General features: G+C 60.3%; 52 protein-coding genes and 5 pseudogenes (2 of these 57 only partly in view). 27 read left to right on the forward strand and 30 right to left on the reverse strand.

Going from position 1 to position 55,634, the window contains the following annotated elements:
* Window positions 1-6,807 carry the 3' portion of an amino acid adenylation domain-containing protein gene (locus AC3IX4_RS12935; RefSeq protein ID WP_489260903.1) on the forward strand. It extends 1,494 nt beyond the left edge of the window, so the window shows 6,807 of its 8,301 coding nt (coding positions 1,495-8,301); the start codon falls outside the window, past its left edge; the stop codon is at window positions 6,805-6,807.
* A gap of 53 nt (window positions 6,808-6,860) precedes the next feature.
* Here AC3IX4_RS12935 and AC3IX4_RS12940 read toward each other — a convergent pair whose 3' ends face one another.
* Window positions 6,861-8,510, reverse strand: a complete 1,650-nt coding sequence (locus AC3IX4_RS12940) for a cyclic peptide export ABC transporter (protein ID WP_489260904.1) — start codon at window positions 8,508-8,510, stop codon at window positions 6,861-6,863.
* Window positions 8,511-8,956: 446 nt separating this feature from the next.
* On the opposite strand from AC3IX4_RS12940, the gene AC3IX4_RS12945 reads away from it, so the two are divergent.
* The 3 genes and pseudogenes from AC3IX4_RS12945 to AC3IX4_RS12955 all read left to right on the forward strand — a co-directional run.
* The gene (locus tag AC3IX4_RS12945) at window positions 8,957-9,178 is read left to right on the forward strand and encodes an MbtH family protein (RefSeq protein ID WP_489260905.1); all 222 of its coding nucleotides are present in this window, start codon (window positions 8,957-8,959) and stop codon (window positions 9,176-9,178) included.
* A 10-nt stretch (window positions 9,179-9,188) separates the two neighbouring features.
* Complete coding sequence (locus tag AC3IX4_RS12950) at window positions 9,189-9,908, forward strand: thioesterase II family protein (RefSeq protein WP_489260906.1); 720 nt, start codon at window positions 9,189-9,191, stop codon at window positions 9,906-9,908.
* Between the two features lie 24 nt (window positions 9,909-9,932).
* Window positions 9,933-10,610, forward strand: a pseudogene (locus AC3IX4_RS12955) (CsgG/HfaB family protein); the annotation flags it as partial.
* A 143-nt stretch (window positions 10,611-10,753) separates the two neighbouring features.
* Here the strand turns inward: AC3IX4_RS12955 and AC3IX4_RS12960 are convergent.
* Entirely contained in the window at window positions 10,754-11,314 is a 561-nt protein-coding gene (locus tag AC3IX4_RS12960; RefSeq protein ID WP_489260907.1) for a TVP38/TMEM64 family protein, read from the reverse strand.
* Between the two features lie 183 nt (window positions 11,315-11,497).
* On the opposite strand from AC3IX4_RS12960, the gene AC3IX4_RS12965 reads away from it, so the two are divergent.
* Both AC3IX4_RS12965 and AC3IX4_RS12970 read left to right on the forward strand, forming a co-directional pair.
* Window positions 11,498-11,809: a hypothetical protein gene (locus AC3IX4_RS12965; protein ID WP_489260908.1), complete on the forward strand. Its 312-nt coding sequence runs from the start codon at window positions 11,498-11,500 to the stop codon at window positions 11,807-11,809.
* A 30-nt stretch (window positions 11,810-11,839) separates the two neighbouring features.
* Window positions 11,840-12,991, forward strand: coding sequence for a PQQ-dependent sugar dehydrogenase (locus AC3IX4_RS12970; protein WP_489260909.1), 1,152 nt, complete (start codon window positions 11,840-11,842; stop codon window positions 12,989-12,991).
* A 70-nt stretch (window positions 12,992-13,061) separates the two neighbouring features.
* Here the strand turns inward: AC3IX4_RS12970 and AC3IX4_RS12975 are convergent, their stop codons facing one another.
* Window positions 13,062-13,358: a hypothetical protein gene (locus AC3IX4_RS12975; protein WP_489260910.1), complete on the reverse strand. Its 297-nt coding sequence runs from the start codon at window positions 13,356-13,358 to the stop codon at window positions 13,062-13,064.
* A 328-nt stretch (window positions 13,359-13,686) separates the two neighbouring features.
* Between AC3IX4_RS12975 and zapE the strand changes: the two genes are divergently transcribed.
* The gene (gene zapE, locus AC3IX4_RS12980) at window positions 13,687-14,811 is read left to right on the forward strand and encodes a cell division protein ZapE (RefSeq protein WP_489260911.1); all 1,125 of its coding nucleotides are present in this window, start codon (window positions 13,687-13,689) and stop codon (window positions 14,809-14,811) included.
* A gap of 10 nt (window positions 14,812-14,821) precedes the next feature.
* Window positions 14,822-15,412, forward strand: a complete 591-nt coding sequence (locus tag AC3IX4_RS12985) for a DinB family protein (RefSeq protein WP_489260912.1) — start codon at window positions 14,822-14,824, stop codon at window positions 15,410-15,412.
* 336 nt (window positions 15,413-15,748) lie between these two features.
* Here the strand turns inward: AC3IX4_RS12985 and AC3IX4_RS12990 are convergent, their stop codons facing one another.
* Both AC3IX4_RS12990 and AC3IX4_RS12995 read right to left on the reverse strand, forming a co-directional pair.
* Entirely contained in the window at window positions 15,749-16,180 is a 432-nt protein-coding gene (locus AC3IX4_RS12990) for a YqaA family protein (RefSeq protein WP_489260913.1), read from the reverse strand.
* A 6-nt stretch (window positions 16,181-16,186) separates the two neighbouring features.
* Window positions 16,187-16,642, reverse strand: a complete 456-nt coding sequence (locus AC3IX4_RS12995; protein WP_489260914.1) for a DUF411 domain-containing protein — start codon at window positions 16,640-16,642, stop codon at window positions 16,187-16,189.
* A gap of 167 nt (window positions 16,643-16,809) precedes the next feature.
* Between AC3IX4_RS12995 and AC3IX4_RS13000 the strand changes: the two genes are divergently transcribed.
* Window positions 16,810-17,556 carry an SDR family oxidoreductase gene (locus tag AC3IX4_RS13000; protein ID WP_489260915.1) on the forward strand — a complete coding sequence of 249 codons (747 nt, stop codon included), beginning with the start codon at window positions 16,810-16,812 and terminating at the stop codon, window positions 17,554-17,556.
* 41 nt (window positions 17,557-17,597) lie between these two features.
* Here the strand turns inward: AC3IX4_RS13000 and AC3IX4_RS13005 are convergent.
* Window positions 17,598-17,927 (reverse strand): annotated as a pseudogene (locus tag AC3IX4_RS13005) (catalase/peroxidase HPI); the annotation flags it as partial.
* A gap of 87 nt (window positions 17,928-18,014) precedes the next feature.
* On the opposite strand from AC3IX4_RS13005, the pseudogene AC3IX4_RS13010 reads away from it, so the two are divergent.
* Window positions 18,015-18,143 (forward strand): annotated as a pseudogene (locus AC3IX4_RS13010) (phytanoyl-CoA dioxygenase family protein); the annotation flags it as partial.
* Here the strand turns inward: AC3IX4_RS13010 and AC3IX4_RS13015 are convergent.
* From AC3IX4_RS13015 to AC3IX4_RS13050, 8 genes are all read right to left on the reverse strand, one after another.
* Window positions 18,122-18,901, reverse strand: coding sequence for an NAD(P)-binding domain-containing protein (locus AC3IX4_RS13015; RefSeq protein WP_489260916.1), 780 nt, complete (start codon window positions 18,899-18,901; stop codon window positions 18,122-18,124). The pseudogene AC3IX4_RS13010 and the gene AC3IX4_RS13015 sit on opposite strands and share 22 nt — an antisense overlap.
* A gap of 15 nt (window positions 18,902-18,916) precedes the next feature.
* Window positions 18,917-19,924: an Ldh family oxidoreductase gene (locus AC3IX4_RS13020; protein WP_489260917.1), complete on the reverse strand. Its 1,008-nt coding sequence runs from the start codon at window positions 19,922-19,924 to the stop codon at window positions 18,917-18,919.
* Between the two features lie 99 nt (window positions 19,925-20,023).
* Window positions 20,024-20,863 carry a substrate-binding periplasmic protein gene (locus AC3IX4_RS13025; RefSeq protein ID WP_489260918.1) on the reverse strand — a complete coding sequence of 280 codons (840 nt, stop codon included), beginning with the start codon at window positions 20,861-20,863 and terminating at the stop codon, window positions 20,024-20,026.
* A gap of 54 nt (window positions 20,864-20,917) precedes the next feature.
* Window positions 20,918-21,580: an amino acid ABC transporter permease gene (locus AC3IX4_RS13030; protein WP_489260919.1), complete on the reverse strand. Its 663-nt coding sequence runs from the start codon at window positions 21,578-21,580 to the stop codon at window positions 20,918-20,920.
* Window positions 21,574-22,218 carry an amino acid ABC transporter permease gene (locus AC3IX4_RS13035; protein WP_489260920.1) on the reverse strand — a complete coding sequence of 215 codons (645 nt, stop codon included), beginning with the start codon at window positions 22,216-22,218 and terminating at the stop codon, window positions 21,574-21,576. The genes AC3IX4_RS13030 and AC3IX4_RS13035 overlap by 7 nt, the downstream gene beginning before the upstream one ends.
* Complete coding sequence (locus tag AC3IX4_RS13040; RefSeq protein ID WP_489260921.1) at window positions 22,218-23,027, reverse strand: amino acid ABC transporter ATP-binding protein; 810 nt, start codon at window positions 23,025-23,027, stop codon at window positions 22,218-22,220. The genes AC3IX4_RS13035 and AC3IX4_RS13040 overlap by 1 nt, the downstream gene beginning before the upstream one ends.
* Window positions 23,028-23,156: 129 nt before the next feature.
* Complete coding sequence (locus AC3IX4_RS13045) at window positions 23,157-24,461, reverse strand: M24 family metallopeptidase (protein ID WP_489260922.1); 1,305 nt, start codon at window positions 24,459-24,461, stop codon at window positions 23,157-23,159.
* Window positions 24,462-24,576: 115 nt separating this feature from the next.
* Window positions 24,577-26,613 carry an oxidoreductase gene (locus AC3IX4_RS13050; protein WP_489260923.1) on the reverse strand — a complete coding sequence of 679 codons (2,037 nt, stop codon included), beginning with the start codon at window positions 26,611-26,613 and terminating at the stop codon, window positions 24,577-24,579.
* A 122-nt stretch (window positions 26,614-26,735) separates the two neighbouring features.
* On the opposite strand from AC3IX4_RS13050, the gene AC3IX4_RS13055 reads away from it, so the two are divergent.
* Window positions 26,736-27,386, forward strand: coding sequence for a TetR/AcrR family transcriptional regulator (locus tag AC3IX4_RS13055; RefSeq protein ID WP_489260924.1), 651 nt, complete (start codon window positions 26,736-26,738; stop codon window positions 27,384-27,386).
* A 116-nt stretch (window positions 27,387-27,502) separates the two neighbouring features.
* Here the strand turns inward: AC3IX4_RS13055 and katG are convergent, their stop codons facing one another.
* A complete protein-coding gene (gene katG / locus AC3IX4_RS13060; protein ID WP_489260925.1) occupies window positions 27,503-29,755 on the reverse strand; it encodes a catalase/peroxidase HPI in 2,253 nt (750 codons plus the stop codon).
* A gap of 357 nt (window positions 29,756-30,112) precedes the next feature.
* Here katG and AC3IX4_RS13065 point away from each other — a divergent pair, with 357 nt between their 5' ends.
* The gene (locus AC3IX4_RS13065) at window positions 30,113-30,736 is read left to right on the forward strand and encodes a hypothetical protein (protein WP_489260926.1); all 624 of its coding nucleotides are present in this window, start codon (window positions 30,113-30,115) and stop codon (window positions 30,734-30,736) included.
* A gap of 46 nt (window positions 30,737-30,782) precedes the next feature.
* Here AC3IX4_RS13065 and AC3IX4_RS13070 read toward each other — a convergent pair whose 3' ends face one another.
* Window positions 30,783-31,418 (reverse strand): DNA-3-methyladenine glycosylase family protein, encoded by a 636-nt coding sequence (locus AC3IX4_RS13070; protein WP_489260927.1) that lies wholly within the window; start codon window positions 31,416-31,418, stop codon window positions 30,783-30,785.
* Between the two features lie 80 nt (window positions 31,419-31,498).
* Between AC3IX4_RS13070 and AC3IX4_RS13075 the strand changes: the two genes are divergently transcribed.
* Window positions 31,499-31,948: a hypothetical protein gene (locus AC3IX4_RS13075; protein WP_489260928.1), complete on the forward strand. Its 450-nt coding sequence runs from the start codon at window positions 31,499-31,501 to the stop codon at window positions 31,946-31,948.
* On the opposite strand, the gene AC3IX4_RS13080 is transcribed toward AC3IX4_RS13075, so the two are convergent.
* Genes AC3IX4_RS13080 through AC3IX4_RS13090 form a run of 3 tightly spaced genes read right to left on the reverse strand, consistent with a single transcriptional unit; the run spans window position 31,933 to window position 35,576 of the window.
* Window positions 31,933-32,955, reverse strand: coding sequence for a DUF2955 domain-containing protein (locus AC3IX4_RS13080; RefSeq protein WP_489260929.1), 1,023 nt, complete (start codon window positions 32,953-32,955; stop codon window positions 31,933-31,935). The genes AC3IX4_RS13075 and AC3IX4_RS13080 overlap by 16 nt on opposite strands.
* Window positions 32,945-34,072, reverse strand: coding sequence for an HlyD family secretion protein (locus AC3IX4_RS13085; protein ID WP_489260930.1), 1,128 nt, complete (start codon window positions 34,070-34,072; stop codon window positions 32,945-32,947). The genes AC3IX4_RS13080 and AC3IX4_RS13085 overlap by 11 nt, the downstream gene beginning before the upstream one ends.
* Window positions 34,065-35,576, reverse strand: coding sequence for an efflux transporter outer membrane subunit (locus tag AC3IX4_RS13090; protein ID WP_489260931.1), 1,512 nt, complete (start codon window positions 35,574-35,576; stop codon window positions 34,065-34,067). Before AC3IX4_RS13090 ends, AC3IX4_RS13085 begins: the two co-directional genes overlap by 8 nt.
* Window positions 35,577-35,940: 364 nt before the next feature.
* Between AC3IX4_RS13090 and AC3IX4_RS13095 the strand changes: the two genes are divergently transcribed.
* The gene (locus AC3IX4_RS13095) at window positions 35,941-36,456 is read left to right on the forward strand and encodes a transporter suffix domain-containing protein (protein ID WP_489260932.1); all 516 of its coding nucleotides are present in this window, start codon (window positions 35,941-35,943) and stop codon (window positions 36,454-36,456) included.
* 7 nt (window positions 36,457-36,463) lie between these two features.
* Here the strand turns inward: AC3IX4_RS13095 and AC3IX4_RS13100 are convergent, their stop codons facing one another.
* Window positions 36,464-36,844 carry a RidA family protein gene (locus AC3IX4_RS13100; RefSeq protein WP_489260933.1) on the reverse strand — a complete coding sequence of 127 codons (381 nt, stop codon included), beginning with the start codon at window positions 36,842-36,844 and terminating at the stop codon, window positions 36,464-36,466.
* A gap of 222 nt (window positions 36,845-37,066) precedes the next feature.
* Between AC3IX4_RS13100 and AC3IX4_RS13105 the strand changes: the two genes are divergently transcribed.
* Window positions 37,067-38,743 (forward strand): MFS transporter, encoded by a 1,677-nt coding sequence (locus tag AC3IX4_RS13105; protein WP_489260934.1) that lies wholly within the window; start codon window positions 37,067-37,069, stop codon window positions 38,741-38,743.
* 183 nt (window positions 38,744-38,926) lie between these two features.
* Here the strand turns inward: AC3IX4_RS13105 and AC3IX4_RS13110 are convergent, their stop codons facing one another.
* Both AC3IX4_RS13110 and AC3IX4_RS13115 read right to left on the reverse strand, forming a co-directional pair.
* Complete coding sequence (locus AC3IX4_RS13110) at window positions 38,927-39,877, reverse strand: DMT family transporter (protein ID WP_489260935.1); 951 nt, start codon at window positions 39,875-39,877, stop codon at window positions 38,927-38,929.
* A 48-nt stretch (window positions 39,878-39,925) separates the two neighbouring features.
* Window positions 39,926-40,684 carry an AraC family transcriptional regulator gene (locus AC3IX4_RS13115; protein WP_489260936.1) on the reverse strand — a complete coding sequence of 253 codons (759 nt, stop codon included), beginning with the start codon at window positions 40,682-40,684 and terminating at the stop codon, window positions 39,926-39,928.
* 124 nt (window positions 40,685-40,808) lie between these two features.
* Between AC3IX4_RS13115 and AC3IX4_RS13120 the strand changes: the two genes are divergently transcribed.
* The 4 genes from AC3IX4_RS13120 (at window position 40,809) to AC3IX4_RS13135 (ending at window position 44,442) form a co-directional block, all read left to right on the forward strand.
* Window positions 40,809-41,459, forward strand: coding sequence for a glutathione S-transferase family protein (locus tag AC3IX4_RS13120; protein WP_489260937.1), 651 nt, complete (start codon window positions 40,809-40,811; stop codon window positions 41,457-41,459).
* 294 nt (window positions 41,460-41,753) lie between these two features.
* Entirely contained in the window at window positions 41,754-41,942 is a 189-nt protein-coding gene (locus AC3IX4_RS13125; protein WP_489260938.1) for a hypothetical protein, read from the forward strand.
* A 3-nt stretch (window positions 41,943-41,945) separates the two neighbouring features.
* Complete coding sequence (locus AC3IX4_RS13130) at window positions 41,946-43,799, forward strand: type VI secretion system family protein (RefSeq protein WP_489260939.1); 1,854 nt, start codon at window positions 41,946-41,948, stop codon at window positions 43,797-43,799.
* Window positions 43,792-44,442, forward strand: coding sequence for a DUF2931 family protein (locus tag AC3IX4_RS13135; RefSeq protein ID WP_489260940.1), 651 nt, complete (start codon window positions 43,792-43,794; stop codon window positions 44,440-44,442). The genes AC3IX4_RS13130 and AC3IX4_RS13135 overlap by 8 nt, the downstream gene beginning before the upstream one ends.
* A 129-nt stretch (window positions 44,443-44,571) precedes the next feature.
* Here the strand turns inward: AC3IX4_RS13135 and AC3IX4_RS13140 are convergent, their stop codons facing one another.
* The gene (locus AC3IX4_RS13140; protein ID WP_489260941.1) at window positions 44,572-45,030 is read right to left on the reverse strand and encodes a MaoC family dehydratase; all 459 of its coding nucleotides are present in this window, start codon (window positions 45,028-45,030) and stop codon (window positions 44,572-44,574) included.
* Between the two features lie 31 nt (window positions 45,031-45,061).
* A pseudogene (locus AC3IX4_RS13145) lies at window positions 45,062-45,775 on the reverse strand (MFS transporter); the annotation flags it as partial.
* Between the two features lie 21 nt (window positions 45,776-45,796).
* Here AC3IX4_RS13145 and AC3IX4_RS13150 point away from each other — a divergent pair.
* Window positions 45,797-46,258 carry a GNAT family N-acetyltransferase gene (locus tag AC3IX4_RS13150; RefSeq protein ID WP_489260942.1) on the forward strand — a complete coding sequence of 154 codons (462 nt, stop codon included), beginning with the start codon at window positions 45,797-45,799 and terminating at the stop codon, window positions 46,256-46,258.
* A gap of 68 nt (window positions 46,259-46,326) precedes the next feature.
* Here AC3IX4_RS13150 and AC3IX4_RS13155 read toward each other — a convergent pair.
* From AC3IX4_RS13155 to AC3IX4_RS13175, 5 genes and pseudogenes are all read right to left on the reverse strand, one after another.
* Window positions 46,327-46,395: pseudogene (locus tag AC3IX4_RS13155) on the reverse strand (PIN domain-containing protein); the annotation flags it as partial.
* Window positions 46,392-46,859, reverse strand: a complete 468-nt coding sequence (locus tag AC3IX4_RS13160) for a helix-turn-helix domain-containing protein (RefSeq protein WP_489260943.1) — start codon at window positions 46,857-46,859, stop codon at window positions 46,392-46,394. The pseudogene AC3IX4_RS13155 and the gene AC3IX4_RS13160, both read right to left, overlap by 4 nt.
* A 233-nt stretch (window positions 46,860-47,092) precedes the next feature.
* Window positions 47,093-47,383: a type II toxin-antitoxin system RelE/ParE family toxin gene (locus AC3IX4_RS13165; RefSeq protein ID WP_489260944.1), complete on the reverse strand. Its 291-nt coding sequence runs from the start codon at window positions 47,381-47,383 to the stop codon at window positions 47,093-47,095.
* Window positions 47,376-47,621, reverse strand: a complete 246-nt coding sequence (locus tag AC3IX4_RS13170) for a type II toxin-antitoxin system ParD family antitoxin (protein ID WP_489260945.1) — start codon at window positions 47,619-47,621, stop codon at window positions 47,376-47,378. The genes AC3IX4_RS13165 and AC3IX4_RS13170 overlap by 8 nt, the downstream gene beginning before the upstream one ends.
* Before the next feature lie 15 nt (window positions 47,622-47,636).
* Window positions 47,637-47,921, reverse strand: coding sequence for a hypothetical protein (locus AC3IX4_RS13175; RefSeq protein ID WP_489260946.1), 285 nt, complete (start codon window positions 47,919-47,921; stop codon window positions 47,637-47,639).
* Between the two features lie 157 nt (window positions 47,922-48,078).
* Here AC3IX4_RS13175 and AC3IX4_RS13180 point away from each other — a divergent pair, with 157 nt between their 5' ends.
* A complete protein-coding gene (locus AC3IX4_RS13180) occupies window positions 48,079-49,350 on the forward strand; it encodes a RidA family protein (protein WP_489260947.1) in 1,272 nt (423 codons plus the stop codon).
* A 322-nt stretch (window positions 49,351-49,672) separates the two neighbouring features.
* Here the strand turns inward: AC3IX4_RS13180 and AC3IX4_RS13185 are convergent, their stop codons facing one another.
* Complete coding sequence (locus tag AC3IX4_RS13185; RefSeq protein ID WP_489260948.1) at window positions 49,673-50,590, reverse strand: LysR family transcriptional regulator; 918 nt, start codon at window positions 50,588-50,590, stop codon at window positions 49,673-49,675.
* A 125-nt stretch (window positions 50,591-50,715) separates the two neighbouring features.
* Between AC3IX4_RS13185 and AC3IX4_RS13190 the strand changes: the two genes are divergently transcribed.
* The 6 genes from AC3IX4_RS13190 to AC3IX4_RS13215 form a co-directional block, all read left to right on the forward strand.
* A complete protein-coding gene (locus AC3IX4_RS13190; protein WP_489260949.1) occupies window positions 50,716-51,474 on the forward strand; it encodes a 5-oxoprolinase subunit PxpA in 759 nt (252 codons plus the stop codon).
* 82 nt (window positions 51,475-51,556) lie between these two features.
* Window positions 51,557-51,802: an acetyl-CoA carboxylase gene (locus AC3IX4_RS13195; RefSeq protein ID WP_489260950.1), complete on the forward strand. Its 246-nt coding sequence runs from the start codon at window positions 51,557-51,559 to the stop codon at window positions 51,800-51,802.
* Between the two features lie 10 nt (window positions 51,803-51,812).
* Window positions 51,813-53,186, forward strand: a complete 1,374-nt coding sequence (locus AC3IX4_RS13200; protein ID WP_489260951.1) for an acetyl-CoA carboxylase biotin carboxylase subunit — start codon at window positions 51,813-51,815, stop codon at window positions 53,184-53,186.
* Window positions 53,183-54,055: a 5-oxoprolinase subunit B family protein gene (locus AC3IX4_RS13205; RefSeq protein WP_489260952.1), complete on the forward strand. Its 873-nt coding sequence runs from the start codon at window positions 53,183-53,185 to the stop codon at window positions 54,053-54,055. Before AC3IX4_RS13200 ends, AC3IX4_RS13205 begins: the two co-directional genes overlap by 4 nt.
* Window positions 54,052-55,026, forward strand: coding sequence for a 5-oxoprolinase subunit C family protein (locus AC3IX4_RS13210; protein ID WP_489260953.1), 975 nt, complete (start codon window positions 54,052-54,054; stop codon window positions 55,024-55,026). The genes AC3IX4_RS13205 and AC3IX4_RS13210 overlap by 4 nt, the downstream gene beginning before the upstream one ends.
* Window positions 55,027-55,137: 111 nt before the next feature.
* Window positions 55,138-55,634, forward strand: the beginning of a protein-coding gene (locus tag AC3IX4_RS13215; protein ID WP_489260954.1) for a purine-cytosine permease family protein. It continues 826 nt past the right edge of the window; the window shows 497 of its 1,323 coding nt (coding positions 1-497); it begins with the start codon at window positions 55,138-55,140; its stop codon lies beyond the right edge, outside the window.

Genomic DNA, 55,634 nt, shown 5'->3' on the forward strand with positions numbered 1-55,634 from the left:
TGCCCCGACGCGCCGGTGTCGAAACTGGACATGCTCGATGACGTCGAGCGCCGCCAGCTACTGGAGGCGTGGAACGATACGGCCGTGCCCGCATCACCAGGCGAGCACCTGCATACCTTGATCGAAGATCAGGTGGTGCTCCACCCCGAGCGAAGAGCGGTGTTCGACGAGCATTTTAGCTTCAGTTATGGCGCCTTGAATGCGGCGGCCAATGGCTTGGCCCATGGGCTGATCGAGCTCGGCATCGAGCCCGGCGATGTAGTGCCGGTGATGATGAAAGGTGGTTGCTCGGTGCCGTTGGCCTTGCTGGCCGTGATGAAGGCGGGTGGGGTGTTCGCGCCGATCGACCTGCGTTGGCCTGAGCAGCGGATTCAGGCTGTGGTGAATCGGCTGGAGCCGCGCGTCGTGTTGCAAGACCAACTTGCGGCGCAGCGCTTCGGCGACGCTTGGCGCGCCATGGTGGTCGATCTGGAGCGCTTACCCGCGCGCGCGGACAACCTGTCCCTGCGCCTAGGGGCTGACGCGTCGATCTATGTCATCCACACCTCGGGATCGACTGGCAAGCCAAAAGGGGCGATCAATCTGCATGCAGGTATCGTCAACCGGCTGCGCTTCATGGATCGCTATTTCGTTGCAAACGATGAGGTGGTGATGCAAACCACCCACCATTGTTTCGACTCTAGTGTCTGGCAGTTCTTCTGGCCGCTGCTAAGCGGCGGTAGCTGTTTCATTCTAGACACCGACAAGGATTTCGACGTCGCTGGCCTGATCGCGGTGATCGCTCGCCATGGGGTGACAGTTACCGATTTCACCCCGGCGTTGTTCGCCGCGCTTGTCGAGGAGTTACAGGCCAGGCGCTGGCCGAGTGCGCCGATGGCGACACTCAAGGCCTTAGTCGTGGGCGGCGAGGCGATGATCGTCGAGACCGCCCGGTGCTTCAAGCAGGCATACCCCGGCATTGAGTTGATCAATGCCTATGGCCCGACCGAAACCTCAATTGGCGTGGTGTTCTATAAGATTCCCGTGCAGGTTTCCGCACGTATTCCAATCGGCAAGCCCATCGACAACGTCCGTGTCTATGTGCTTGATCGCCACGGAGCCCCGGTGCCGGTTGGGGTGCCCGGCGAACTGTACATCGCTGGCGCGTGTGTGGGCGGTGGCTATTGGCATGCCCCTGAGTTGACCGAACTAGCCTTCGTGGCCAACCCGTTCCATGTGTCGGGCGACCCTTCGAGCAGTTCGTGCATGTACCGCACCGGCGATCTAGTGCGTTGGCAGGCCGATGGCAACCTCGACTATCTCGGGCGGCTAGATCAGCAGGTCAAGATACGGGGATTTCGCATCGAGTTGGGAGAGATCGAGAAGCAATTGCTCGCCCATCCCGGGATCAGCAGTGCCGTCGTCGTGAACCGTGAGAGCGTCGACAATCGCCTGATTGCCTGCATCGTACTGGATGAGACCGGCGCGTTGCCCCGCGACGCCGCCGCTCAGGTGCTGCGTCGTGCATTGCTCAAGGTGTTGCCGGACTACATGGTGCCGTCGGCCTTCAGCGTACTGGACAGCCTGCCGCTGTCGGCCAGCGGCAAGGTCGATCGCAAGGCGTTGGCGCTGCTGGACGACCCTTGCTGGCAGCGTACCTATATCGCCCCCCTTGACCGCACTGAGAGGATCATCTGTGAGATTTGGCAGGAGCTGCTGGGGGTGGAGCGAGTCGGAGTGAGCGACAACTTCTTTGAGCTGGGTGGCCACTCGCTTACTGCCACGCGCCTGGTGTCGCGTCTGGCCAGGGCGCTCGATGTCGCGCTGCCGCTCAGGACGGTGTTCAGCGACCAGACACCGGCGGCTCTGGCGCAAACCCTACGAACGTTCGATACCCGTGATCGTCAGCCGCCATTACGGCCTGTGGCTGGAGAGGGCGGTGCGCCGCTGTCGTTCGCCCAGCAGCGGCTGTGGCTGCTGGATAACATCGACGGCGGCAGTGCGCACTACAACATGTCCAGTGTGCTCAAGCTGTCGGGGCATCTCGACTTCGGCGCCCTCACGCGCACGTTCCAAGCACTGGTGCAGCGGCACGAAAGCCTGCGCACCTGCTTCCTTGCCGACGAACAAGGCCACCCTTACCAGAGTGTCCAGCCGTTGACCGAATTCATCGTGTATCAGACTGATTTGGGCGACCTCGACGCGCTGGCCAGGCAGCGCCGTATCGAGCAACTGGTACGCGAGGAGGTTGGTAGCACCTTCGCCCTGGACACTGATCTGATGATCCGGGCGCACCTACTCGTGCTCGCAGCCGACCAGTTCATCTTGCTGGTGACGCTGCACCACATTGCCTCCGATGGTTGGTCGAATGCGATTCTGGTGAGAGAGTTCGCTCAGTTGTACACGGCCTTCGCCCAAGGGCAGGAGAGTCCTCTGTCCGCGCTGGAGGTGCAATACACCGACTACGCGCACTGGCAGCGCGGCTGGTTGCAGGGCGAGGTGCTCGAGGCGCAACTGAGCTATTGGGAACAGCAGTTGGCTGGGCTGCCGGTTGCCCATGGCATGGCCTTCGACCGGCCGCGGCCGCGCGAACAGCGCTTCGCCGGCGCGACCTTGCACACGCGCATTCATGCACCGTTGGAAAAGTCGCTCAAACGTATCTGCCATACCCAGGGTGCGACTTTGTTCATGGGGTTACACGCGGCGTTCTCGGTGCTGCTGTCGCGTTACAGCGGTGAAACCGACATCGTAGTCGGTACGCCGATCGCCAACCGCGAGCAGGTAGAGATCGCCGGGCTCATCGGTTGTTTCGTTAACACCTTGGTACTGCGCAGCGACCTAGCTGGCGATCCGACCTTCAGCCAACTGCTGCAGCGCAGCAAAGAGGTACTGCTGGATGCCTACACTCATCAACAACTACCGTTCGAGCAGATCGTCGAACGCTTGCAACCTAACCGGCACATGAACCATGCGACTTTGTTCCAGATCATGTTGGTCTTGCAGAACAACGAAAGCAGCATGCTGCGATTGCCTGGCATGACGCTTGAGGCGTTGGAGCAGAACACTGGCATCGCCAAGTACGATCTCACGCTGTTCGTGACCGAACAGCCCCAGGGCCTGGCATTGGCTTGGGAATACAACACCGACCTGTTCGACCCGCAGACCATCGAAGACATCGCCCGTCATTTTGCGGTGCTGCTCGAGGAATTGACCCGCAATCCGCAACAGCCGGTGTCTGCCGTGCCCTTGATGAGCGAAGCCGAACAGCAGGCGCTGTGGACCTTGGGCGCAACGGGCAGCGCGCTCGACATGGCGCTTGCGCCACGGCTGCTGCAGGCTCGTTTTCTCGAACAGGTGAAGCTCCAGGGCGAGCGAATCGCAGTCAAGACATCGGACAAGGTGCTGAGTTACCAGGCGTTGGCGGCGCTGAGCGCGCGCCTGGGCCAGCGTTTGATTTGCGGAGGTTGCAGGCCGAATGCGCTGGTCGCGGTGGTCATGGAAAAAGGCTGGGAGCAGGTCGTGGCGGTGCTCGGTATACTGCGCTCGGGCGCGGCTTACCTGCCCATCGATGCGCAACTGCCGGTCGAACGCATCCAGTTGTTGCTTGAGCTTGGCGAAATTAGCCAAGTGGTGACAACCTCGACCTACGCACGCACGTTGTTCGAAGGCTCCCCCTTGTCGATCACTAGCGTCGATGGCGACCTCGACCTCGACCTCGATGGCGATGGCGATCAGGGCAGTGACGGCGACGGGCTGGACAGCCGTGCCGGAGTGGACGACCTGGCTTATGTGATCTTCACCTCGGGTTCGACGGGCGTTCCCAAGGGTGTGATGATTTCGCACCGAGGCGCAGTCAACACCATCGACGACCTCTGTGCGCGCTTTGCCATCAATGCCAGCGACAGTGTCCTGGCGCTGTCGAACCTGAACTTCGACCTATCGGTGTTCGATATCTTCGGCCTATTGTCGGTGGGCGGCACCGTGGTGCTGCCGCAGGCCGGCGAAGTCAAGAAAATCGATGCCTGGAGCCGCTACCTGGAAAGCGAGTCGATCACGCTGTGGAACACTGTGCCTGCCTACATGCAGCTCTTGACCATGATCGAACCGCGCAAGATCAACCGTTCGCTGCGTCTGATCATGATGGGCGGGGATAGGATCGCCACGGATCTACCGCCGCAGATCGCTGCCCAGTTCCCCAATGCGCGGCAGATTAACCTGGGCGGTAATACCGAAGCCTCGATCTTTTCGTCCATCTACCACATCGACGATGTCCGGCGCTTCGGCAGGAGCGTGCCGTATGGCAAGGCCTTGACCAATCAGCACATGTTCGTGTTCGGCAGCGACCTGCGCCCAGTGCCTTATGGGGTAGCTGGCGAAATCCACATCGGAGGGGCAGGGGTGTCGCTTGGCTACTGGCATGATGCACAGAAGACTGCCAACAGTTTCATCGAGCACCCCTTGACCGGCGAACGGATGTACAAGACCGGCGACCTGGGGCGGCTGTTGCGCGATGGCAACATCGAGTTCCTTGGTCGCAAGGATTTTCAGGTCAAACTGCGCGGCTTTCGTATCGAGCTGGGCGAGATTGATAACGCGCTCATAGGCCATGAGCAGGTCAAGGATGCGGTCACCTCAATCTGCCATCGTGCTGACAGCGGTAGCCGACTCGTGGCGTATGTGGTGCTGCACGCTCACGACCTGACCGAACAAGATGGCCAGGCGCTGATCGACAGGCTGCGGCTGCACCTGGCTAAGAGCCTGCCCGAGTACATGCTGCCCTCGACGTTCGTGTTCCTGGAGCGGCTGCCTCTCTCAGCCAATGGTAAGGTCGATCGCATGTCGCTGCCCGAGCCTGATCTTGCGCTGCTACACCAACACTATGTAGCGCCGCGCACGGTCATGGAGCAGCGTCTTTGTGAGATCTGGCAGAAGGTGCTGGGTATCGACCGCATCGGCACTGACGAGAACTTCTTCGAACTCGGCGGCCATTCCCTGCTGGTGATGCAAATCATCGCTAGCTTGCAGCAACAAGGGATCACCACCACGGCCCGCCAGGTCTTCGCCGTACCCACCCTGGCGCACCTGGCGGCATCGCTCACCCAGTCCGAGCGCGCCAACGCGCCTGGTTTCACGGCTCCGGCCAATCTGATCCCGGATGCCTGTACCCAACTGACCCCGCAAATGCTGCCCCTGGTCGAGCTGGATAGCGAGGCGCTCGAATGGGTGGTGGCCAAGGTGCCGGGCGGAGCGGCGAATATTCAGGACATCTATCCGCTGGGGCCGTTGCAGGAAGGTATGTTGTTCCATAATCTGCTGAACCCTGAGATCGACCCTTATGTGATCCCCACCCTGTTCAATGTGCCGAGCAACGCTGAACTGACGTCACTCCTCGACGCCATGCAGTATTTGCTTGATCGCCACGACGTGCTGCGCACCGCGTTCCTCTGGCAAGGGCTGGCGCAGCCGGTACAGGTGGTGCTGCGCCAGGTCACGCTTCCAGTGACCTACGTGGAGCTGGCTGACGCAAATGACGTGCTGGCTCAAATGCACAAGCTGGGTGCTCCACAGCACCAGCGCATGGACCTCGCGCGCGCGCCCCTGCTGACGCTGCACGTGGCACCGCAGGGTGAAGGCTATCTGGTGTTGCTGCGCCTGCATCACATCGTCTTCGACCACGTCGGTATGGAGATCCTATTACGCGAACTGCAGTCGCTGCGTACGGGCCAGGCGCAACGGTTGGCGGCCACGGTGCCCTACCGCGAGTTCATCGCCCATACCCAGTACCGCTCCGATAGCGAGGCGCAGGCGTATTTCAAGCGCACTCTTGGCGATGTGCAGGTGCCTTCAATTGCATTCGGCCTGGCTGATACTCACGGCGACGGCAGTACTGTGGTCGAGGTCCGCGAGTCGGTTCCGCCGCGCATCAATGCGCGTCTACGGTCGCTCGCCAAGCACTTGCAGGTGACGCCCGCCACGCTCTTCCACGCCGCTTGGGCCATGGTCCTAGCGGATGCCTGCGATCAGGACGATGTGGTGTTTGGCTCGGTGGTATCGGGGCGCTTGCAGGGCACCCTTGGGGTGGAGGGCACGCTGGGTTTGTTCATCAATAGCTTGCCGATCCGCATTAGCCTGGCCGACCTCGATGCCACTCAACTGGTCAAACTCACCCATCAGGCTCTGCTCGATCTGCTGCCCCACGAGCACACATCCCTGGCACAGGCTCAGCAATGCACGATGCTGGCGCGTAACGCACCCTTGTTCAACACCCTGCTCAATTGCCGTCACTCCAGCAGAAACACTACCTTTGAGGTGCTTGGTGGCCAGGAGCGCACCAGCTACCCGTTGTATCTGGGGATCGACGACTACGCTGATGAGTTCGTGCTGGACCTGCAACTCGATGGCGCCATGGATGCCCAGTGCGTGATTGGTTTCCTGCAGGCCGCCCTGGTAAACCTTGTTGATGCCTTGGAGACGCGATTGAGCGTGCCAGCGCTGCACTTAAAGGTCATCGGCGAAGTCGCACGGGAGCGCTGGGGTGCACCTGTCGAGCGCTGCCAACAGCACGCCGGTCAGGCCCACCCAGCATCCTCCGACCCGCAGGTGACGGCAGAGTTGGCGCAGATCTGGCGGGGGTTGCTGAGAGTGGATGCGTTACTGGCCGAGGATGATTTCTTCGAGCAGGGCGGCAACTCGCTGCTTGTGATCCGGCTAGTGTCGCGTGTGTGGTTGCAATGGGGGGTCGAGTTGCCCTTGCGGCAGGTCTTCGTCACTCCTACCTTAGCCGCGCTCGCCGAGCACATCGCAATACTGCGTCGCTGCCAACCTTGAACTGAAATAGCGTCCAATGCCCGATGTCATGGACATCGAGCCGGACGGGGAGATCAGCAGTGGCCAGGGACCTTTGGGCTCTGACCGTGCTGACCCGGACGTTCCAGCAAGTACCCGTCCTGCAGTTGGATGACCCGGTCGGCTAGGGAGAAGTAGGCATCATCGTGGCTGATGACGATGACTGTTTTGCCCTCGGCCCGTAGTTCGGGTAGCAGCTCCGTGTAGAACACGCGCTTGAATACTGGGTCCTGGTCGGCCGCCCATTCATCGAACAGATAGACATCCCGGTCTTCCAGGTAGGCTGAGACCAGTGCCAGCCGTTTGCGTTGCCCGGAAGAGAGTTCCACCGTGGAGAACTGGCCGTCTGTGATGTTCACCTTGTGGCCAAGGCCGAGCTTATTCAGGTAATGGTCGGCTCGCTTCTTGAGCGCTTCGCCCGGCTCCAGCAAAAGGTGGCGAAACAGGTGGAAGTCGGCGAATACCGCGCAAAAGTGGTGGCGGTAATGCTGAAGGTTGCGCGGGGTCACAAGCACGTCGTTGAGCAGTATGTTGCCGTGTTCCGGCTGATACAGCCCCAGCAGCAGCATCGCCAGGGTGGTCTTACCGCTGCCGTTACCGCCGACGATAAATAGGATTTCACCAGCCTCAATGCGCAAGTCTAGTGGCCCGAGGAGGAATCGCTCTTCCTGGCGCTCGCCGGGGTAGTGGTGGCTGACGCCATCCAGAGTCAACGAGGCGAAGGTATGGCCGACGAACGGATTGTGTTCGGTTTCTTGCGGCTGGGCGTCGTCGCAGAGAGCGGCATCGAGCTTGTCCAACTGCCGGAAGGCGACCACGCCTTCGACGATCACCGGTATTGCATTCATCGTGGCGCTCAACGGTCCCATCAGGTACAACACGATCATCGCGAAGGCGGTGAACACGGCGGTTTCGTAACCGATGAAGCGGGGCACGATAAATAGCAATCCGCCAATGACCAGGTAGAACAGCACATCGCCGAAGTTGGTGATCAGGGCCAGCCGTGAATAGGTGCTGATATACGAGCGCTTGAGTCGCGCGGCGTCCGGTTGCAGGACGTCCTCGATGAAACGCCGCCCACGTTGGGCGTTCAGTTGTAGTTCGCGGCGCCCTTCTACCAAGTCGTGGAAGTGCCCGTACAGTTGTCCCATCTCCTGGCGTAGGCTTCCCAGCCTTCGTAGCGCCGGGCGTTTGAAGCAGTGGTAGGTGAATGCACCGAGCGCCAGGGCGGTGAGGAACACCAGAAACATTTCCCAGGCCAGCCAAGCCATGTAGGCCAGGCAGCCCAGCAAGATTGCCGAGTGGGTCATCACCATCGGAATGATGGTCATCGCGGCGATCAGCGATTCGACGTCCCGGGTCAGGATCGTCAGCAGCTCGGACTTGCCTTGCTGATTGAGATGGGCAAGGCGTGCAGTCAGCAGTTTGTGGCTCATGTCGAGGCGGATGTCGAGGATCGAGCCTTGAGTCAGCTTTAGCAGGATGATTTGGGTGGAGGTGCGGGCGAAGAGATTCAGGGCGCAAACGCCAAAAAACAGCGCTGCAAGCATGTTGGTAGTGCCGGGGTGAGTGCGGGTGATCAGCGCAATAAGTGCGACGCCGCTGACTCCTGCTATCAGGCTTGCAACGGAGGATGCCAACAGCAGGCGCCATGAACGGCCGTAAAGGTAAGATAAAAAATCCATAGGTCCAGTCTCGTCGTCGGGCAGAGGGCTTGGCCCGGGTAATCGGTGGGGCGCGGGCGAGGAGGACTAGTCGATCTGCAGATGAGTGCCTGGATGCCACCTTTGGTTGGGCTCCGGCCAGTGGCCGATGTTGCCCCGAGTGGGCTTGAGGTTTCGTAATTTCCCTAGTGTTTCCATCGTCAAGCTTCCTGCTCCATAGAGATTCAACGCGACGCCATCGCGGCCTTCGCTCGTCGGTGTGGATCCCGGCGCAGTGTCACGCGTCGCCCCGTCCAGTGGGTCTGGCAGTATAGCCTACGATTGTTCAGGCGCAGGACAGAACTGTCGCAACGCGCCAGTCCTGAGCCGTATCCCACGAGCAGGATAGGTAGTCGGCAATACGCTATAGTCGGTCACTTCACAGGAAGTCCCCCTGCGTTCGGATTTATCATTCAAGGAGACAAGCAATGACATGCGTTTTCGACCGCAATGACATCATGTTCCAGGTCGTGGTCAACCACGAAGAACAGTATTCCCTCTGGCCCGACTACAAGGCCATCCCCAACGGCTGGCGCGCGTCTGGCAAGTGCGGTTTGAAGGAAGACTGTATGGCCTACATCGAAGAGGTATGGACCGACATGCGCCCATTGAGCCTGCGCCGGAAAACAGTCAGCGCTACGCCTCAGTGAGGAGTGGATAATGACTGCACTGAATCTGTTGTGCCTGCCGTATTCCGGTGCTAGCGCCATGGTCTACAGCCGCTGGCGGCGTACGCTGCCAGCCTGGCTTCAAGTGTGCCCAGTGGAGTTGCCCGGTCGTGGCGCGCGTATGGGAGAGCCGCTGCATACTGACATTCAGGTCCTAGCTCGCCAACTGGCCAGCGAGCAACGACTGATGACCAGCGCCCCTTACGCTTTGCTGGGGCATAGCCTGGGAGCGCTGGTGGCCTTCGAGTTAGCCCACGAACTACAGGCGCTGGGCTGCCCAGGACCAGTGGCGCTGATCGCCTGCGGTACGGCAGGTCCGACGCGGCGTGAAGGGTATGACTGCGTCAAATGGCGCGAACCACGCAGCGATGCCGAGTTGATCGAAGAACTGCGAACACTCAACGGTACGTCAGATGAAGTGTTGGCCAATGAAGAACTGATGAGCCTTACGCTACCGATCGTGCGCGCGGATTTTCTTCTCTGTGGGAGTTACGCCTACCGCGAACGTGCGCCGCTATCCTGCCCGTTATATGTGCTGGCGGGCGAGGATGATCGAGCCAGCGAAGAGGAACTACGGGCTTGGCGTATTGAAACTATCAGTGATTTCGCTATGCATGTTTTCTCCGGCGACCATTTTTTCATCCACAAGCACGAGGAGCTTGTCTTGACGCTACTCTCCGCAATTCTAAAACCCCATCAGCCCGCCCCCTGATCCATGGGACCCTAGCTAAGGTGGTTGATGGCGGTGGTGTACGGCTTCCGTGACCAGACCGGGCAATACAAACCCACCCCGGCCAGCTCTTTCTCCACCAGCGTCACCCAGGGCGCGGCGAGCATGCTGATGGACGCCTTGTCGGCCAGCGGCTGGTTCATGGTGCTTGAGCGTGAAGGGCTGCAGAATTTGCTGACCGAACGGAAAATCATCCGCGCCTCGCAGAAAAAACCTGATACCCCCCTCAATATCAAGAGTGAGCTGCCACCGCTGCAGGCGGCTAACCTGATGCTCGAAGGCGGCATCATCGCCTACGACACCAACGTGCGCAGCGGCGGGGAAGGGGCCCGCTACCTGGGGATCGACATCGCCCGCGAATACCGGGTCGACCAGGTAACCGTCAACCTGCGTGCCGTGGATGTACGCACCGGGCAAGTGCTGTCCAACGTCATGACCAGCAAGACCATCTACTCGGTAGCCCGTAGCGCTGGCGTGTTCAAGTTCATCGAGTTCAAGAAACTGCTTGAAGCCGAAGTCGGCTACACCACCAACGAGCCTGCGCAACTCTGCGTGCTCTCGGCCATTGAAGCGGCGGTGGGGCACATGCTGGCCCAAGGGATCGAGCGCAAAATGTGGGCAGTGGCGGATGGTTCGGATTCGGCGACCGTGGACAAGTACCTGACCCAGTACCAGCAACCGTAACAAACCGGGCGCCACTGTCTGACGCACCGCGGGGACTCTATCGCCGGCAAGCCGTGCTCCTACCGACGCTACACCACCGATCGTGGTAGGAGCCGGGTTTACCCGCGAGAGGCCATCCCTGGCCCACCGCGGCGGCCTATTGGTCAGTTGTGCAGCAAGGTCTTGCCCAAGTAGTCGAACAGCAGGCAATAGAGCGCAATGGGAATCGGCAGCCCAAGCAGGGTGCCGATCAGGTAGTGACGAAAACGCACACCGCTGAGGCTCAAGGCATAGCTCAAGGGGGGCGCGGTCTGGAACAACAGGCGCAGCAGTGTCACGGATGACACTGGGCGCCGGTCCAGATAGCGGAAGATACGCCGGGCCAACCGATTGTCGAACTCGCGCAGGGCATCACCGCCTAACAGGCGAATGATGTAAAAGATGCAACTGCAGGAAAAGACAGCCGCCACGTAAGTGGCCAACCCACCCCAGACACGGCCCAGCGTCAAGACTGCCGCGCCAAGAAACAGCCAACCGGGGATCTGCAACAGATTGCCCATCGTGAACAGCAACGCAAACAACAGCACCCCACCGAGCTTGTTCTCCAGCAGCACGTCACGCAGGTATTGCACCGTGAAGTGTTCGCGCAAGCCACTGAGCTGGAAAGCCACCAGCAGTACCAGCAGAAACAGCACCACCAGCAGCAGGCGTTTGTATTTATGCATCGTCAGTGGCTCGTGATGGCAAGGATTGAAGTGATTGAAGCAGGGGGCTAGGCATAAGCTATAGATTTCACCTTGGAAACATGATGAATCATCTCTGTGCGATTCTCGGCTTTTAAGGCGAACTGCGGCCGACTTAGGCTATCCAAAGCCTGAGCACGCGCCATTGCGCATGAGGTAATTGTCATGAACGTAGCGGTAAAAGGCTTGTGGGCGCTGGGTATCGGCCTAATGCTCGCAAGCCCGGCCCAAGCCAATGAAGCGCGGGTTTACGCCCTCGATAATCAGCGCCCTAGCGCCATTCAACGCGCCAACCCCAACAGCCGCCAGGGCAGCGTGCCTGCCACGCCGCCGGTGCGCGGCCCTTCGACCCAGCCCATGCAGCGCATGCCCACCCTGGAGAACCGTGGCATCGGTAATGGCGACAACCTGCGGCGCGAACAACAGACGCCACGCCTGACGCCCCCATCTCCACCCCGCTCAAGCGATATGCCCTAATCGGCTGGACGCACAAGAAAGGATGCTTCGATGATCAGACTTTTGCTTTTGTCTGCCGCCACCGCGTGTGCCCTGATGCCGCTGATGGCCAGCACGGCATCGCAACAGACGTATTCCAGCGAACTGGGTCAGGTTCAAGTGAGCACCCTCGCCGAAGGGCTCAAGCACCCGTGGGCGCTAGCCTTTCTGCCTGATGCCCAGGGCATCCTGGTGACCGAGCGGCCCGGTAACTTGCGTATTGTCAGTGCCGAAGGCAAGGTCGGCGCCCCCATAGGTGGCGTCCCCGAAGTCTGGGCGAACGGGCAGGGCGGCTTGCTCGATGTGGTGCTGTCGCCGGATTTCAAGCAGGACCGCCTGGTTTACCTGTCGTATGCCGAAGGCGGTGGCAAGGGTAATAAGGCAGGCACCGCGGTGGGCCGTGGCCGATTGTCGGCCGATCACAGGCACCTGGACGACTTCACGGTGATCTTTCGCCAAGAACCGAAACTCTCTAGCGGCAATCACTTCGGCTCGCGACTGGTGTTCGACCGTGACGGTTACCTGTTTATCGCCTTGGGCGACAACAATGAACGCATCACTGCCCAGGACCTGGACAAGCTGCAAGGCAAGGTGGTGCGCATCCTGCCTGATGGCAAGGTGCCGGATGACAATCCTTTTGTCGGTCAGTCAGGCGTGCGTCCAGAGATCTGGTCCTATGGACACCGCAACCAGCAGGGGGCGGCGCTCAATCCCTGGACTGGCCAACTCTGGACAAACGAGCACGGCCCGCGCGGCGGCGACGAAGTGAACATCATCGAGCCGGGCAAGAACTACGGCTGGCCGCTGGCGACCTACGGTATCAACTACTCGCGGCTGCCGATTCCCGAAGCCAAGGGCACATCGGTCGAGGGCGGCGTCGATCCACACCATGTCTGGGAAAAATCCCCGGCCATCAGCGGCATGGCGTTCTACGACGCCGACCGTTTCAAGGCCTGGCAGCACAACCTGTTCATCGCAGCGTTGGGTTCACAGGAACTGATTCGCCTGCAACTCGATGGCGAAAAAGTGGTGCATGAAGAGCGCTTGCTGGGCGAGCTCGAGGCGCGGATTCGCGATGTGAGGCAGGGGCCGGACGGGTTCTTGTATGTGTTGACCGACGAAGACGATGGGGCATTGCTCAAGGTCGGGCTCAACACAAATTGACCTGGGCCGGCTTTTGGTCGGCACGGAATGCCGGACCACCGCGGTGATGCGCTCTTGGTAGGAGCCGGGTTTACCCGCGATGAAGACGACGCGGTCTACCGGATGAACCGCGGCGATCCCATCGCAGGTAAACCTTGCTCCTACAAGCATTGACCCGCACCCACTCGGCGCTACCTTGCAGCATTACCACTGTCTGGCGCATATCCCCACATGACTGGTCGACCTGCTGGATGGTTTGCCCGCAGTCCAGGCTCTTGTCGTTGAGCTGTTGAATGATCCCGAACAGTTCCTCTACCGCTTGGTGCACCTGCAGGTTTTCGCTTGAGGCGCTCTGGGCCAGCAGCAGGCTGGCGTCGACGTTTTGCACGCCGCTTTCCAAAGGCCACGGACTGGCGGGTGGCGGCGTTCAAGGCCAGCAGGTTGGTTTGGTGGGTGATGTCGGTAATCAGCCGCCTCGAAGGTGTCCTCAATGATCGGGTAAGCTTGCGCGTTCAATCGACATGCCCAACGCATGGCCAGTTTTCCGCTCTTGCCAAACCAAGGGAGCCCGCTTTTTTCGGCGGAAGAAAGCTGCATCGAATCGCTGCGCAAGGGCTTGGGCATAGGTATTTCTTATGGATCACTGCAAAGGCTAATGGCACTTGGCAATTACCAAGCCAGCCAGCGATTTTTATTAACCGTCGACAGGATGCTTCATGACCGTTTTCAACCAGAGCTCGCCGTTGGCGGCGTACCAGGATGCCATCCGCCATCTGGGGTTTGCCGCCGATGATTCGCAACGGGCGGGGGTGATGGCGCTGCAGGGTTGCTTTGAAGCCCTGCAGCACAATGCCCCACAACCAGCGCGCGGCGTATACCTGTGGGGGCCGGTGGGGCGGGGCAAGACGTGGCTGATGGATCGTTTCTATCAGTGCCTGAAGGTGCCGGCGCGCCGCCAGCACTTTCATCACTTCATGGGCTGGGTGCATCAACGTCTGTTTCAGTTGACCGGCACTCGCCAGCCACTGCAGACCCTGGCGCAGGCGTTGAGTGAAGAGATTCGGGTGCTCTGTTTCGATGAGTTCTTCGTCAGCGACATTGGTGACGCCATTATCCTGGGGCATTTATTCGAGGCGATGTTCGAGGCGGGGGTGGTTATTGTCGCCACCTCCAACCAGCCGCCGCAGGCGCTCTACAGCGATGGTTTCAACCGCGAGCGATTCCTGCCGGCCATCGCGGCCATAGAAAGGCATATGCAGGTGGTGGCGGTGGACGGTGCGCAGGATCACAGGCTGCATGTCGGGGAGGCGGTGCAACGCTATTGGGTGCGCAGTGGTCTTCAGCCCAGCGTCATGGCGACAGTATTCGAGCAACTGAGCGGTCATGCACCGTCATTGGGCGAACCTTTGCACATCGGTTCGCGATGCCTCGATGTGGTGCGCATGAGTGAAAGCGTGCTGTGGTGCCGATACGTCGATCTGTGCGAGCAGCCGCTGTCGGCGATGGAGTTCATGGCGCTGTGCGATCGCTTCAAGGCCATCATGCTTAGCGAGGTCCCGACGTTGGGAGCCAGCCCGCGCGCCGCCAAAATTGCCCGTGGCACTGAAGATGCTCCTGAACGGGTTGTGGCTGGAGACCGCGAATTACCGGCGCTGTCGGTCAATGATAATGGCGTGCGGCGTTTTATCGCGCTGGTCGATGAGTGTTACGACCGCAAGGTGCCTCTGTACATCGAAGCACAAGTTCCGCTGGAAGGGCTCTACACTCAAGGGTATCTGGCGTTTCCGTTTCGGCGCACGCTCAGCCGTCTACGGGAGATGCAACTGCAACGATTCTGTTGAGGGATTCGCCGTGGACAATCGACTCTCGCACCATCTGTTGACCCAGGCCTACAACAACGGCTGGGCTAACCACCGCTTGTACAAGGCCTGCCGGCAATTGACCCATGAGGATTTTGTCCGGCCGCGCTACAGTTTCTTTCCGTCAATCAAGGCCACGCTCAACCATATCCTGACCGTGGACTGGTTCTATCTGCAGACCCTGGAGTGTGAGCAGCGCGGTGATCCGCCCGATGACCCGGACACCGAGCACTTTTTCGAGCCCCAGGAGCCTTTTGAACACTGCAAGCAACTGCAACGCGAACAGGCCCAGGCCGATCATCGCTTGATCGCCTATTGCAGCCAGATGCGCGATCACGAGTTGAACCGCTATGTGACCATCGTGCGCGAGGATCGGGTCCAGCGCGAGCAGCGCCTGCGCTTGCTGTCGCACCTGTTCGAACACCAGACCCATCATCGTGGGCAGGTGCATGGAATGCTCGCTGAAACCCCGGTGCGGCCACCGCAATTGGACGAGTTTTTCTGTGAGGACGACGCTGAGCTGCGGGCCCAGGACTTCGCTGAGCTGGGCTGGACAGAGGCGCAGATCTGGACGCCTTTCTAGGGCTTGGCAAACCAAGGTAGGAGCCAGCCTTGGCTGCGATGAAGGCACCGCGGTACCCCAGGTAAACCGCGGTGCGTTCATCGCGGCTGAAGCCGGCTCCTACAACAAACCGCGCCGCCGTCGGGGTAGGAGCCAGCCTTGGCTGCGATGAAGGCACCGCGGCACATCAGGCAAACTGCGGCGTGTTCATCGCGGCTAAAGCCAGCTCCTACAACAAACCGCGCCGCCGTCGGGGTGGGAGCCAGCCTTGGCTGCGATGATGGCACCGCGGTGTATCAGGCAAACCGCGGCGTGTTCATCGTGGTGGTCCGGCACTCCGGTGAAGCCGGCTCCTACCTAAGGCGAAACGCCCAGGGTGATAATGGCCAGTACCCCATAGCGGCCGCCCTTGGCAAGGGTGACCAGCAGGACAAAGCGCCAGAACGGCTCACGCATGATGCCGGCGATCAGGGTCAACGGATCCCCCACGATGGGCAGCCAACTGAACAACAACGACCACTGCCCGTAGCGCTGATAGCGCTGGCGGGCCCGGTCCAACTGCCGGTCACTGAAGGGAAACCAGCGCCGTCCACGAAAGCGCTCCACGGCCCGGCCCAGCCACCAGTTGACCAACGAGCCCAGCACATTGCCCAGGGTGGCAATCAGCAACAAACTCACGACAGCCGTCGGCTCGCGCAGCAAAAGAGCGACCAGCACCGCTTCGGACTGCATCGGTAACAAGGTGGCAGCACCGAAGGCGCTGAAAAACAGCGCCCATCCACTGAGCATCAAGGCTTATTGCCCAGGGTATTGGGCAACCACCTCATCCTTGCCGGTTTCAGTCAGGCCAATCACTTCGAAAGCGTCCTTACGATCGCCCATCTCCATGCCTGGTGAACCCACTGGCATGCCGGGTACGGCCAGGCCGCGCAAGTCGTTACGGCTGAGCAGGGCCTTGACCTGTTCGGCTGGCACATGGCCTTCAACGAACTTGCCATTGATCACTCCGGTATGGCACGAGGCCAGGCGTGGTGCCACGCCGAGGCGTTCCTTGACGGCGCTCATGTTGGGCTCGACATGGTCATGAACGGTGAAGCCGTTCTCGCTCATGTGCTGAATCCAGGCCTTGCAGCAACCGCAATTGGGGTCGCGATAGACGTCGATAGACAAGGCTTCAGCCGCCTGGGCCAGGCTGCTGGCACCCAGCAGGGCAAACAGTACGGTACGTTGCAGGAAGGACTTTTTCAGCATGGGACGCTCATTCAGGCATTAGGCTTTGGGCGATTCTAGCGCGGATGCAGCGATTGTCAGATTACAAGTCTGTAAGGTCGCCGATTACCTACCTTGAACTAGTCTTCCGGTTGACATCCGACCTGCGTTAGCCTTGGCGGACCAATCAAACAGGGGGCAGCGGTTTCATGGACAAAGTCATCGTTATCACTGGTGCCAGCCGCGGCATTGGCGCGGCTACTGCGTTGTTGGCTGCTCATGAGGGGTATCGCATCTGTATCAATTACCAGTCGGACGAACAGGCCGCCCAGCGCGTACTGGAGCAAGTTCGCGAGGCGGGCGCGCAGGCCATGACCGTACGTGCCGACATGAGTAACGAGGACGAAGTCATTCGCTTGTTCAGCCGCGTGGACAATGAACTGGGGCGTGTCACGGCGCTGGTCAACAATGCCGGCACGATCGCGCCTACGTCCCGGCTTGAAGAGATGTCCGAGTTTCGGCTGTTAAAAATCATGAGATCCAATGTGGTGGGGCCGATGCTCTGCGCCAAGCATGCGCTGTTGCGCATGTCGCCTCGCCATGGCGGGCAGGGTGGCGGTATCGTCAATGTTTCATCGGTCGCCGCGCGCCTGGGGGCACCGGCCGAGTACGTAGACTACGCAGCCTCCAAGGGAGCCCTGGACACGTTCACCCTTGGCCTGGCCAAGGAAGTGGCGGGCGAGGGCATTCGCGTCAATGGTGTTCGGCCGGGCTATATCTTCACTGACCTCCATGCCTTGAGCGGCGATCCAGACCGGGTCAGCAAGCTTGCGCCTGGGATACCCATGGGACGAGGAGGCCAAGCCGATGAAGTGGCGCAGGCGATTGTCTGGTTGCTGTCGGACAAGGCTTCCTATGCCACGGGAACCTTCATCGACCTGGGCGGGGGTCGATAGCCGCCGCGGCGCCTGCGATACAGGCGCCGCGTAGCTTCAGATCACTTCAATTCAAAACGATCGAGGTTCATCACCTTGGTCCAGGCCGCGACGAAATCCTTGACCCATTTCTCCTCCGGCTCGCTGGCATAGACTTCGGCCAGGGCCCGCAGTTGCGCGTTGGAGCCAAAAAGCAGGTCGACACGAGTGCCGGTCCACTTGACGGCACCGGTCTTGCGATCACGCCCTTCATACTCTTGCTGCGCCTCTGAAACCGGCTTCCACTCCACGCTCATGTCCAGCAGGTTGACGAAGAAGTCCTTGGTCAGCGCTTCGGGTCGTTGGGTGAAGACCCCGTGCGAAGTTTTCCCGACGTTGGTGTTCAGCACACGCCTGGCTCGCGATCAACAGCCGCTTGAACACGGCTTCTCCGCTTTCTTGCTGCCAGTTTTCCAACTGATGTCCGCCGCCTTTGAGCAGGTCGGCGTATGGTGGCGCAAAAGTTCTCGCCCTATCTGCAATGGCAATTCAACCCGGCCGTGCTAGCCGCCGCCACCGCGCGCCAGCGGCGGCTGTTGGGGGATCATCACGAAGCGGAGTATGACTGACCTGCAAGACTGTCGACCACACGCGTACACGCATTGCGCCAAGCCTCTATGCCTTGTTGCTCTCGCAGGGTTTGCAACCCCTGAAGCGTGAAGGTACCAGGGGTTGCAATGGCCATGCCGAGGGCTTCGAGGCTGTGTTCGGGTTGATGCCCGGCACTCGCCAGGCAATCCTGCATATTGCCCAGCACAAGCTGCCTGGCGTGCTGTTCTGGCAGGCCCTTTTCCTGCAGAAAGGTTTGCAGGTCATGCAAAAGAAAATAAAACCAGCCGTTCATGCAGGCCGCCACAGTGGCCAGTTCGAAGTGGTCTTCACTGTCGAGGACGACCAGGTTGCCCAACCGCTCAAGGCTTTGTTGAGCGCGGGGGTTGGCTGGGTAGAGGCTGACCATCGACTGATTGATCTGCGCGGTATAGGACAGCATGGCCCGAACGCATTGCCCGTCCGGGAAGAGCTCGCAGAGCGTGGCCAATTTCAGCCCGGCAACCAGCGACACCAGTACTTGGCCTGGTTGTAGGCGCACCTCGCTCGCCAACTGCGACACGGCATCGGGGCGCACCCCAAGCACCAGCAGCGAGGCATGATCGACGACTGCTTGATTGTGCGCAGCAATCTGACAATCGAAGTGTTCGGCCAGGTGATGGCCGCGTTCGTGGTTGCGCGGCGAGAGCCAGATGCTCCCGGTAAAGCCACTGCGTCGAAGCCCCATGACGGCTTTTTCCGTCAGTTCACCCACGCCCAGTATTCCAATGCTTTGCATAGGGTTCCCTAGTGATTAGACCGCCATCGATACAAGCCGCTCATAAAGTGAGCGGGGGAGGGTGATGCCTTCCCGCCCAGCACGCTCGAACGCTTCTTGCTTGGCCTTGCCAGGTCGGTGCACGCCCATGGCTTGCAGTCGAGTCAATTGCTGCGCCAGGCGCTCATCGAAATGTTCATCCAGTAGTCGTGGCGCGATGGCGATCACCAGCATTCCGCTGCCGGGGGACTCATGGCCCTGGCGATAACTGGCTGAGTCCAGGGACCAGCGGGCGCCGGTCACGCCGGCGGCGAGTACTTCGACCATCAGCGCAATGTTGGCCCCGCGCGAGCCACCGAAGGCGAGCAGTGCACCTTGCAGTGCATCGCTGGCATTCAGAGTTTCCTGGCCTTGCGCATCGACCGCCCAGCCCGGCTCGAGTGGGGCACCCTCCTGGGCAGCCTTGACGATTTTGACGAACGCTGTTGCGCTGCAGGACTGGTCGATCAGGACTTTGCGCCCGTCGGCCGCCGCGGCAGCGAAGGCGATCGGGTTGGTTGAATACATGGGCTGGCGTTGGCCGCTGATGGTCAACAGCGGCGGGCCGTTGGTGAAAGCCAGGCCCACCAGGCCTTGGTCCGCCAGGCGCCGGGTGTAGTAGCCCAGCTCCCCGCAGGTGAACCCGTTGTGTTGGGCAAACAGCGCAATGCCCAGTTGCCTTGCGGCCTCGCATAACGGGTCGAATGCCCTGTCGAAACCCAGTTGGGCGATGCCCTTGCGCGCATCGCTGCGAATCATCGCCGGTGCTGGCTGGGTCAAAAGCGGTTCGCTCTGGCCGGCGATGCGCCCGCGAGCAAAGCCGTCCAGGTAATCGGGGAGGTGGGCAAAGCCGACGTCGGGAAGGCCATGGGCTTGCGCGTCCACCGTGGCCTGGGCGAGCGATTGCGCCACGGCCTCGCGGGTGCCGTGGGCCAGGCAGCATTGGCGTGCGAAGGCGAATGCTTGATCGAGGGTCAGGTGCTGGGCGCTTTCAGGGTGTTCCATGGTGGGGGGCTCCTGGCCGGGTTTTTGGGTTGTTGGTGATGGCCTCATCGCCAGCGAGCTGTGCTCCTACACGTGTACACGTGCGATGAGGCCCCGGGGCTATTCCACCAGGCGAGGTGTTCCGACGTTAGCGGCTTGGCGGTCGAGCCCGAACGACTCGAGGATCTCGGCGATTTCGCCTGAAGCGTGCAAGGCTTCGATGTCCCCACTCAATGCCAAGCCCAGCGCGGTGTTGGACTTGGTATGGGGAATGCCGGTCTGGCCTGGCTCCAGGGTGGCTTTTACCCGAGGGTCGGGTTCGGCGACTTTGATGGTGCTGCCCTTGTAGGCGCCTTTCTGCTGTGAGGCGACCCCCACGGCGAAGCTGTCGGCGCCTGCCTGGATGCGGTTGGAGGCCAGGTCCTGGGCCATGGCGACCGGGTTGGGGTAGAGCACCAGGTTGTCCCCCAGCACCTTTTTCAAGTCCGCCACCCAGAGGTAGCCCTGGACGGTGCCCACACGCTTGCCTTCCAGGTCGCTGATCTTGCTGTGCCCGTCGGCTGAGATTATCCCCATCATGTCCAGGTACATCGGTGCTGTCAGGCCCAGCGCCTTGGCGCGTTCTGCGGTGCGGTACCAGTCACCGATGCCGACGTCGGCGCGGCGGGAAATGATCGATTGGATAACGGCCGCGGGATCGATCACCGTCGATTTGATTTCCAGGCATTCGCGTGCGGCGATGCGCTTGATGATCTCGCCATCGACACCGCTCAACTGGCCGTCGGCGCCGGGGGCGGAGTAGGGCGGGAAGACCCAGGCGGCGACGGTCAGCACACCCGGGGTGAGTGTTTCGAACTGGTGAGCGGGTTTACAGTCGGTGGCGGCCAAGGCGTAGGGCGCCAATGCCAGGGAGGCGAACAGCGAAGTCCAATGGGTGAGGCGTTTGATCGACTTAATCATGGTTCCACCTTTGCTAAAAGAGAGCAGGTCTGAAGTTCAGTTGAGTGGGCCTATTTAGTGCTGCTGGCTGGGCGCCAGTCTTTTCTCCAGTGCCGTCACCGCCAGCGTTGCCGGCGCGCAGATGGCGGCGTACATCAGCCCGGCCAGGGTCAGCACCGGCATGTACTCGAAGGTTGTGGAACCGATGGCCGAGGCGCGGCTGACGATCTCCGGCAGGGCGATGGTGAAACACAGCGACGACGCCTGGAACATCAAAATGGCAAAGCCCAGCAGCGATGGCACCGCCACCCGCAAGGCTTGGGGCAGGATGACGTACCTGAGGGCATCGAGGCGGTTGAGGCCGATAACCTCGGCCGCTTCGTTCTGGCCGCTGTCCACCGCTTCGATACCGCCGCGGATGATTTCGCTGGTGTACGCCGCGGTGCAATAGGCCAACGCCAGGGCCGCCGCCCAAAATGAAGACAGGGTCAGGCCCGCTGATGGTAGGCCGAAATAAAAATACTGAAGCAGGATCAAGGCTGGCGCACCGCGTCCGACTTCTACCAGCAACAACGCTGGATAACGTGTCAGTCGCGCTTTGGAGCTGACCCCCAGTGCCAGCAGCAGGCCGAACATCAGCCCCAGCACCAGGCTCAGCGCGGTGATCTGCAGGGACAATACAAAGCCTTTCCACAGCTCTGGAAACCACTCGATCCACAGGTCGGCGAGGTCTAGCATCGCGAAATCCTCAGCTTGAGCCGGCTCGACAGCCAGCGGGAAGACAGCGCCACGGGAATGCTGAGAATCAGGTAGGCCAAGGCCGCTGCGCTGTACACACCCAGCCCCTGAAAGGTCTGTTGCGACACTTGATAGGCCTGGAAGCTGATGTCACCCACACCAATGGTCGAAGCCACGGCCGAGTCCTTGAGCAAACCGATGGCGTAAGTGGCCGAGGACGGGATGGCAACGCGTATCAGTTGTGGCAGCACCACGTCGAAGAAGCGCTGTGGCCCAGACAGGTTGAGGACCGTGGCGGCTTCGTACTGGCCGACCGGGATCGCCGCGAAGGCGCCCCGGTAGACCTCGGCCATGTGCGCCGCCGTTACCAGCCCCAGGCCGATCACCGCTGCGGCGAAGGGCGAGAGGGGAATCAACCCGCCGCCAATGCCGAAGAAGATTAAGAACAACCAGACAATCGGCGGAATCGAACGCAACGTGAGGATCAGCCCGGTCGCCAACACCCGGCTGAACCGGCCCTGGGACATGCGCAGGGCACAGAGCGGGAAGCCCAGTACCAAGCCGATCATCAGGGCACCCAGGGTGACGGCGATTGTCCAGGGGATACCCCGCGCCAGCAGTATCAGTATGTCGAGCATCAGCGATCCCTCACGGCTTGCAAAAACTTGATCACTCGCGCGTGCTGCGGGTGGCGCATCACCTCAAAACTTGGGCCTTGCTCGATAATTCGTCCGTCGGCCATGACCACGACCCGATCGGAAACGGTTTCGGCGAAGTTCATTTCGTGGGTGACGACAATCATCGACATGCCGTCGCGTGCCAGCTCCTTCATCACCGCCAGCACTTCCAGGCCCAGCTCTGGGTCCAGCGCCGAGGTCGGCTCGTCGAACAGCATCAGCTCAGGTTCCAGTGCCAGTGCCCTGGCGATGGCGATGCGCTGTTGCTGCCCACCCGAGCAGCGGGCCGGATAGTGCCCGGCCTTGTCGGCCAGCCCGACGCGATCGAGCAATTGCAGGGAACGGGCGTCGGCTTGTTGACGAGTGCGGCCCATGGTGCGGATTTGCGCCAGGCTGACGTTCTGCAATACCGTCAGGTGCGGGAACAGGTTGAACGACTGGAACACCATGCCGATACGGCGGCGCAATTTGAGCAATTGCGCCTTGGGCAGCGGGCGGCCGGCTTCGATCTGCACGCCGTCCATGCTGACCCGGCCTCGGGTGGGCGGCTCCAACTGGTTGATACAACGCAGCAAGGTACTTTTGCCTGAGCCACTGGGGCCGATGATCGCCACCACCTCGCCCTTGGCCATCTCGAAGCTCACATCGTGCAGCACCGCATAGGGGCCGAATTGTTTCTGGATAGCCTCCAGTTTCAAGAAAGGGGTGGCCGCCAAGGGGCGGCTCGAAGGTCGTTCGGCGGGCGTCTTAACCACGGTCATGGTGCTCATTTTTCTTCTTCCTCGACAGATAATCGGGTTGCTGTAGCTGCTGCCGATAGGCTGCGATCGACCGCAAAGCGGGCGCGGGATCTTGAAATTGGCGCCCCTGGCGGGCCGCATCGCAGCCTTCGGCAGCGGCTACAAACGGTCCCCATCGACCAGGGGCGTGCGCGAGAGTTTCACGGCCCCCTGGGCGGTAATCAGTATCTGCTCCTCCAGCTTCACGCCCTCGCGACCGCCTTGCTCCCCGATAAAGCTTTCCACGCTGACCACCATGTTTTCCTCGAACACCCCGTCGTACCCCCATTCGGCAAAGTCCACCGCGTAGGCGACGCTTGGGTATTCATCCACCAGGCCAACACCGTGCAGCATCATCATGTAGCGGTTGTGCTCATATTTTTGCGGCACTGGCCAGCAGCGCTCGGCGAACTCGCGAAAGGTCAGCCCTGGGCGTAGCAACTCGAGGTTGTGACTGATTTGTTGCGAGGCGATGTCCAGCAACTGGCGTTGCTGGCCGGTGACTGGCTTGCCGGGGCAGACAAAGCTGCGCGAGATGTCCGAGAGATAGCCGCCGGGGCCGACCATGTCGGTGTCGAAGCAGACCATGTCACCGGCCTCGATCACCTTGTCGGTCGCATCCTGGAACCAGGGATTGGTGCGCTGGCCGGAGCTGAGCAAGCGGCTTTCGGCCCATTCCCCGCCTTGGGCGACGTTGGTGCCGTGCAGGATGCTCCACAGCTGGTTCTCGGTGACGCCAGGCACCAGGCTGGCTCGCATGCGGGCGATGGCCAGGTCGCAGACGTCCATCGAAACCCGGTGGCTGGCGATCTCCTCGCGGGACTTGATCAGCCGCGCCTGCTCCATCAGCGGTTGCGCGTCAAACAATTCTAGGCCACTGGCCTTGAGCTTGTCCGCACCCCAGGGGTCACAACGGTCTACCGCCAGGCGACGATTGTTACCACTGTGGCGAGCCATCAGTGCCGCCATTTCCTGGGCCCATAGCCGAGCCTTTTCCTCCACGCGAGGCCCTGCCAGGAAATACACCCAGGGGATGGCCGGACGAATCTCGTCGATGGTTTCCACGTGCTCGCTGTTGTGCCGGCTGCTGGAAAACTCGAACAGCACCACTGGGCCTTCGGTGGCGATGAACACGTAGCGGCTGGGGGAGTGCATGACCCACAGGCCCAGGTTGTTGGTGTCGGTGGCGTAACGAATATTGATCGGGTCGGCGAGCAGGATGCCGCCGTAATCGTTCTGGCGAAGCTGTTGGCGGATCCGCTCCAGGCGGTAGCGGCGCAAGGCCTTGCGGTCAATGTCGGCTTGCGCGCTGAGCAGCGCTTGATCGACGGGGGGCAGGCAGTGTTCGGTGACACTGGCATCACTGCGAAAGCGCAGCGAGGCTTCGGCGTTATCTTCAAATAAGACGCGGGCATCTGTATGCATGCGGCAACCTCCGTTGGAAAAGTTTTGAATCCAGCATTCGGATCAACTTACGGGGCAGTGCGAAAGGCTTACAAAAACGTCATTTCTGGTTATGGGTGTCGCGTACAGCGTGCGCTCAGAGGTCCTTGACCAGGCGCAGGGCATCGTAGATAGCGGCGTGGGTGTTGCGCGAGGCGACCGCATCGCCGATGCGGAACAGCTGGAAACGTCCTTCGGGGTTGCTGGCCAGGGTTTGCGGGTTGCCGGCGATCAGGTTGCTGTACTGGACTGCACCTTCGTTGCGCGCCCATGGCTTGAGTTCGAAGTAGAGATCGTCCAGCGGACGGGTGCCGTGATTGACCACCACTTGGTCCACGTGGCGGGTCTTTTCCAGGCCGCTGTAGTCGGTGCCGATAGTGGCCACAAACCCATCATCTTGTCGATCCACCGCCTTGAGCCGATAAGTGACGGTGAAGGTGGTGTCCAACGCCTGAAGCGAGCGCATGTAGGGCACCAGGTTCATGCCCATGACTTCTGGCGCAAAGGCGCGGTCGGGGGTCATGATTTCGGTTTTGGCGCCACTGCGGGCGATGATTTCGGCAGCCTGCAGCCCGGCATGGTCGCCGGCGTCGTCATACACCAGCACGTTGCGGCCAGGCTTTACATCGCCCGAAATGATGTCCCAGCTGGAGACCACCCACTCATTGCCACGTTCCAGCACTTCGGTGTGCGGCATCCCGCCTGTGGCGACGATGACCACGTCGGGGTTTTCAGCGAGAACGGTTTGGCTGTCGGCCCAGGTATCAAAGCGAAACTGCACGCCCAACCGGTCGCACTGCGCCATGCGCCAGTCGATGATGCTGATCATCTCCTTGCGCCGTTCCGATTGCGCGGTCAGGCGGATCTGCCCACCGGGTTGGTTGGCCGCTTCCAGTACCCGTACGTCATGGCCGCGCTCACCCGCCACGCGCGCGGCTTCAAGGCCGGCGGGGCCGGAGCCGATAATGACAATCTTGCGCCGCACCTGTGCCTTGGGGATCTCATGGGGCATGGTGGTTTCGCGCCCGGTCGCGGCGTTGTGAATACAGTAGGCCGCGCCCGCGTTGTAGATTCGGTCCAGGCAATAGTTGGCACCGACACAGGGGCGGATATCGTCTTCGCGCCCTTCGATGATCTTGCGCACGATATGCGGATCGGTCATGTGCGCCCGGGTCATGCCGACCATGTCGACCAGGCCGCTGGCGATGGCATGGCGCGCGGTGGCAACGTCGGGGATCTTGGCTGCATGGAAGGTCGGAAAACCGGTGAGGGCGCGGATTTCGCCGGCAAAGTCCAGGTGTGGCGCGTTGCGCATGCCCTGGATCGGGATGATATCGGTCAGGCCCGCATCGGTGGCGATATTGCCGCGAATCACATTGAGGAAGTCGATCATGCCGCTGTCTTTGAGCAACTGGGAAATCTGCAGGCCTTCTTCTTTTTGCAAGCCACCGGCCAGCACTTCATCGCCGGTGTAGCGGATGCCGACGATGAATTCTGGGCCTACCCGTTTGCGAATGGCCGCCAGTACATCGAAGGTAAACCGCAGGCGGTTCTGCAGCGAGCCGCCGTAGGGGCTGTCGAGGGTGTTGGTCAGCGGTGACCAGAACTGGTCCATCAGGTGGCCGTAGGCTTGCAGCTCGATACCATCGAGCCCCGCGGCTTTCATGCGTTCGGCGGCATCGGCGTAGTCAGTGATAATGCGCTCGATGTCCCAGGCTTCCAGGCGCTTGGGAAAGGCGCGGTGGGCGGGCTCCTGGTTGTGCGAAGGCGATACCACCGGCAGCCAGTCGCCCTTGTCCCAACGGGTGCGACGGCCCAGGTGGGTCAGTTGAATCATTACGGCGGCGCCATGTTCGTGGCACTCGTCGGTGAGGTCCTTCAGCCAGCCGACGACTTCATCCTTGTAGGCCAGAATGTTGTTGAACACCGGCGGGCTGTCCCGGGAGATGGCCGCCGAGCCTGCGGTCATGGTCATGGCCACACCTGCCTTGGCACGCTCCACGTGATAAGCGCGATAGAGCTTCTTGGGCATGCCGTCTTCGGGATAGGCCGGCTCGTGGGAGGTCGTGATAATGCGATTGCGCAAGGTCAGGTGTTTGAGGCGGTAGGGCTGAAGAAGCGGATCGTTATTCATATCGGTCTCGCATTAGGTCATCAGGCAAACGAGACAATAGATGCCATGTACACAGGTGTCAACTATATCGACACTGGTGTACAGTGGGCTCGAGAGTCAGGAAAAAAGGTGGAAGGATCTCAATGAAAACACCCAACAATCTTGCAGAAACCGCCGGCCGTGGATCGCTGGAAAGCTGGCTCAATGCCGCTTACGAAAGCCTGACCGAATCGGGTGTCGATGCTGTGCGGGTAATGCCGCTTGCGAAGAAGCTGAACCTGGCGCGCACCAGTTTCTACTGGTATTTCCAGGACCGCGAAGCGCTGCTCGATGCTTTGATCGGGATGTGGAAGAGCAAGAACACCTTCAACCTCATTTCCCAGTCGCAGGCCTACGCAGGCTCCATCACCGAGGCGATCCTGAATGTGTTCGATTGTTGGCTGAACAGCGAACTGTTCGATTCTCAGTTCGAGTTCGCGATGCGCAGTTGGGCCCTGCAGTCACCGGAGGTGGGCAAGGAAATAGCGGAAGCAGACGCGCAGCGGGTGGAGGCGCTCAGGCTAATGTTCGATCGATTCGGCTTTGCCCATGACGCGGCCTATACCCGGGCCAGGTCGATCTACCTGACTCAGATCGGCTACATCAGCATGAAGACCCAGGAGCCGACGGCCCAGCGCATGCACTACATCCCCGAGTACCTGAAGATCTTCACCGGCGTTGAGCCACAGCTCCATGAGCTGGATAGGTTTTATAGCCGTAACGGGTTTGTTCGCGATGGAAATGACGCGGTTTGACTGAGGTATTGCGGCGTGGCCATCGCGGTGGTCCGGCACCCCGGTAAACCCGGCTCCTACAACACGGTGTGTAGGAGCCGAGCTTGCTCGCGATGCAGGCGCCGCGCAGGTTCAGATCACTTCACATCAAAACGATCCAGATTCATCACCTTGGTCCAGGCCGCAACGAAATCCTTGACCAGTTTCTCCTCCGGCTCGCTGGCATAGACTTCGGCCAGTGCCCGCAGTTGCGCGTTGGAGCCAAAAAGCAGGTCGACACGAGTGCCGGTCCACTTGACGGCACCGGTCTTGCGATCACGCCCTTCATACTCTTGCTGCGCCTCTGAGACCGGCTTCCACTCCACGCTCATGTCCAGCAGGTTGACAAAGAAGTCCTTGGTCAGCGCTTCGGGTCGTTGGGTGAAGACCCCGTGCGAGGTTTTCCCGACGTTGGTGTTCAGCACACGCATGCCGCCGATCAGCGCGGTCATTTCTGGCGCGGTGAGGGTCAGCAATTGGGCTTTGTCGATCAGCAGTTTTTCGGCGGGCACACGATAGCGACCCTTGAGGAAATTGCGAAAACCATCGGCAATGGGTTCCAGAAACCCGAATGATTCGACGTCGGTCTGCTCTTGGGAAGCATCCATGCGACCCGGCGCAAACGGCACGGTGACCGTATGTCCGGCATTCTTGGCTGCTTGCTCGACACCGGCATTGCCCGCCAGCACGATCAAGTCCGCCAGCGAAATTTTCTTGCCTGCCGATTGGGCGCCGTTGAACTCACTCTGGATTTTCTCAAGGGTGGCCAACACCTGGGCCAGCTGTTCTGGTTGGTTGGCCTGCCAGGCATTTTGCGGGGCCAGGCGCAGACGTCCGCCGTTGGCACCCCCACGCTTGTCGGAGCCCCGGAAGGTGGAGGCTGCCGCCCAGGCGGTGGTGACCAGCTGCGAAACCGAAAGACCCGAGGCCAACAGCTTGCTCTTGAGTGCGGTCACATCACTGTCGTTGACCAATGGATGGTCGACGGGCGGGATGGGGTCTTGCCACAACAGGACTTCGTTGGGCATTTCCGGGCCGAGGTAACGCGACAATGGCCCCATGTCACGGTGGATCAACTTGTACCAGGCGCGGGAAAAGGCGTCGGCCAGTTGGTCGGGGTTCTGCAGGAATCGGCGGGAGATTTTTTCGTAGATCGGGTCCAAGCGCAGCGCCAGGTCCGAGGTCAGCATGGTCGGGTTGCGGCGTTTGGACGGGTCGTGGGCATCGGGAATGGTACCAGCACCCGCGCCGTTTTTAGGGGTCCACTGGTGGGCGCCTGCCGGGCTCTTGGTCAGTTCCCACTCGAAGCCGAACAGGTTCTCGAGATAGTTGTTGCTCCACTGTGTGGGGGTGGTGGTCCAGGTGACTTCCAGGCCACTGGTGATGGCGTCTGCACCTTTGCCGGTCTTATAGGTGCTCTTCCAGCCCAGGCCCTGTTCTTCCAGGCCTGCCGCTTCGGGCTCGGCTCCAATATTATCGGCCGGGCCTGCGCCGTGGGTCTTGCCGAAGGCATGGCCACCGGCGATCAGCGCCACGGTTTCTTCATCGTCCATCGCCATGCGGGCGAAGGTTTCGCGGATGTCTATGGCCGAGGCGACCGGGTCCGGGTTGCCTTCCGGGCCTTCTGGGTTCACATAGATCAGGCCCATTTGCACGGCGGCCAGCGGGTTTTCCAGGTCGCGGCTCTCTTCGTTGCCATGCTGCGCTGGCTCGGCCACCAGCGTGCCGTCGCCTGGGTCTTGCATGCCGTCATCGTTCTTGTCGTAGCGGACATCGCCGCCAAGCCATTTCCGTTCTGCACCCCAGTAGACGTCTTCGTCTGGCTCCCACGCATCCGGCCGGCCACCGGAAAAGCCAAAGGTCTTGAAGCCCATGGATTCCAGCGCTACGTTGCCGCTGAGCACGATCAGGTCGGCCCAGGAGATTTTGTTGCCGTATTTTTGCTTGACCGGCCACAGCAGCCGGCGCGCCTTGTCGAGGCTGACGTTATCCGGCCAACTGTTGATCGGGGCAAACCGCTGTTGGCCGGAGCCTGCCCCACCGCGCCCGTCACCGGTCCGATAGGTGCCGGCGCTGTGCCAGGCCATGCGGATAAACAGCGGACCATAGTGGCCGAAGTCGGCGGGCCACCAGTCCTGGGATTGGGTCATCAGGGCTCGCAGGTCTTGCTTGAGCGCTTGGAAGTCCAGGCTCTTGAAGGCCTTGGCATAGTCGAAATCCTTGCCCATGGGGTCGGATAGCGGCGAGTGCTGATGAAGTATCTTCAGATTCAGTTGATCGGGCCACCAGTCGCGGTTCGTTGTGCCACCGCCGGCGGCGTGATTGAACGGGCATTTTGATTCAGTTGACATGGTCTGAGCTACCTTGGGTCGAGTTCATTCAGCTAGCCGGCCCCATTGGGTCGAACTGGCAACGAGAGAAATCAAGGACATAGGTTGCAGGGCCGACAGTTCGATCAACTGATCGGTGTCGCCTCCAGGATGTGGACAGGGGTAAGCCAATGGCTAATCGCCTCCGTCTCGTCCTTATCTCCTATCAGGTTTTCGGGCCGGCTCGCGCCAACGCATCCCTAAGGCTAGATCTGTCTTCCAAAGAAGCAAATAGGCGCAGTATTGGTGGATGATAGTCAGAATCTTTTAGCGCGCCAGCCATGGGAATTGCTGGTGGCTGAGCCCGGGTGCATGATGAGCGCACGGGAGAATTTCAACATGAACAAGCACCCGCGCCCCACCGCCATCCATGAGGCTGGCCACACCCTGGCCTTCTGGTGGAATGGCCAGCACATTTCACGCGTGACCGTACGCAGCCAGGCTGAGGCGTGCGCTGGGCCGATGCTGGATTTGCGGGGTCATTGGATCGATGCGCAAGGGTTGGTGGAGGCGGATTATCGGGTGCCGAACCCCTTTAGCGAACCGCCCGGAATTGCCGAGTTCTTGCCTTCGATGATCGAATCGATCGAGCGTGATCTGATGGATTGTTTTGCAGGCCCCGTGGCCGAGGCGATCTATCGTCACGGCACGCTCGAAAAGGTGCTCAGCACCAGTGGCCGAGGGGATCTGAAGCGCGCGCAGGAATTGGTTGCACTGTTGCCGGCGCGAATGGTGGTCAATGCCCAACCCCTGGCAATCGCCCGTGCCAACGGCTTGGTGCATCGATACTGGGCTGCTGTGACGGCCTTGGCCGATCGTCTGCAGGCGCAGGGCGTGGTCGATGAGCAAACCCTGTCCGAATTGTTTTGCCAGAGGGTGGGCCGTTACACGCCTGGCTCCTACCGGGCGGTCATACCGCCGCAGTGGTTTTATTGCCCCAGCGGAATTTCCATCCCGTCGTGACCCACCACAATCGGCGAGATTGGTGACTGGCGTTGGCCCGTATTCATCACGCGGGTACTCGCCACAGATACCAGGCCGCAACGGTTCTGTGCGGGCTCCAGGCCTTGGCGGCCTCGATCATTTGCTTGCGTGGCAAAGGCGCCGCAAGGCCCCTGAGCCGTCGATAGCCTTCGCGCACGGCGAAATCGTCTACCGGCAGGATATCCATGCGTTCCAGGGTATAGATCAAGAACATCTCCACCGTCCATTGGCCGACACCGTGCAGGGTCACCAGTTGCTCGATCAACTGCTGGTCGCTCATCTGCAGGGCTTGCTCGTAGCTGGGCACCAGGCCCTCCAGGGTTGCCTGGGCGATACCCTGCACGGTGGCCAGTTTGCGGGCGGAGAGCCCGCAGGCGCGAAGTGACTGTGGGTCGGTGGCCAGCAATTGAGCGGGGCTGGGGAAGGGCTGATCCGGGTACAGCGCCAGCAGGCGCCCGAGAATCGCTTCGGCGGCCCGGGCATGCAGTTGCTGATAGGCAATGGCCCTGACCAGCGCCTCGTAAGGGTCACGGGCAGGCTTGGCCTGGTGCTGGCAAGGGCCCACTTGCTGGATCAATGCTGCCCACTGCTCGTCCAGCGAGGCCAGGAAACGGGTGGCCTTTGCATAGGGGGTATCCAGCGCCCCGGCTTCAATATTCATGATCTGTCCTGATGCGCGAGTATGTCGGTGGACGACGGGCCTAAACTGTTGGGACGCATCCTCATCGGCTGGAGGTCATCATGAAACGCTTATCGATTGGCTTGTGCGTCGGATTGTCGGTATACGGCCTGGCTGCCGTTGCTGAAACGGTTGTTCCGCTCAAAGGGCAGAGCTCGCAACAAATACAGCAGGACACCAGTGACTGCCACAACCTGGCGGCCAGCCAGGCCTCCTCGACCCCGCCTGCCGCAGGTGGCCGGTTGCGGGGGGCGGCTGTCGGCGCGGCTGCCGGGGCGGCGGGCGCTGAAATTCGAGGACGCCAGCATGATGAGTTTTATGATCGGGTCGACGACGATGTCAAGGAGGACTATCGCCAGAACCGCGCCAAGGAAACCGCCGCGGCCGGCGCGGTAGTGGGTGGGGCACGGCAGCGCCAGGAGCGGCGGGCCCAACAAAGCACCACGGCTTCGACGACCAGCTCAAGCTATACCAGTTGTTTGCAGGGTAAAGGCTATCAAGTCACGCCTTGATGAGTGGCTACTCTTGCCTGAGGCCTGAGCAGTACCATCATCAGGCACCCATACAGAGCCACGGCAGTAAATAACCCCAGGCGGATGGCAAAAGCGGTCTGGACATCCTTGCCTGCAAGGCTGTCCTGAACCGACTGGCCCAACAGAATGATCATGGTAATAAAGCTGTTAAGCCAGAACCCCGGTGTGAAGCGGGTCGGGCTCAAGCGATAGAGCTTGCGGGCCAATACCAGGCCAAACAGCAGCACCCACAGAAAGAACATCCACAGATGCACGAACAAGCCCAGTGCATACCACAACAGGATTGCCAGCAGCCCACCCATCAATGTCGAACCGACCAGTTCACCCGCCGCCTTGCGCGTTGTCGTGGTGGTGGTCTGTTGGCCCAGGCTGACGGCCTTGAGAATGATCGGCAGATAGCTGGCAGGGTCGCTCAATGCCAATACAAACGCAGGCATCACCACCAGTGTGGCCCGCAGCGCCAGCCTTGCGACCTGCTCGGGTACCGGCCCTGGTGAGGCCGCGGGTGCAGGCGGCTCTGGAAACAACCCATGGCTCAAGCCCACGACGATGACCGCGAGCAGCAAGGCCTTGACCAAAGCACCGATGACGTACGCCGCCAGCTCAAAAGAAACCACGCCCGCCGAGGAAATCATGGTCAGGCCGATCACCAGGAAGGTCACGATCAGATTATTGCCGCCGCGCAGTCCGAAGCGGAACACCAGAAACAATCCCAGACCTATCAGTAGCACGCCGCTGAAGGGGTAGTAGCGCAGTAGCGGAATCAGCAACAGGCCGATGCTGGTGGTCATGAGCGCAACCAGCGAAAGCACCACGGCCGCCTTGGGCGCAATAGGGCGATTGACTGTGGCGAGCAGCAGCAAGGCCAGCACCGGTGCGAGATAGGGGATGGGCAATCCCAGCCCGAAGCTTGCAGCCAGGCACACGGCCGTACCCGTGGCCAGCCGCAAGGCGCGCTGTGCTGGTAGAGGGCGCTCAATAGGCATAGGACAGCCAGCTCATCAACCCCAGAAACATACGCCCCATGGGGTTGAGCGGATTATTGCGCGTGGGAAACAGCATGACCTCGGCCTGGCCTCCGGCACGGATGGCCTGACTGTTACGTAATGCTGTCATGGCGGCTTCGCTGAACTCGATGACCACCGGGAAGCGTTGCGCCGGTCGCAGCCAGTCGCGACTGTTCTGCACCGTAGGGAGGCCTCCAGGGGGCGGCGTCGGCCCGACGTTGACCCCATAACCGATGCTGCGCACACGCCCTTCGAAGACTTCGCCCGGCAGGGCATCCAGCACGATGGCCACCGGCGTTCCCGGGATGACCCGCCCCAGGTTGTTCTCGGTCATGTCCGCGCTGATCCAGATATCGTGGATGGCAATCAGGGTCATGACCGGCGTGCCGGCGGCCGCAAATTGGCCGACGTCGGTGCGCAGGTCAGTAATCAGCCCGTCCGAGCGCGCTCCGATTCGGGTGTTGGCAATGTCCAGCTCGGCTTTTGACAAGGCGGTGCTGGCGCTGCGGATCTGCGCATTGTCTTGCGAACTGCCGCCTTCCTGCTCGCGGGCCCGTTCGACTTCGGCCCGGGCGGCGGCCACCTGGCTTGTAGCCTGTTCGCGATTGGCCCGCGACACTTCAAGCAAGCGCACCGAGATCGTGCCCGGGTCTGTCCGGTACAAGCCTTCAAGCCGCCTGTTTTCCTGTTGTGCCTTGAGCTCGTTGGCCTGGGCGGCCCGCAGTGACGCTTGTGCCGAAGCAATACCCGCGGTGCTTGCGCCAATCTGCCGACGGGTCGATTCTAAATCCGCCCGCGCTCGGTCAGCGGCAATTCGATAGGGTTGGTCATCCAGTTCGAACAGGATGTCGCCTGCCTTCACGTCCTGATTGTTGCGCACGTGAACCTTGGTCACTCGACCTGAGACTTCCGCGGCGACCGGAATCACAAAGGCGCCGACCCTCGCCTGTTGCGTATAGGGCGTGAGGCGGTCAGCCAACAGGTACCAGGCCAGGCTCAGGATAATGATCAGGACAACCCAGCGAATACCTTTGCCGGGCGGGTCCACAGCCGCGGGTGAGGCCGGCTGGGGGGAGGGGGTCGCGGTGTCACTCATGATGTTCCTCCAGCAGGTCGCCCCAATCAGTGCGGTGCTTCATGTGCTCGCGGGTAGCTGGGTCTACCAGCGGTTGCGGACTGTACCAGCCCCCACCCAGGGCTTTGTAAAGGGCGATCAAGTTGCTGACAGCGGTGCCCCGGCTGACCAGGTAGGCATCCTGCTGTTCGAGCAGGGCACGCTGGGCATCGAGCACTCGCTGAAAATCGGAATAGCCTTCTCGGAATTGCGTATTGGCCAGTACCAGCGAACGCTGCGCGGCCACGCCGGCCTGACGCAGGAGGTGTTCGCGCTCCAGTGCCCGGAGCAGGCCACTGGCGGCGTCGTCGGCCTCTCGCGCTGCCTGGCGCACCTTGTCTCGATAGGCCTCGATCAGCTGTTGCAGGCGTGCATCCTGGACACGCACGTTGTTACGGATCAGGCCATGGTCGAAAATATTCCAACGCAGGCCCGGGCCGCCGATCAGGTCCAGGTTTTTTGAGCTGCCAGAGAGGGTATTGGCTGACCAGACGATGCTGCCAAACAGGGTCAGCGACGGGTAGAAATCCGCCTCGGCCACACCGATGAGCGCTGACTGGGCGGCGACGTTGAGCTCGGCAGCGCGCACGTCGGGGCGACGCAGCAGCAGGTTGGCCGGCACATCTTCCAGCACCGCCTGATCGATCAAGGGAATCAGGCCGGTCTGCGCCTGCCACGGCTCCAACCTGCCGGGCGGCTGGCCCGTCAGCACCGCCAAGGTATTGCGCAACCGCTGGGCCTGGTCTTGCAGGCTGGGAATGCTGCTTAATGTCACCAGGTACTGAGTCTTGGCCTGTTGCACGTCAAGTTCTGCGGTCTGGCCGCTGTTGAACAGTTTCTCGGTGATGTCGAAGCTGCGTTTTTGCTGGTGGGCGTTGTCCTGTGCAATGCGCAATCGAGCTTCGGTGGTGCGTAGTGCAAAGTAGCTGTCTGCCACCTGGGCGCGCAGCAGCACCCGGACATCCTCAACATTGGCCTGGCTTGCGAAATACTGGGCATCGGCCGACTCGATCGCTCGGCTGAACCGGCCCCAGAAGTCCAGCTCCCAGGCCACATCCACGCCTGCGCTGTATTGCCAGAAATGGCTGTCTTGCGGCGCAGTGCCGCTGTATTGGTTGCGGTGGGTATAGAGACTGTCGGCGCTGGCTTGTTGCACCTGAGGGTAGCGGCCGCTGTTGGCAATACCCAGTTGTGCACGCGCCTCCAGCACGCGCAGCCCGGCTATCTTCAAATCAGAATTGTTGGCATCGGCTTCAGCGATCAGCTGATCCAGGACCGGATCATTAAAGGCTTGCCACCACTGGCGATGATCCGCTTGAGGCCGCCCATGGCTTGCCTGCTCCAGGGCAGGGCTGTTCCACTGGTCGATCCAGGGTTGTGCCGGTGATTGGAAATCCGGCCCCACACGCATGCAGCCATTGAGACCCAGTACGCCAAGCCACAAGAGCAGGCTGGGCCATCTGGGCAGGGCTATACCGGGCGCCATTGGGAGATTTCCTGTGAAGGAAGTTCACAGCAGCATAGCTGTCCTAGGCTGCTGACAAACCTGTAGTGTAGGAGCACGGCTTGCCGGCGATGAATACAACGCGGTGTATCTGGATGACCGAGGCGAAGCCATCGCCAGCAAGCTGTGCTCCTACAGATCAAAAGCTCGGTGTAGGAGCACGGCTTGCCGGCGATGGCCTCCCGCGGTATATCAGGCAAAACCGCGGCGCCTTCATCGCGACCCAGCAGTGGATTGCAATTGCCCGATGAGGGGCAAGAAGGTATCTAAAAGCGATGCCGGATGTTGGCTGCTATGCTTTTCAGGCGTCACGAAGTCCAGTGGCGCGTCAGCAGGGGCGAATATTATGGATACCCCCAAAGGCGTCACCGAGCCGCAAGCGGTCTCCTGGCGTTTCAAGACGGGCGTGGCAATTATCGGCTTGATGCTGTTGAGCTGGCTGATGTTACCCATCCTCGCTGCCTTGGGCGTTCCCGGCCCCCGAATCGCAGCCCTGACGGGCATTTTATTCATCAGCAACAAAGCGCTATTGATTCTGGCGATTGCCATCATGGGCAAAGCCGGTTTCCAGGAGGTCAAGCGCACGCTGTTTGGCTATGCCTCGGCGATGGTGCCCAGTGCCGATCTGGAAGTCGGACCCATACGCCACCGCATCGGGGTGGCCATGTTCTGCTTGCCGTTGATTTCTTCCTTTCTCGAACCCTATGTCGACGGCCTGTGGCCGGGCTTGCGTCCTAATCTGTGGCAGATGCAGGTGCTGGGCGACGCCCTGTTCATCGGCAGCTTTTTCGTGCTGGGTGGCAACTTCTGGGACAAGGTTCGGGCCCTGTTTATTCGTCGGGCCCGGGTGGTGGTGACGTAGCCGGCCTTTACGCCTTGGCTGCCATCGCCGTCACTTCAACACGCATGCCTTCGGTCGCGAGGGAGGCCACGCCCACGGCGGCACGAACCGGCCAAGGCTGGGCGAAGAAGCGCTTGTAGACTTCATTGAACGCGGGACGGTCGGCCATGTCGGTGAGGTAGATGGTCAGGTGCATGACTCGGTCCATCGAGCTGCCGGCGCGTTCCAGCGCAACCTTCAGCGCCTGCAGGGTGCATTCGCTCTGCTCGGTGATGCTGCCCAACTCCAGGCTGCCGTCGGCGCGGGTCGGGATTTGGGTTGAGACCAGCAGGCCATTGAAGCAGGCAACATCGGAAGAAATCGACTCTGGATCGGGATCAGGGAGGAAACTTAAGTCTTGGTTTGCCATGGGGCTCTCGTGTTCAAGATCGTGGATGGGGCCGCCCGAGGCGGCGAGTGGATATCTGCGTGAAGCTGATTATGCTTCAAATGTGTGCGCAGCGTCGCAGGCTCACGGCTGTGGTCATGCCTGACGCAATCGGCTAACCGGTCAATATCAGCCCAGGGCCTGGGTGCGGTAAGGGTAGTGGGATGCTCCGGCCTGACACAAGAACAACAACGGAGAACACTCATGGCCGCAATCGATAATACCGCCACAGGCAGCGCCCCCAGGCGCGGAATAACCAAGGAGGAGCGCAAGGTCATCTTTGCCTCGTCCCTGGGTACGGTGTTCGAGTGGTATGACTTTTACCTGTACGGCTCTCTCGCCGCGATCATCGCCAAGCACTTCTTCGCCGGCGTCAATGAAACCACCGCCTTTATCTTCGCACTGCTTGCCTTTGCCGCAGGTTTCGCCGTGCGCCCCTTCGGCGCCATTGTGTTTGGTCGGCTGGGCGACATGATCGGGCGCAAGCACACCTTTCTGATCACCATCGTCATCATGGGGGTGTCGACGGCAGTGGTGGGTTTGTTGCCCAGTTACGCGACCATCGGCGTGGCAGCACCGGTCATCCTGATCAGTTTGCGCCTACTGCAAGGCCTGGCTTTGGGCGGAGAGTACGGCGGGGCGGCGACGTACGTGGCCGAGCATGCGCCACCCGGCAAGCGGGGCTTCTTCACCTCTTGGATACAGACCACGGCGACTCTGGGCCTATTTTTGTCACTGCTGGTGATTCTTGCTTGTCGCACCATCCTGGGCACCGAAGCGTTTGAAGCCTGGGGTTGGCGGATTCCCTTTTTGCTGTCAATCCTGCTGCTGATCGTCTCGGTGTATATCCGCCTGCAACTGAGCGAGTCGCCGGTGTTCAACAAAATGAAGGCTGAAGGCAAGGCCTCCAAGGCGCCGCTCACCGAGTCCTTCGCGCGTTGGGACAACCTCAAGGTGGTGATCATGTCACTGCTCGGCGGTACTGCTGGCCAAGCGGTGGTCTGGTACACCGGGCAGTTCTATGCGCTGTTCTTCCTGCTGCAGACGCTGAAGATCGATCCGCAGACTGCCAACTTGCTGATTGCTGGGTCCTTGCTGATTGGCACGCCATTCTTCGTGATCTTCGGCAGCTTGTCCGATCGCATTGGCCGCAAGAAAATCGTCATGGCCGGGTGCATCATCGCGGCGCTCACTTACTTTCCGATTTTCAAGGCGTTGACCGAATACGGAAACCCCGATGTCTTTCTCGCGCAGGAGAAAAACCCGGTCACGGTCATCGCCGATCCCACTCAGTGCTCGTTCCAGTTCGACCCGGTGGGCAAGGCCAAATTCACCAGCTCCTGCGATCTGGCCAAGAGCCTGTTGGCCAAGAAGGCGATCCCTTATGAAAACGAAAAGGCTGAACCCGGCGCGCTTGCACAGGTTCGCATTGGCGACAAACTCATCCCGAGTTTCCAGGGCACCGGCATGCCGGCTGCGGACTTCAAAGCCCGCGACGATGCGTTCACCGCAACCCTGGGGACTGCACTGAAGGACGCGGGTTATCCCGAGAAGGCCGACCCGGCCAAGACCAACTACCTGGCCGTATTGGCTCTGCTGACCCTGCTGGTGATCTACGTGACTATGGTCTACGGCCCGATCGCCGCCTGGCTGGTGGAATTGTTCCCGGCGCGTATCCGCTACACCTCCATGTCACTGCCTTACCACATCGGTAATGGCTGGTTCGGCGGCTTCCTGCCCACGGTGGCCTTTGCCATGGTCGCGGCCACCGGTGATATCTATTACGGGCTCTGGTACCCCATTGTCATTGCGGTGATGACGGCGATTTTGGGGACCTTCTTCCTGCCGGAAACCAAGGACCGGGATATTCAGCACACCTAGAGCGCGTGCGCATCGGACTAGGCGTGGGGAGCGGCGGGCGGGGCTGCAATGCCGCCCGCATATTGCGGCTTCAAATGGCCTTTGTCGTCCTCAAGGCGGGCCCGACGTCCGTCCTGGTCGATAGCGCGCTGGACCGTTGCTGCAGCGCCGCGCAAGGCTTCATGAAGAATCGTTCACCCACTTTCATTCAGGTGCCAGGCCACGCGTGGGGCTCGGCTGATGGCACATCAGGCACCAGACGACCCCGGTGATCAGCAACAGCATGGCGATCAGCTCCAGTGCACTGGGAAGGCGTTGCTCCCAGAGAAACCCCAACAGCAGCGCCGCCAGGGTTTCAATGACCAGCACCTGGCCACTTAGGGCCAGCGGCAGCAGCCGACTTGCCTGATTCCAAAAGGCACCACCCACGACCGACGCCAGCAGCGCCACGCCGCCAGCCACCAGGATAAGGTGCATCGTCGCCTGCGCACTGAACTTGCCAACGTAGGCCCCTAGAATCGGCACGGCCAGCACCAGCGACTGGGCCCCGGTCATCACACCCATCAGCAGTGCCCAGTCGTGTGCCGAAACCTGAACAATCGCGAGGCGGCGGGCATTACTGACGGCGTACCAGCTCCAACTGAGCAGAGCACCGAACGCACACACCACCCCCAGCGTGCCGGCGAGCCCCTCGCCCACGGCGCTTTGCTGGCCCAAGGCGTGCAGGCTGATCAACGCCACCCCTGCCGTGGCGCAACACAGCGAAGGCGCGAGCCGGGTGAGAGGCACCGCATTGGCATCGCGACGGCCAGCCAGGGTCACCAGTACCGGTATCAGGCCGACGATCAGCGATGTGGTTGCCACCCCGACCTGTTGCACGCCCGTACCGACCAGCGAGTAATAGAGCAGGTTGCCAATCAGGCTCAGCCAGAACAGCGACACCCAGTCGGCTCGCGTCAGCTTCGAGCAAACCCTGCGCCAGCGTGGCAGCAGCAACAGGACCGAAAACAGGCCATAACAAAGGAATCGAAGCACGGCGAACGCCGTTCCGGACAGCCCCGGCGTCAGCGCCGGCCCGAGGAAAATCACGCTCCAGCACACACCGGCCGCGACACCGCAGCCAATGCCTTTCATCAATGATTGATGGGTCAACATTTCACTACCACCCAGATACTAATGAGCGACAGTGTGCGCAAGGCACGCTCAGGTGTATTGCTTGAAACTGTCGTTTCTTTTACCCGGACTGTCGAACTGCTGGCGGTAGGCTGCTGGGGTGGTATTGCACAGTCGCTTCATGGCGCGAGTCAGCGCGGCCTGATCGGAAAAGCCCACGCGCAGCGCGATGTCGACGAGGGGGAGGTGCGTTTCAGCCAGCCACTTGCAGGCATGACGCATCCGCAGGTTGGCCAGCCAGGCCTGCGGGGTTTCACCGAATCGTTGCTCGAATCGCTTGTGCAACTGGCTAAGGCTCACGGCCGCGACGCGCGCCATTGCATCGTTGCTCCAGGCCGCGCCAGGATTGGCGTGAAGTTGAGCCAACAACAACTCCATGCCCTTGGCAGATTGGCCCGCGTCCCTGGCCAGCGCGCTTAGTAACAAAGGTGAGAGCTGCGCGGAACTGGCCGCCAGCCCCTGGCTGCCCACCAGGTCGGCAAACTCGATCAGCCGGCGAGTGCTCGCCGAGATGGGCACATAGGTTCGCTGAGCGACGCCACTCGGAATCGCCTCTTCAAGCAAGGCAGCGGAGCAGTCCAACACCAGAAAGCGGCTGGCGGCTTCAGCGATTTGCGAGTGGACCGAGCCGGGTGTCACCAAGGCTGCCAAGGACAGATCAAGGCACGCGCCGCGCCCTTCGACTTCAATTTCCATTCGTCCGCCCACAGGAAGTACGACCTGCGCGAAGCTATGGTCATGGTGGGCGCACTCACCTTGGTAAGTGCGGATATCGAGCAAGGGGACCATTTATCGACGCTCCACCGGGTGGAAGAAAACAGATGCTAACAGTTCCTGGCGAGGGTCGCCTCAAAGCGCTGGGCGCCTGAATATCGAAGTGATTTCCTTCAACTGATTAGGGAAGGGCGTTGCAATGAGTGAACTGTCGATCTGGACCTATGACTGGGTTCCTGAAGGCCCTCGTGGTTTCGTGCGTGATTTAAGGCTCAGGTGGGCGTGTGAGGAAGCGGATCTGCCGTACACCGTCCGTACCGTGCCATTCGAAGGTCGCGAGACCAATCATCTGGCGCAACAACCCTTTGGCCAAGTACCGTTTTTGAAGGACGGCAAGCTTGAGATATTCGAAAGCGGCGCCGGGCTGCTGCACCTGGCTCGCAAAAGCGAAAAGCTGATGCCGCGCGACCCGGTTGGAGAAGCACAAACATTGCAATGGACAATCGCCGCGCTTAACTCGATTGAGATAGTGACCCTACCGTGGTGGTTTCTAAAGATCTCCGGCGACGAGAGCGAAAACCTTACCGGCTGGGTGGGCAACCGCCTCGGCCAGTTGGAAAGAGTCCTGGGCGAGCAAGAATGGCTCGCCGCCGAACGCTTCACCGTCGCAGACTTGTTGATGGCGGATGTGCTACGCATTCCGACGCTCGGCTCTTTCGGTGACCGGCCGGCGACCGAGGCTTATGTAAAACGCATCACCGACCGCCCTGCATTCAAGAAGGCTCAAGCTGACCAGATCAGGCAATTCAAGGCGGCTGACCAGAACAGAGCAGGAGAGGGGTCAAGCTGACTTGGCCAGACGCCGCAGTTGATAAACGCTGCATTTCAAATATTGAAGTTTCAGAAACGTCCTACTTACTTTTGGAAATCCGCGCTCTATCTTACGGCCTGCTAGCCCTTCTCTTGGCATCCATTGCCCCACCTGGAGCAGTGCGCTTGCCAAGATGAGACAGGGACACCCGCCAACAACAAGAGTCAGGATGATCAAAATGAATAGGCCGTCGCACCCACTGTATACCAATGAAGTCTCCCCCGAATTTCTCCGCAGCCTCGACAACTCGCAGCCCAGGTCGGTGATGTCGCGGTGTATGCCGATGGCAGTAGCGCGCAGATCGTGACCGGTGCTGGTCAAGACAATGACCACCTAGCGCTGGTTGGCAGCCGTCTGAGTAATGGCGACGAGGTCATCAATACGCCGCAAGGCCTTGGTTTGTTCATGGTCCGTGAAGGCGAGCCTATGCCAGAAGACTTCCTGCCAACGATCGAGGGTTGAGTCATGGGACGAGGAACTGTCAACGGATTAGGACAGGGGCTGGACGGTGACCTGACCACCACTGGCGCGATGTGTATCAGCAGCCTGCCCCAGGCGGCACAAGGGCGGCGGGGTGTCTTGCGGGCCGGGGACAAAACGACACCCTGTCCGCAATGCGGCAAAATCGGCGTGATCAACGACAGCCTTCCAGGCTTCAATTGGGATGGGATGACGACGGTACTGGACGACGCAGAAATCCAGTGCGGCTGCCCCCCGGGTAGTAATCGACTGATTGCGCGTGTCGAGCGCTGGACCGCCACCGATGCTGGCACTGACCGCTCCACGGTTGGCGCTCCTGTTTCGGCATTTGCGCCAGAGGCAGCCAAGCCTGGGCTTGCCAGTCGGGACTCCAGCCTGGAAGAGGAGGAAGAAGAAGAGGAACTGGAGGAAAGTGGCATTGTGTTGCGGCTGGGGCTGTTCTTTGATGGCACCGGTAACAACCAGGGCAATAGCGATATCGGTGAAGGCTGCCGAGCCCGCAACCTGGGCCTGGACACCGAGGCCGCCGAAGCGATTGGTCAGCTCTGTCGCACCTACGGCTACGGTGCCTCGGGGGTGATTCCCGATGACAGCTATGGCAATGACACCAGCAATGTGGCGCGATTGCACAATCTCTATCCAGATGATTCGCTGAATACCCTCCAGGGAGCCGAGTCCGCTTATATCAAGGTCTACCTCGAAGGGATCGGCACCAGTAGTGGCCGGGGCGATTCTACGTTCAGCCAGATAACTGGCGGGGGCGGCACTGGCGTGGTGGCGCGGGTTGAACAGGCTCCAGCGCTGGTGCTGCAACAATTACGACGGTTTCAAGACAATAATCCCGGGCTAAAGATCAACAAAATCGAGGTGGACTTGTTTGGTTTCAGCCGCGGCGCGGCGGCGGCTCGGCATTGCGCCAACGACCTGCTCAAGGGGTCGGCTAGTCTGCTGGCACGGGCCATGCCCGTCGGGACTCCTGGTTTCGCTGAAACCTTCGCCTGGCGTCACGGTGGCGACGTTGTCCTCAATTTCATCGGCTTGTTCGACACGGTGGGTGGCATCGTCGCTCCGCTGAGCAACGATTTCAGCCCGCACAATGCCCACAGCCCCGGAGTTAACCTGCGCCTGGCACCGGGCATCGCTCGCCACGTGGTGCACCTGGTGGCTGAGGACGAGTACCGTCACAACTTCTCGCTCACGCGTACTGAAAACGATATCCAGGTCCCCGGCTGCCATTCGGATATTGGCGGTGGCTACCTGCCCCTGGCCACGGAAAAGCTACTGCTAACCAAACCCGACAACAGCCTGAGCCCAGAGCGCGAGCCTAACGAGCGTAGCGAGGCCTACCGCCGCACGCTTGAGCGCTTCGAACGTAGTCGGGACGACTGGCAGGCCTATTTCCCGCGCGAGGGCTTAAGCATTCTTTCCTGGGACGTGCAAACACAGCATCGGAGTCGCGATACCCAGGCGGAAAAACGGGTCTATGCCGCCATCGCGGGTCAGCGTCAGGTGCGCGGCGAACTTTCCTTGGTGTACCTGCGGATCATGCGCGAGCTGGCGGTGCGCGCGGGGGTGGCGTTCGATTCGCTTGACCCCAATGACAACCGTACAGTGTTACCGGCCGAGTTACAGACCATCGCCGCCAAGTTGCAGGCTTACGCCTTACGTGAGTCTTCCGAGCAACTGAATGCCAAGGAGCTTGCGTTGCTGCGCCGCCGCTATATTCATCTCTCGGCCCACTGGAACGCCGTCAAGAGTTGGAATACCAGCGATTTGGAGGTGGTGTTCATCAACCGTCCAGCAGAGCGCAACCAGCGTGCAAAACACGCCAATGAGTAGGCGTAAAGGCCTACTGCTGTTCTGTGCCGCGTTGTGGCTGAGCGGCTGTGCCGGTGGCGCCGGTCGGCTGCCGTACGATTCGTGGTGGCTGGGCCTGGGTGCGCCTTACTACATGGAGGTGTGGATCGAAACCGCCGATGCGGTGGATGTGCAGGATCGCGTGTTTCGCCGAGCCATGAGCGGCGTGGCAGGAAGTTCGCCAAAAAACCTCAAGGGTAATCCACGTGGCTGGCCCAAGCACCCCGGCGCTGGCGCAGGCAAACAGGTGCTGGGTGCCGACTTGCCGCGGCTGCTCTATGTGCGCTGGCAATCACTGGTCGAGCCGCAGACCTACGAGGCCTATATCGTTATTCCCGAGACCATCCAGCAGGCCATGCTCAAGGGCGAAAAGACCTATTGCAAATTTGATGGCAAATGGATCACGGATTATCGAAACATGCTGACCGTTGGACTTGCCCCGGGAGGGATCGCCAAGGTATGGCTCGGGGGAGCCTGCTTGACGCCGATCGACGTGGCACGGGTACAGGGCGAGGTGGTGAAGGTCGGGCCCTATGATGGTACGTCGGGTGGCCAGCACCGACCGTTATCTGCAACCGCCAAGGCCTATATCGAGAAGTACGGGATTCCCTATGGCTCGTGGTAAGTGCTGCTGCCTGCGATGGGGCGCTCAGCGGACCTAGGGTCTGCTTCGCAGCCCATCGCAGGCAAGCCTTGCTCCTACCGTTTATTCCAAAATGCAAACACCGTCGTTTTCGACTGCAATCCGTTACAGCTAGGCGCTACGACGAAACACCAACAGCTTGGCAACTGAGTGCTGCACGCACTCTCCACGTTGGTTGAACGTGTCGATCCTGAAGGTCACGATTCCCCGATCCGGCTTTGACCGGGATGGGGTGATTTCCATGACCGTGGTTTCGACCTGCAGGTCATCCCCGGGTCGGGTCGCCGCCGGCCAGCTCACATCGCTGCCTGCGCCGATCAAACCATTGCCCAGCGGCAGCGTTTCCACCAACAGCCGCATGGTGATCGCGGCCGTATGCCAGCCACTGGCAGCCAGCCCGCCGAATACGGATTGCCTGGCCGCTGCTTCATCGAGGTGAAAGGGCTGTGGGTCGAAGCGAAGCGCGAACTCCCTGATTTCCTCGAGCTCGATCCGATGGGTCCTGCTTACGTAGCGGGCTCCTACGATCAGATCATCCAGATACAGGTTGCTGTGCTGGTTGTCGTTCATGATGCCTCCGGGCGAATGGGGGGACAGCGGATCAGTGAGCGTCGGCCGAGGGCGCGGCTGGCGGTGCTACTTTGTGCATCAGCGGAACCAGGGTAGTGGCAACCACGAAGCACACCATGATCACCAGGAAAGTATCGGAGAACGTCAGCGTCCGGGCTTCGCGAAATGCAACGGTCCAGAGCTGATGCAAGGCTGCGCTGGAGGCGTCTGGGCCATAACCGAGGGTGGCGAAGTTGTCGCCCACCTGGGCCAACCACTGGTTCATGGCTTCATTGCTCGAGTTCAGGTGATCGGCCAGCCGGGCGAAATGGAGGTTCGTCCGATCGTTCAGGATAGTCGCGCACGCGGCGATGCCGATGGCGCCACCCAGGTTGCGCATCAGGTTGAACAAGCCAGAGGCCAGCTTGAGCCGGGCCGGCGCCAGGGAACCCTGGGTCAGGGTGACGGTGGGCGGCACTGCGAATTGCTGGGCCATGCCGCGAATCGCTTGCGGCAGCAGCAGTTCCTTGGCACCCCAGTCATGGGTGATGGGCGAGAAGTCCCACATCGAGAGTGCGAACATCGCCAGGCCCAGCATCATGATCCAGCGCAAGTCGATACGGTTGGCCAGGAAGGCGTAGACCGGGATGGCAAGGATCTGGAAGACGCCGGTGGAGAAGATCGCAAGGCCAATATCCAACGCGCCGTAACCACGCACCCGACCGAGAAACAGCGGTGTCAGGTAAACCGTCGCGAAGATCCCGACAGAATTTCGTCAGGATTGACCATGAACGAACCCCACCTGATCCGCCAAGCCGTTGCAGACGATGAAGCCGCTGTGCGCGCTTGCGCCGAGCAAGCGTATGCCCAGTATGTGGGCGTGATAGGGCGAAAGCCTGCACCGATGCTGGCGGATTTCAGGGCACAGGTTGCAGCCGGTCATGTGCACCTTTGCACGGGAGAGCAAGACGAATTGCTAGGCTTCATCGTCTTCTTTGCAGTGGATCAGCATATGTTTCTCGAAAACGTGGCGGTGACAAACGCAGCGCGTGGGAAAGGTATCGGCAAATCACTCATTCAATTTTGCGAGGCCCAGGCGAGGTGTTTGGGCCTTGGCAGCGTTCATCTCTACACGAACGTGAAGATGACTGACAATCTGTCGATGTATCCACGACTCGGTTACGTTGAAGTCCAGCGGCGCTCGGAGGATGGATTTAAGCGCGTCTACTTTGAAAAGCGCTTGGGCTAGGGTTTTTTTAGATTAAGGGTGTGGTAGCGAGTGATCATATGTGGCCGATGTCCGGCAGAGTCGCTGCGAAAGTCTCGAAGGGGCGCTGGATAGAGTACGCCGGCATCGTAGACAGCTGTAAAAGGCGAATGCCTCATTCGTAGCCCATCCCGAGCTCTTGGGCTTGTCGTGCCAACTCTTCCATCGCAGTTTGGCTAGCCTGGTCCCGGCGCTCTTTGAATTCCATCAGGTCGGCGAATAAAACACGACGATGTCTGCCCGTCTTCCGAAATGGCAACTCTCCCTTTTCTAACAATTTAACCAAATGAGGCCGAGAGACGTTGAGCAAATCGGCAGCTTCCTGAGTGGTTAACTCGGAATGGATTGGCACAACCTTAACGGCGTTGCCGATCGCAAGCTCGCCCAAAATATCCACAAGCAAGCGTAAGGCTGAGGTAGGCAGTTCGACCTGATGCGCCTTGTTTTCCTTATCAAAAATCTCAATGCGCTGTGTCTCAAATTGCGTCGAGAGGAAGGCTGCCAACTCACGTTGACCTTGCACGGCTGCCTTGACTTCCCCAACGAGTGGAAGAGTCGTTTTGGACAGGGCTGTGGCGGTCATGATGAAAACTCCAATACGTGTATTACGGAAATTACACAGTATTCGAAATAAACGAAAGCGGCAGCAAGCGAAATAAACGAAACTACTCATTTCTGTGTGAAGGAGGATTGGGCACCAATGATTGCGGGGCGACGGTAATCAAGGGAAGGACCGATCGCCTAGGCGCTCTGTCAAAGATACGTTCGGGAACTAGTGAACGAGAAATAAGCCCTACGGCAAAAAGGCCCTGAGCGTCATAGATTCCGCAGTGTATCCATCCGTTCATGCAAGATACGGATGATCGCAATCCCGTAAGCCGTGATCTGAAAGTAAATCATGTGCCGCTCAACACTGCAGCGGCGATAACCGGGTCGGATGTGGTCACAGGCTGGGGCGATCCTGGGGCGCTGCGCCAACTCTGCAAAAGCCGCCGTCATGATGTCTATGTAGTGGTTGGCCTGTTCCACATCCCACTGCCGAGCGGTGTAGCTCCAGATCGCTTCAAGATCACCCTCGGCGGCAGGAGCAAGACGATACTCAGCCATGCGCGGTCAACATTCTCTGCTTGAAGGTGTCGGGGTCGAATGGGCGAGGTTGCCCGCTGGACTCGCCCTCTCTGAGGGCTGCGCGGATAGCCTCAACTTCGGCGCTACGCTCTTGTTCACGACGGATCAGATCGCGGATGTATTCGCTGTCGTTGGTGTAGTGGCCGGCTTCGATCTGCGCTTTGATCCAGCCGTCTTGCTGGTCAGTCACAGTAATGGTTTTCCGCACGGTTGCCATGATCGAGCCTCTGGGTTAGTGATCAATAGCACGGAAATTATCATACTTTTGGTGCTGTATCGAGCATGGAGCATCGTCATTGACGCCACCTTCATGGCTCGCGGCATTGCGGTAGGGCAACACTTCAGCGGTCGGCTGGATGGGGCCTGCGATATTGTTCAGCTCGCTGGGCGTGATATCGACGCTCTGCGCCCTGAAAATGCGCGAGACCGCGCCTGCGGTGGCGAAGGATGTGCAGCCGATTGAGCGGGGCGCCTCGGTCGTCACCCAGGTACTGTAGAGGGTGGGTACAGCGCTCATGGCCTGCACTACGCTTGCACTTGAGCCATGAAGTAACTAGCCTGTCCCTTCGCAAAGTGATGTCCACCGCTCAGATAAGCGGTGGCAACTGCCGATAGCGAAGGGGTATACGTGCTTGCCGCGCAACCCACGAATTCTCAAAAAACGGAGTGCAATGATGAGTGGCTATAACGCAGTATTGGCAAGAAATACGAAAAATGCTGCAGACAGTATTGGTCCCTACTCACAAACGGTAGCGTTCTCTCATTACAATAATCTTTCCGCTCAATTGCCGATCGACCCCAAAACGGGAACATTGGTAGCGGGGGGTGTGAAAGAGCAGGCGAAGCAATGCTTCGACAATATTAAGGCCATTGTAGAAAGTATCGACCATGGCATGGACGATGTTGTCAGGGTCAGTATTTTCCTTAAGAACATCTCGGATGTTGACGCTGTAAATGAAGTGTATGCAACCTTCTTTACGGGTTATGTCCCTGTCCTGACGACCGTCGCCGTGGCCGCTTTGCCGATGGATGCCTTGGTGCAAGTTGACGCACTGGTTTCGAACGGCGTGGGCACCATTCCCAATGCGCCACAGGCAGGCGACCTGGTAAAAGTGGCTAAAAACACGGAAAACGCCCCCGTCAGCCCGCTGTCTACGCAAACGGTAGCGTTCTCTCACTACAATAACCTTTCCGCTCAATTGCCGATCGATCCAAAAACCGGGAAATTGGTAGCCGGTGGTGTGAAAGAGCAAGCGGGTCAGTGCCTGAAAAACATCAAGGCCATTTTGGAGAGTATCGACGTTCCTTTTGACGATATCGTTAAAGTGACGATCTTCCTGAAGAACCTCTCGGACATTGAAGCGGTCAACGAAGTTTACACGACCTTCTTCCCGGACTCGTCGATTGCTCGGGCCGTCGCCTATGTGCCTGCACGCACAGAAGTTGCAGTTTCAGGTTTGCCGATGGACGCCTTGGTACAAATCGAAGCCGTGGTATCGCACGGCGATGGCACGCCGCCGCAGGCTGTTGAAGACAGACACGGCATCGTCATCAAGGCAAACAATACGGTAGACGCACCCCAAAGCGCTCTCTCTACCCAAACGGTCGCTTTTTCTCATTACAACCACCTCTCGGCTCAACTGCCTGTAGACCCGAAAACGGGTGCAGTGGTGGGTGGCGGTGTAAAAGAGCAGGCTGGCCAGTGCTTGAAAAATATCAAGGCCATTGTGGAAAGCATCGACCACGCGATGGGTGATGTGGTGAAGGTCAATATCTTCCTCAAGAACATCGACGATATTGGCGCGGTGGATGAGGTTTACTCGACGTTCTTCCCAGGCGGTGTTCCTGCACGCAGGACAGTGGGTGTATCCGCTTTGCCTAAAGATGCGTTGATCCAAATCGACGCCGTAGTCGCAAACGCTGAAGGCACACCTCCAAAAGCATAACAGGCCTTTATTTGCGCCTTGTTAATGCCGACGGTTAATGCGAAACCGCATAGCCAATCGTAAAAAAAAGGAAGCTGGGCATCGTGCCCCAGCTTCCTTTTCAGGTTGATGACAAACCCTGTAGCCGCTGCCGAAGGCTGCGATGCGGCCCGTCAGGGGCGCCAACGGGGATATCAAGATCCTGCGCCCGCTTTGCGGATCGATCGCAGCCTAGCGGCAGCGGCTACATATGAAGCAACCTGCTGTTGGTTTGTCAGCAGCCTGAAAAGGAAGCTGGGCATCGTGCCCCAGCTTCCTTTTTTTCGTCACGTGAGTATTGCACTCAACGTCGCGCAGAGAGCTGTTGCGGCGCCAGAAATGCATCGTGGAAGTAATTACGAAACGCCTGCATGGCCGGGCTGAATTCGCGCTCACGATGCCATGCCAGGCCGACGCTCATGGGCGTCACCTTGTCGGTGATCGTCAGGGTTTCGATGCGTTTGCCTTCCAGCGACCAGGGGCGGTGCACCAGGTCCGAGAGGATCGCCACGCCGCTGCCATTGGCGACCATGCTGCGCACGGCTTCCACTGAACTGGTGCGCACCCGCACGTTTGGCTGCTGGTGCGCGTGCTCCCAGTAACGCATGGCGCTTTGTTCGGCTTCGTCGACGGTCAGCAGAATGTAGGGTTCCTTTGCAACGTCGGCGAGGCTGACAGCGGAGCGCTCGCACAGGGGATGGTGGCTGGGTAGCCACAACCGGCGTTCGGAATTGAAAAGAATCTCCGAGACGATGTCCGGGTGTGTGAGGTTGGCGGTGAGCACTACCGCCATGTCGAATCGGCCTTCCAGCAGGCCTTGCTCGATGGCGCTCCGTTCTTGTTCGTGGACTTCGATGGCCACGTCCGGGTGCCAGTGTTCCAGCCGTTGTAGATGGTGCGGCAGGAAATAGCCGATCACGGTGTAGCTCGCGGCCAAACGCAACAGGCCACTGGCGCGTATGTCCGGTAACGGGCTGTTCAGCGCGTCATCGACGCTGCGCAAAATCACATAGGCCCGATTCAGAAAGTGCCGGCCTGCATCGGTCAGGTTCATACCCTGGGCCGAACGCTGGAACAGCAGTGCGCCGAGCATGCCTTCCAGTTCCTTGATCGCCGTGGTCACTGCCGACTGGGAAATATTCAAATGAATCGCCGCTTGAGAGATTTGCCCGATCTCGGCGGTGGCGACGAAATAGCGGACCTGGCGCAGGGTCAGTGACATGAACACTCCAGACGATGCAGTATCTGTTTTTCAGAAGATACCCCATCTGTTAATAGATCTTCCCAAGGGGTTGGTTGGAATTTAACGTGGTCTGCATGAAGTCACAAGCGTCAGGAGCAAGCATCATGCAGGCAGTAGATTTCAACTCGGACATGGGCGAAGGCTTCGGTCCATGGACCATCGGCGATGGCGTCGACAATGAACTGATGGCCTTCATCAGTTCGGCCAATATCGCCACCGGTTTTCATGCCGGCGACCCTGGCACCATGCGCCGCACCGTCGAGCGGGCCAAGCGTCTGGGTGTGGCGATCGGCGCGCATCCGGGGTTTCGCGACCTGGTCGGTTTCGGCCGTCGGCACATCAATGCCCCGGCTCAGGAACTGGTCGACGACATGCTTTACCAGTTGGGTGCCTTGCGTGAACTCGCCCGGGTTCAAGGCGTGGCCCTGCAACATATCAAGCCTCACGGCGCGCTCTATATGCACCTGGCCCGAGATGAGGAAGCCGCCCGTTTACTGGTGGAAAATCTCCAGCGTCTGGAACCTGAGTTGCTGCTGTATTGCATGCCCAATTCAGTCATCTGGCGTGTTGCCAAAGAACTCGGCCAGCCAGTGATCCGCGAGTTCTACGCCGACCGCGAGTACGACCTCAGCGGCTCCATTGTCTTCACCCGCAACGTGCGCGCCTACGATCCAACGCAAGTGGCCGCGCGGGTACTGCGTGCCTGTCAGGAAGGCGTGGTGCGCACGGTCGAGGGCGAAGACCTCGCCATTGAGTTCGATTCGATCTGTTTGCACAGCGATACACCAGGCGCTCTGGCGTTGGTTGAAGCCACGCGTAACGCGCTCGATGGCGCCGGAATCAAGGTGCGCGCACCGCGCTGACAGCGGATGCAGCACCAAGCCTAGGTTTGAACACCCATTCATTTTTGCCTGCCTTTCTACAACTATTCCAAAAGGAACAGACATGGCCGAACATACTGTAATTACCCCATTGCCCGGGACCTTCTACCGCAAAGCCACCCCTGAATCGGCGAACTACGTCGAGGTGGGTGCGCAGGTCAGCGCCGACACGGTGATTGGTTTGATCGAGGTGATGAAACAGTTTTCCGAACTGACCGCCGGGACAGCCGGTCGCCTCAGCGCATTTTTGGTAGAAGACGGCGATCCGGTGGAGCCGGGTCAGGTCGTCGCATCACTCGACGTCGCGTGAGGGGGTGATCATGACTCAAGCCATTCATAAGTTGCTGATCGCCAACCGCGGCGAGATTGCCGTGCGGATCATCCGTGCCGCCAAAGCACTGGGCATTCCCACCGTTGCCGCGTGCAGCGAGGCGGACGTTGATTCTCAGGCGGCACGCCTCGCTGACGAGGTTCACATTCTCGGCCCGGCCCGCGCTGACAAAAGTTACCTGAACGTCGAGGCACTGTTAGGCGCCTTGAAAGCCACCGGCGCCAATGCGGTACACCCAGGTTATGGCTTTCTCTCCGAGAACGCCGATTTTGCTGAAGCAGTGATCGCCGCCGGCGCGATTTTCGTCGGCCCGCACCCTGTGACGATCCGGCGCATGGGTGATAAAGCCGAGGCACGGCGCACCGCGCAAGCGGCGGGCGTCCCCGTGGTGCCGGGCTCACCGGGTGAATTGTTCGACGTTGAGTCGGCGCTCAAGGCTGCAGAAGTAGTTGGCTTCCCCCTGTTGATCAAAGCGTCTGCCGGTGGCGGCGGGCGTGGTATTCGGCTGGCGCAAAACGCAGAGCAATTGAGTGAAGAGTTCCCTCGTTCACAGCGCGAAGCCCAGGCTGCATTCGGCAATGGCGGGGTGTACCTAGAACGGTTTATCAGCAAGGCCCGACACATCGAAGTCCAGGTGTTGGGAGATGGCCAGCACGCTGTGCATCTATTCGAGCGCGAGTGCTCACTGCAACGTCGCCGGCAGAAAATCTTCGAAGAAGCACCGTCGCCGGTCCTCAACCAGCAACAGCGCGAAACGCTCTGCGCCAGCGCCGTACGCCTGACTGAATCGCTGGGATACAAGGGCGCCGGAACCCTGGAATACCTGTATGACGACGCGACGGGCGAGTTTTTCTTTATCGAGATGAACACGCGGATCCAGGTAGAACACCCCGTCAGCGAGCTGATCACCGGCATCGACCTGGTACAGGCAATGTTACGCATTGCTGGCGGCGAGCCGTTGGGCTTCAAGCAGAGTGACATTCAGCTTAACGGCGCCGCACTGCAAATGCGCCTGAACGCCGAAGACCCGGCGCGGGATTTCTTTCCAAGCCCAGGCTTGGTCGAGTCGTTGAACTGGCCGCAAGGGGAGGGTATTCGCGTCGACACTCATCTGTATCAAGGCTACCGCGTGCCGCCATACTATGATTCGCTGTTGGCCAAACTGATCGTTCACGGTGCTGATCGCTCCCAAGCCTTGGCGCGTGCGCGAATCGCGGTCGAGCAAACCACGCTCACCGGCATGGCCAGCACCTTGTCGCTGCACGGCGAATTGTTGGAACAACCGTGGCTGCACAGCGCCGACTTCCACACTGGCACCCTGGAAACCTGGCTGGCCGAGCGCCGCAGTGGAGATCAAGCATGAGCACGCCAATCCGCTACAGCTTTGGTGCCGACGAGCATTTGTTCGCCGAAGTCAGCGACAGCATGTCCCTGGACGCGTTTTTCAAGGGCTTGGCCGTCACCCGTGCGGTAGAGCGGTTGGCGCTCGATGGCGTGCTCGATGTGTGCCTGGCCAATGCGTCGTTCCAGATTCGCTTTGACCCGGATCGTATCGCCCCTCACACCTTGCTCGAAGCGGTGAAAGGCGCCGAGGCCGAGGCGGTCGCCGAGCGCACGTTGCAGACGCGGATCATCGAGATCCCGGTGCTCTACAACGACCCTTGGACCCATGAAACCCTGATGCGCTTTCGTGATCGCCATCAAGACCCGAGCGCCACGGACCTGGAATACGCTGCGCGTATCAACGGTCTGGCGGACGTCGATGCGTTCATCGCCGCCCACAGTGGAGCGCCGTGGTTTGTCTCGATGGTCGGCTTCGTCGCGGGGCTGCCGTTTATGTTTCAGATGGTCGAGCGCGAGCATCAGTTGCAGGTGCCCAAGTACCTGCGCCCACGCACCGACACGCCTAAATTGACCTTGGGTCACGGCGGTTGCTTTGGCTGCATTTACTCGGTGCGCGGTGCCGGTGGTTATCAGATGTTTGGTGTCACCCCGGCACCGATCTACGACCCGCAGCAAAACTTGGCGTACCTGAAAGAGCACATGGTGTTTTTCCGCCCCGGCGACATCGTGCAGTTCAAACCGATGGACCGCGAAGCCTATGACCACGCCGTGGCCGAAGTGGAAGCCGGGCGTTTCGATCTGCGGATTCGGCCGGTGGAGTTTTCGCTGGACGCGTTTCTGGCCGACCCTGTCGGCTATCCCAAGTCGCTTCAGGAGGTGCTGGCATGATCAAGGTATTCAAACCCGGTCTCGCCACCTCGGTACAGGACCTGGGCCGCGAAGGGTATTACCACTTGGGCATTCCACCTTCCGGCGCCCTCGATCAATATGCCTTGAGCGCGGCCAATCAACTGGTTGGCAACCCGGCAGGTTTTGCGGCGCTGGAATGCACGCTGCTGGGGCCAGAACTGGAGTTCCAGCAAGACGCTTTAGTGGCGGTCTGCGGCGCGCACATGACACCACGGGTCGACGGTGTGGAAATGCACCAAGACACGGCGTTCTCGGTGAAGGCTGGGCAAGTGCTGCGTTTTGATTTCCCCAAGGCCGGTGCGCGCGCCTATGTGGCGGTGGCCGGCGGCATTGATGTGCCGGTGGTGCTCGGCAGTCGTTCCACTTATGCGTTAGGCGCGCTCGGTGGTTTTCAGGGGCGCAGGCTGGTGGCGGGTGATGAGCTGCCGGTCGGCATTGACAGCGGCAAGAGCCGCGCGGGGGCCAGTTTGCCCATGGCGCTGCGCCAATCCTTGGGTGGCGAAGTCACCTTGCGCGTTGTACCGGGCCTGTACTACCACCGCTTGACTGAAGCCGCTGCGAAGAGCTTTTTCGCCGAGCAATGGACGGTCGGTTCCGAAGCCGACCGCATCGGCTATCGCTTGAAGGGTGGCAGCGCGCTGAGCTTTAAGCCCCGTGAGCAGCCATTCGGCGCCGGTTCCGATCCCTCGAACATCGTCGACAGTTGCTACCCGATCGGCTCGATCCAGGTCCCGGCCGGGCTTGAACCGATCGTGTTGCACCGCGACGCGGTGTCCGGTGGCGGCTATGCGATGATCGGCACGGTGATCAGCGCCGACCTGGATTTGATCGGCCAGATGCAACCCAACCAGAAGGCCCGCTTTGTGGCGGTCACCCTTGAGGAGGCGCTGGAAGCGCGACGTTCCTATAAGAAAAAACTCAGCTGCCTGAGCAAGCTGTTCCCTTCCTGATTCTGCCCGCCGCATTGCGCGGGTCATGCCAAACGGTAGGCCAACGCCGCACTTCGGTGCGGTGACGGCTGCCCGCGCTTCTACCTTTGACTGGTTCTGGAGTTCACGCATATGGCTGCTTTATCGCAATCGAGTCAAACCGGACAAGACCCGGCCCATCACCCCGTTCCCGCTGAAGCACGCATGGGGCGACTGTCCCTGACCATGGCCTGGTGGGCCGTGTGCAGTGCGATGTTCTATATCGTGGTCGGCGCGTCACTGGCGTTGTCGTACGGTGCCCGCAATGCGCTGATCGGGATGGTGCTGTCGGTGATCAGTTATGGGCTGGTCAACAGTGTGCTCAGCCGCTTCGCCATCCGCAGCGGCTTGTCGGTGGCGTTGTTTTCACGGCTGCTGTTCGGCAGCACCGGGGCATGCCTGGCGACCTTGATCTTCTTTTCCACGGCCATTTATTACGCGGTGTTCGAGGGTTCGGTGATCGCCGTGGCGCTCAATCACCTGTACCCGGAACTGGTCTATCCGCTGGCGGCATTGCTGGTGGTCCTGTACAGCGTGCCGATGATTCTGGGCAGCGTGCAGCACTGGCTGGACAAGCTTAACGGCATGTT

It is taken from the genome of Pseudomonas sp. KH_021 (assembly GCF_057838865.1).

Coding starts and splice junctions, on each gene's coding strand:
- AC3IX4_RS12940 (WP_489260904.1), bottom strand. CDS start 8,510: ATGGATTTTTTATCTTACCTTTACGGCCGTTCATGGCGCCTGCTGTTG.
- AC3IX4_RS12945 (WP_489260905.1), top strand. CDS start 8,957: ATGACATGCGTTTTCGACCGCAATGACATCATGTTCCAGGTCGTGGTC.
- AC3IX4_RS12950 (WP_489260906.1), top strand. CDS start 9,189: ATGACTGCACTGAATCTGTTGTGCCTGCCGTATTCCGGTGCTAGCGCC.
- AC3IX4_RS12960 (WP_489260907.1), bottom strand. CDS start 11,314: ATGCATAAATACAAACGCCTGCTGCTGGTGGTGCTGTTTCTGCTGGTA.
- AC3IX4_RS12965 (WP_489260908.1), top strand. CDS start 11,498: ATGAACGTAGCGGTAAAAGGCTTGTGGGCGCTGGGTATCGGCCTAATG.
- AC3IX4_RS12970 (WP_489260909.1), top strand. CDS start 11,840: ATGATCAGACTTTTGCTTTTGTCTGCCGCCACCGCGTGTGCCCTGATG.
- zapE (WP_489260911.1), top strand. CDS start 13,687: ATGACCGTTTTCAACCAGAGCTCGCCGTTGGCGGCGTACCAGGATGCC.
- AC3IX4_RS12990 (WP_489260913.1), bottom strand. CDS start 16,180: ATGCTCAGTGGATGGGCGCTGTTTTTCAGCGCCTTCGGTGCTGCCACC.
- AC3IX4_RS12995 (WP_489260914.1), bottom strand. CDS start 16,642: ATGCTGAAAAAGTCCTTCCTGCAACGTACCGTACTGTTTGCCCTGCTG.
- AC3IX4_RS13000 (WP_489260915.1), top strand. CDS start 16,810: ATGGACAAAGTCATCGTTATCACTGGTGCCAGCCGCGGCATTGGCGCG.
- AC3IX4_RS13015 (WP_489260916.1), bottom strand. CDS start 18,901: ATGCAAAGCATTGGAATACTGGGCGTGGGTGAACTGACGGAAAAAGCC.
- AC3IX4_RS13020 (WP_489260917.1), bottom strand. CDS start 19,924: ATGGAACACCCTGAAAGCGCCCAGCACCTGACCCTCGATCAAGCATTC.
- AC3IX4_RS13025 (WP_489260918.1), bottom strand. CDS start 20,863: ATGATTAAGTCGATCAAACGCCTCACCCATTGGACTTCGCTGTTCGCC.
- AC3IX4_RS13030 (WP_489260919.1), bottom strand. CDS start 21,580: ATGCTAGACCTCGCCGACCTGTGGATCGAGTGGTTTCCAGAGCTGTGG.
- AC3IX4_RS13035 (WP_489260920.1), bottom strand. CDS start 22,218: ATGCTCGACATACTGATACTGCTGGCGCGGGGTATCCCCTGGACAATC.
- AC3IX4_RS13040 (WP_489260921.1), bottom strand. CDS start 23,027: ATGAGCACCATGACCGTGGTTAAGACGCCCGCCGAACGACCTTCGAGC.
- AC3IX4_RS13045 (WP_489260922.1), bottom strand. CDS start 24,461: ATGCATACAGATGCCCGCGTCTTATTTGAAGATAACGCCGAAGCCTCG.
- AC3IX4_RS13050 (WP_489260923.1), bottom strand. CDS start 26,613: ATGAATAACGATCCGCTTCTTCAGCCCTACCGCCTCAAACACCTGACC.
- AC3IX4_RS13055 (WP_489260924.1), top strand. CDS start 26,736: ATGAAAACACCCAACAATCTTGCAGAAACCGCCGGCCGTGGATCGCTG.
- katG (WP_489260925.1), bottom strand. CDS start 29,755: ATGTCAACTGAATCAAAATGCCCGTTCAATCACGCCGCCGGCGGTGGC.
- AC3IX4_RS13065 (WP_489260926.1), top strand. CDS start 30,113: ATGAACAAGCACCCGCGCCCCACCGCCATCCATGAGGCTGGCCACACC.
- AC3IX4_RS13070 (WP_489260927.1), bottom strand. CDS start 31,418: ATGAATATTGAAGCCGGGGCGCTGGATACCCCCTATGCAAAGGCCACC.
- AC3IX4_RS13075 (WP_489260928.1), top strand. CDS start 31,499: ATGAAACGCTTATCGATTGGCTTGTGCGTCGGATTGTCGGTATACGGC.
- AC3IX4_RS13080 (WP_489260929.1), bottom strand. CDS start 32,955: ATGCCTATTGAGCGCCCTCTACCAGCACAGCGCGCCTTGCGGCTGGCC.
- AC3IX4_RS13085 (WP_489260930.1), bottom strand. CDS start 34,072: ATGAGTGACACCGCGACCCCCTCCCCCCAGCCGGCCTCACCCGCGGCT.
- AC3IX4_RS13090 (WP_489260931.1), bottom strand. CDS start 35,576: ATGGCGCCCGGTATAGCCCTGCCCAGATGGCCCAGCCTGCTCTTGTGG.
- AC3IX4_RS13095 (WP_489260932.1), top strand. CDS start 35,941: ATGGATACCCCCAAAGGCGTCACCGAGCCGCAAGCGGTCTCCTGGCGT.
- AC3IX4_RS13100 (WP_489260933.1), bottom strand. CDS start 36,844: ATGGCAAACCAAGACTTAAGTTTCCTCCCTGATCCCGATCCAGAGTCG.
- AC3IX4_RS13105 (WP_489260934.1), top strand. CDS start 37,067: ATGGCCGCAATCGATAATACCGCCACAGGCAGCGCCCCCAGGCGCGGA.
- AC3IX4_RS13110 (WP_489260935.1), bottom strand. CDS start 39,877: ATGTTGACCCATCAATCATTGATGAAAGGCATTGGCTGCGGTGTCGCG.
- AC3IX4_RS13115 (WP_489260936.1), bottom strand. CDS start 40,684: ATGGTCCCCTTGCTCGATATCCGCACTTACCAAGGTGAGTGCGCCCAC.
- AC3IX4_RS13120 (WP_489260937.1), top strand. CDS start 40,809: ATGAGTGAACTGTCGATCTGGACCTATGACTGGGTTCCTGAAGGCCCT.
- AC3IX4_RS13130 (WP_489260939.1), top strand. CDS start 41,946: ATGGGACGAGGAACTGTCAACGGATTAGGACAGGGGCTGGACGGTGAC.
- AC3IX4_RS13135 (WP_489260940.1), top strand. CDS start 43,792: ATGAGTAGGCGTAAAGGCCTACTGCTGTTCTGTGCCGCGTTGTGGCTG.
- AC3IX4_RS13140 (WP_489260941.1), bottom strand. CDS start 45,030: ATGAACGACAACCAGCACAGCAACCTGTATCTGGATGATCTGATCGTA.
- AC3IX4_RS13150 (WP_489260942.1), top strand. CDS start 45,797: ATGAACGAACCCCACCTGATCCGCCAAGCCGTTGCAGACGATGAAGCC.
- AC3IX4_RS13160 (WP_489260943.1), bottom strand. CDS start 46,859: ATGACCGCCACAGCCCTGTCCAAAACGACTCTTCCACTCGTTGGGGAA.
- AC3IX4_RS13165 (WP_489260944.1), bottom strand. CDS start 47,383: ATGGCTGAGTATCGTCTTGCTCCTGCCGCCGAGGGTGATCTTGAAGCG.
- AC3IX4_RS13170 (WP_489260945.1), bottom strand. CDS start 47,621: ATGGCAACCGTGCGGAAAACCATTACTGTGACTGACCAGCAAGACGGC.
- AC3IX4_RS13175 (WP_489260946.1), bottom strand. CDS start 47,921: ATGAGCGCTGTACCCACCCTCTACAGTACCTGGGTGACGACCGAGGCG.
- AC3IX4_RS13180 (WP_489260947.1), top strand. CDS start 48,079: ATGAGTGGCTATAACGCAGTATTGGCAAGAAATACGAAAAATGCTGCA.
- AC3IX4_RS13185 (WP_489260948.1), bottom strand. CDS start 50,590: ATGTCACTGACCCTGCGCCAGGTCCGCTATTTCGTCGCCACCGCCGAG.
- AC3IX4_RS13190 (WP_489260949.1), top strand. CDS start 50,716: ATGCAGGCAGTAGATTTCAACTCGGACATGGGCGAAGGCTTCGGTCCA.
- AC3IX4_RS13195 (WP_489260950.1), top strand. CDS start 51,557: ATGGCCGAACATACTGTAATTACCCCATTGCCCGGGACCTTCTACCGC.
- AC3IX4_RS13200 (WP_489260951.1), top strand. CDS start 51,813: ATGACTCAAGCCATTCATAAGTTGCTGATCGCCAACCGCGGCGAGATT.
- AC3IX4_RS13205 (WP_489260952.1), top strand. CDS start 53,183: ATGAGCACGCCAATCCGCTACAGCTTTGGTGCCGACGAGCATTTGTTC.
- AC3IX4_RS13210 (WP_489260953.1), top strand. CDS start 54,052: ATGATCAAGGTATTCAAACCCGGTCTCGCCACCTCGGTACAGGACCTG.